Origin of the sequence: Flagellimonas beolgyonensis (assembly GCF_003992615.1) — a bacterium.
In the GTDB taxonomy this organism is placed as follows: Bacteria; Bacteroidota; Bacteroidia; order Flavobacteriales; family Flavobacteriaceae; genus Flagellimonas; species Flagellimonas beolgyonensis.
Genome location: NZ_RZMY01000006.1, coordinates 1 through 57,671, shown reverse-complemented (window position 1 = coordinate 57,671; position 57,671 = coordinate 1). Strand labels below are relative to the sequence as shown.

Below are 57,671 nucleotides of genomic sequence, written 5' to 3'. Positions count from 1 at the left end.
TTGGGTAATTTTGAAACCTTGGAAGAAGCCCAAAAATTTAGAAAACAATTGGTGCAAATGGGCTTCAAGGATGCTTTCGTAGCTTCGTACCAAGACGGAAAACGACTTAAAATAGAAGATCCTTACTAGGTTGGGAAATGCTAAGGCCTGGGTACAGGCTGCCAGATTACGTACACTTCCCCTTTCTCTCTCGGGAATCATTGTGGGTTCGGCCTTGGCCATAAAACAAGGTTTTTTTGATACTGGGATTTTTGTGTTGGCCTTGTTGACCACCGTTGGTTTTCAAGTCACCTCCAATTTTGCCAACGACTACGGAGATGGGGTCAAAGGCACGGACAACGAAGATCGTATTGGTCCGGCAAGGGCACTGCAGAGCGGACTTCTTACGCGTACCACCTTAAAAAAAGGCATTATAGCTTCCATAGCCATTTCCATGGCACTTGCGGTAATTCTGATCTATTTCGCATTTGGCACGGAAGACTTACCACTTATTCTTCTTTTTCTTTTTTTGGGCATAATGAGCATTTGGGCCGCCATTAAATATACGGTGGGCAGCAATGCCTATGGATACCGGGGAATGGGCGACCTGTTTGTTTTTTTATTTTTTGGTCTGCTCGGGGTGCTCGGTAGCATGTTTCTATATACGAAAACTTGGTTTTGGCCATCGGTTTGGCCAGCAATTGCCGTTGGTCTGTTGTGCGTGGCGGTACTTAACCTAAATAACCTGCGGGATGTGGTTTCCGACAAAAAGCATGGCAAACATACCCTAGTTGTTAAAATGGGATATAAAAATGGAAAAAAATACCATTTTTTGTTGATTATCATCGCATTGATATGTTTTTTGATCTATATTGGTGTAGAACGATTGCCTTGGCAGGTGTCGCTTTTTATGATAGCGTTTGTACCACTTTTGATTCATCTGCGCAAAGTGATGTTGACAAAAGATCCGGGCAAGTTGGATGGGGAGTTGAAAAAAGTGGCCTTGAGCACATTTTTACTGGCGATTCTCCTCTTCATGGCAGTAAATATTTTTTTGTAAATTTGATTATCAACCAGATAAACTATAAAAAACTTGGAACAACCAATTAAAATTCTAATCGTTGAGGATAATGTCATCATTGCCGATGACATGCAGTCCATGCTTGAGGAGATTGGCTACGAGATTGTGGACAACGTAATTGTCTACGAACAGGCTGTTGAAGTATTGAAGAACAACCAAGTGGATTTGGTGTTGATCGATATTATTTTGGCATCCGACAAGACTGGTATTGATCTTGGAAAACACATAAGGGACCAGTATAACATACCTTTCATTTTTGTCACTTCCAACTCCGATAGGGCTACCGTTGAAAATGCCAAGACCGTTAAACCCGATGGTTATCTGGTCAAGCCTTTTGAGCAACAAGATTTGTACACTTCCATTGAAATTGCATTGTCGAATTTCAATTATTCCAAAAAGGAAAATACCAAGGAAATTGATGAAGCGGGCGAAAGCTTCACTTCCAATTCCGTGCTGCGTGATTCCATCTTTGTGAAGAAACAGCACTTGTATTACCGAATTCAGTTTAAGGACATCCAATTTATAAAGGCGGACAATGTCTATTTGGAAGTGAATACGGCGGATAAGAAATTTTTGGTACGTTCACCATTAAAGGATTATCTGGAAAAATTACCACAGAACAAATTTTACAGGGCACACAAGTCTTATATTGTGAATGTAGATCATATCGATGCCATCAATTCCAAAGACATTGTGATCAACAATAACCTGATTCCAATCTCGAAGGATTTCAAGGAGTTCATTCTCTCATCGATGAACAGTTGATGATTCACTCATATTAACGATTTGAAAGTGCCCGTTTTGGGCACTTTTTTTTGTTCCTATATATGATTTATGTGGTCCACCACAACTTTTGGAAGGTTCACAACAATATTTTCTTGGGTTGAAGCCTCGCTTGTACTTTAGCAGTGTTAATAATTAAGAAAGTAATTTTTTCATTTTCATATAGTGTTCTCGTAAAAGGGTCTTGTTGGTAAAGCAAGGCCTTTTTTGTTTTCCACGGTTCGATGTCTACCCTTCAATTCCATGAAATGCACAAAACATCGATAAAATGCCACTTTACATACAGTGGGGTTCGTTTCACAACAGAATAAGGAACTTTCACAACAATACTGGGTAACTCTTTTGGCTAGGATTTAATTTTGGAAGCAAACTAACGTTCTTTATATACCCCATACTTTGTTTTCAGCGATGGTTTTCTTCACTGAAACTTCAAGGATTTTTTGGGGCAATAAAGGAAAAGTGGGCACAAACAATATGGGGGCTTGTGATAGACCAAGTCACCGTATCAAAAAAATTGATGGAACGTTACGTAAGACTTTTATTCACCTTTTTTTGTTTTGTTATTTTCTTGGAAGGTTCGGCTCAATCCCTATTGGATGATGAGCAGAGTGTTTTAAAGGAATTTCAAGATACGGATGCACCATCTGGGCGGTACGATGTTTTCTTTCATTCCGTTAACCGCTACAATGTAAATTCTGCCTACGATTGGTTGGATACGGTTAAAGTGTATCTCGCCAATGCCGAAAAAACCAACGATACCCTAGCCACGAGGCTTTATTTGTTGATGGAGGCCCAATTGTACAACGATCTTGGCGAGTATGACAAGAGTACAGCCTTGGCCAAAGATCTATTTGATGTAAAGGAGTCCTTGGATGTGGAAGCACGGAACAAAGTCTTGGACGTACTCGATGATAACTATGCCAATCTTCAGTTGTACGACAAGCAAATTCAGATACGGAAAGTGAAGCGGGAATTGGGCATTACCAATAACGTGGCCTTTTACGATATTTACGCCAACCTGGGCCTGTATCGCAAAGCTTGGCAACAATATGCCCAAGAAGTGAAGCCTACCATTGCCGATAACGACTCCTATGGTTTGGCCAAATACCACAGTAAAATGGGTAGTTACCTATTTTTGGATGATTCGGCCCCCACAGCAATCAGGGAATTGAACAAGGCAAAGGGATATTTGAATGTATACCTCAATGATATCTCTGTGCAACGTACCGAGGACGATATTTTTGAAACAGAGCTTTTAAGCGCCAAAATTGATGGGGATATTGCCAAATGTCACGTTAAGATGGGGGAGTATGAAACCGCCATCCCCTTATTGGAAAGTAGCATTGAAGTCTTGAAGGCATCCCCGAACAATGCCGACCGGTCCGATGTGGTGGAAAACACCTTGTTTTTGGCAGAGGCAAATTTACAATTGGAAAAATTCGCCACGGCCAAGAAATTTCTGGATATGGAGTTTGAAAATATCAACATAGACCAGACCATTAAGAGAAATAGTTTGTTGGCCGCGTATTATGACAAGACCGAAAATTTTAAGAATGCCTCCCTCTATTACAAGCGCAACGAACGTATAAAGGACTCCCTTGCCCAAAAACAGGCCAATCTTATCCGCCAGCAATTGGTTACCGTTGTGGGCAATGAGGACAACCAAAATACCCAACGCATCATTGATGAGCAGAAAAGGATCAACGAGTTGGCAAGAAATGAATTGAAGGCACAGGATGAACGTATCAATCTGGTTTTCATTTCGTTGATATTTACCTTGATGGGTTTTGCCGGTTTGGTTTATGCCTATTTGAAAAGTATTAAAAACCAACGTTTAATCGCCGAGCAGAAACACATTATTGAAAATGCGTTGGTGGAAAAGGATTCGCTTTTGAAAGAAATTCACCATAGGGTAAAGAACAACCTTCAGATGGTATCCAGTTTGTTGAGCCTACAGACCAAAAATACGCGAAGCAAAGCTGCCATTGAAGCCTTGGAAGAAGGAAAGAGCAGGGTGAAGGCCATGGCATTGATCCACCAAAAACTGTATCAGAACGATGATCTATCCGTAATCGAGATGCAGGGCTATATCGAAAGTTTGATCAACAGCGTGCAGTCGGTGTACAAAAAGGGTGGACACAACATTAGCATCACCATCGATGCTGAAGGGACAGAATTGGATATCGATAGGGCCATTCCTTTTGGACTGATTTTGAATGAGCTCGTTTCCAATTCCTTCAAATATGCGTTTCCGGAAAGTGATGAAAACGGCAAGATCTATATCCACCTTCGCAAGAATGGCGATCAAGGTTATTTCGAATACACCGATAATGGTGTAGGCCTTTCCGAAGAAACGGATGAACACACCAATTCCTCCATGGGATTGCGTTTGATCAATCGTTTGGTGAACCAATTGCAATCCAAATTGAACATTGACCGCGATGCCGACGGGGTTCGGTTTTGGTTCAATTTCAGTTAGTTAGCGTACCTGACTTTTCAGCACTACTTTATGGAGCAGTTTGGGAAAGAACCGTTTCAGGTATATCCCTTTGATCTCCTTGCCCCCGATATAGACTTCAAATTTATCTTTCTCAATGGCTGCGATCATTTTTTGGGCGGCATATTCAGGTGTTACACCGTTTTGGGTGGCCACATCATCCTGTTCTTGTGGAGAACCATCCGAGGTCAATGCATTTTTTGCCACATTGGTCTGCACAAAACCGGGGCAAACCAATGTTACCTTTACCCCATCCTTTTCATGTTCCATGCGCATAACATCAAAAAAGCCGTGAAGTGCATGTTTGGCACCGCAATAACCCGATCGGTAAGGAGAACCAAACTTGCCCATTAAACTGGTGACCGTAACATAATGTCCATTTTGGTTTTGGATGAAATGAGGCAAAATCGCCTTGGAAAGTGCCACCGTGCCCAAATAATCAATATCGATCAATTTTTTGTACACCGAAAAGTCCGTGTCCTTGATCAATGACCGTTGACTTATCCCAGCATTGTTCACCAAAATGTCCACCTTACCAAAAAGCGATAGGGCATTATTGACAACTTCATTCATGCCTTCATGGTCATTGAGGTCCAAGGGAAGTACAGCGATGTTGTCGCCATTTCCACAAAGTGATTTTACTTCTTGCAGGGCTCCTGCATTGCGTGCAGAAAGGATTAAATTACAGTTTCGGGAACTGAGTGCCAGGGCCAAACTTTTTCCGATTCCTGAAGAGGCTCCTGTGATCCAAATGGTTTTTCCTGCAATCTTCGACATGCTTTAAATTTTAGATTCAAAATATAGTTAAATTTGGGGGCACTCGATGAAAGCAAGCTATAAAAAGTACATCCTCGATTTTAAAGTCCCCAGTGGCACTTCACGTGGCGTATTGACCCAAAAAGAGACATGGTTCCTTGTTTTACGGGACAATGATCGGTTCGGTATTGGGGAATGTGGTATTTTGAGGGGACTCAGCGTGGACGACGTACCCAATTACGAGGAAAAATTACGTTGGGTTTGCCAGAACATACAGTTGGGAAAAGAACAACTATTGGGGAAACTGGCCACATTTCCTTCCATTCAATTTGGATTGGAACAAGCGTTTTTGTCCCTACATTCCCAAGATCCTTTCGAACTTTTTCCATCAAATTTCACACAAAAAGAAGCACCAATAGCCATTAACGGGCTCATTTGGATGGGCAGCGAAGCGTTCATGTTGTCCCAGCTGGAACAAAAATTGCAGGAAGGTTTCCGTTGTATCAAAATGAAAATTGGGGCCATTGACTTTGAAACGGAAATCGGAATTCTAAAATCGATTCGAAACAACTTTTCCCCTAAGGAAATTGAGCTCAGGGTCGATGCCAATGGCGCGTTTACACCGGGGGACGCCATGGATAAATTGAATCAACTGGCCGAATTTCAATTGCACTCCATTGAGCAACCCATCAAACCCAAACAATGGGATGCCATGGCCAAGTTGTGTGAGGATACTTCGCTGCCCATTGCCCTGGATGAAGAGTTGATCGGCGTGTTGGATGTAACGGAAAAAGAGAAAATGCTACAAATTATACGACCGCAATACATCATTCTTAAACCGAGTTTGGTAGGAGGTTTTCATGGAAGCGAAACATGGATTGCCTTAGCAGAAAAACAAGGTGTCGGTTGGTGGGTCACCAGTGCTTTGGAAAGCAATATCGGGTTGAATGCCATTGCGCAATGGACCTATACATTGAAACCCACAATGCCGCAAGGCTTGGGCACCGGTAGTTTGTACACCAATAATATTGAAAGTCCACTCGTAGTTAAGCGTGGTGAAATTTATTACGATCTAAAAAAATCGTGGAATACGAATTTAATTGAAGAAATATGTACATAGAACAAGGTTATAAAGGGGAAATCGGACTTTGGAAATATCTGTTCCTGCCTTTGGGTTTTATTGGGTTCATGATTTACAATTATGTGTTGACCCTCAATTCCGATATAAATATGGAGGAGGCCATGCAGCAGATTATAGATCAATTTGGCACCAACTTGGTCTTGATTATTCTTTTGGCCCCATTGGTAGTCGGATTGTTCGTCGTTTTAGGGTGGACATGGTTTGTTCATCAACAATCCATAACATCATTGACCACTTCAAGAAAGAAAATCGATTGGAGGCGTATTATGTTTGCCTTTGGGCTGTGGGGAGTGGTGACCATTTTAATGACAGGCTTGGATGTCTATCTATCACCCGAAAAATATGAACTCAACTTTAATTTGGTAAAATTTATCCCGCTCGCCATTATTGCCATTCTATTAATTCCGTTACAGACCAGTTTTGAGGAATATTTGTTTCGGGCGCATATGATGCAGGGGTTGGGAATCTGGACCAAAACAAAATGGATACCCTTGGTAGTAACCTCCACTTTGTTCGGCTTGATGCACATTGCCAATCCCGAAGTGGAAAAATTGGGCCATGGAATTTTGACCTTCTACATTGGAACTGGGTTTTTCTTGGGAATTTTGACGTTGATGGACGAAGGATTGGAACTCGCCCTTGGTTTTCATGCTGCCAATAATTTAATTACGGCACTATTGGTTACCGCGGATTGGACGGCCTTCCAAACCGATTCCATTTACAAGGATATTTCCGAACCGGCCTTGGGTTGGGACGTTTTGATTCCCGTATTCGTGGTTTATCCCATTTTACTGTTCATTTTTTCAAAGAAATACGGGTGGACCAATTGGAAAGAACGACTGTTCGGCCGTGTGATGACGAAAGAGGAATTTGTAGCAATCACTGATGGCGAATCCGATTTGGCATAATATTCACCCCGACTTTAAACTCAACGGAGCAGCCTATACCAAGGAGGATATCGTCGAAATAGGTTATAGTCTGGTAAAGGAAGGGGAGGACCATGAAATTTCCATGGGCGATTTTTTGTTGGATTGGGTTTCGGAACGATCTATTTTGGAAGTCCTCACTTCAGGCTCCACGGGGAAGCCAAAAAAAATCCAGTTGCAAAAGGAGCACATGATCAACTCAGCCTTGGCGACGGGCTCTTTTTTTAAATTGGCACCCAAGAATACGGCCTTATTGTGTTTGCCCTATTCGGGCATTGCCGGCAAAATGATGTTGGTCCGTGCCATGGTGCTTGGCCTGCATTTGGACTATGTGAATCCATCGTCCGCTCCTTTGGATAACAACAGTAAAGCGTACGATTTTGCCGCCATGGTGCCGTTACAGGTACGGCAATCCATTTCAAATTTATCCAGAATTAAAAAATTGATCATAGGCGGTGCCCCTGTTGATAGTATTTTAAAAGAGGAGCTATCCAAATCCGGAATCCCGGCCTATGAAACCTATGGGATGACGGAGACGATTACCCATGTTGCCGTGAAGGAATTGGCCCCAGACCCAAAATCCTACTTTGAAACGCTTCCCGATGTTTCGGTTACCATCGACAAAAGAGGATGTCTCGTGATCGACGCCCCAAACGTTTCCGATAGTAAGATCGTTACCAATGATTTGGTCGAATTGATATCCCATAACCAATTTACGTGGTTGGGCCGATTCGATTCAATCATCAATTCCGGTGGTATTAAATTGGTTCCTGAACAGATTGAAGCGAAACTTTCGGATTTGATCACGAACCGTTTTTTTGTCGCGGGAGTCGCCGATGTCACCTTGGGACAAAAGCTTGTTCTGATTCTGGAGGGTCAACCCAAGGAGCCGAATGTATTGTTGGAAGAAATTAAATCTGCCAATGCGCTTTCCAAATATGAAGTTCCCAAGGCTGTTTACTTTGTAAAATCGTTTGTAGAGACGCCTACAAAAAAGATTGACCGTGAAAAAACCTTGCAGCAAATCATGTAAGATTGTATTTTCCGTAAAAAATAACCTCCATGCGTAAAACCATTTATTTCCTATTGTTGCTGTTCCCTATTTGTGCCATCTCCCAACAAATTCTTCCCGAAGCGGAACGAGCTAGGGTAGTGGACGAGATTTTGGAAGAACGTTTCAATACCCTACTACCAAAATTAATGGACGATACCGGCATAGATATGTGGATCGTGATTTCCAGGGAATACAACGAAGATCCCGTGATCAAAACCATGTTGCCCGCCACTTGGCTCAATGCGCGCAGACGAACTATCCTCCTTTTTTATAGGGACAAAGCAAAAAATACCATTGATAAATTGGCGGTCGCCCGTTACAATGTGGGCAAGAGCATTATTTCAGCTTGGGACAAGGAAAAAGAGCCCGATCAATGGAAACGGTTGATGCAGCTGATCGAGGAGCGCGATCCCAAGACCATAGGTCTTAATTTTTCCAAGGACCACAACATTGCTGATGGATTGGACAAAACCGACTATGATGAGTTCATGGTCCATCTTCCAAAAAAATACCATGCCAAGGTGGCCTCGGCCGAACAATTGGCCGTTCGATGGATTGAAACCCGAACACCACGGGAAATGACCATTTTTAATCAATTGGTGGACATAACCCATGATATTATCGCAGAGGCGTTTTCAGAAAAAGTAATTACCCCGGGCATTACCACAACCACCGAAGTGGAGTGGTGGATGCGCCAAAAGGTGACTGATTTGGGATTGGAGACCTGGTTTCACCCCACAGTGGACATACAACGCACCAGTGAGGAGCTGGTAAGCCATTTGTACTCCTTCTCCGGAAGGCCCGACAATGCCGTAATTCAAAGGGGGGATCTGTTGCACTGTGATTTCGGAATTACCTATTTGCGCCTCAACACCGATTGTCAGGAATTGGCCTATGTATTACTTCCTGAGGAAACCGAAGCTCCGACCTTTTTGGTGAACGCATTGAAGGACGGCAACCGTGTACAGGACTTTTTGACCCAGAACATGGTGAAGGGTAGGGTGGGCAACGACATTTTGGCCAAGGCCCTGCAAGCAGCAAAGGAAGCCGGACTCAAACCGGCCATTTATACCCATCCATTGGGAACTTATGGCCATTCCGCAGGAACTACCATTGGCATGTGGGATGCCCAAGGCGGTGTTATGAAGGATGATGGGGAAAACTATCCATTGAACCCTAATACGGCATACGCCATTGAACTGAATGCCACCGTGCATATTCCCGAATGGAAAAGAGATATCCGGATCATGTTGGAAGAGCCAGGATTTTTTGGAGAGGATGGTTTTCGGTACATCAATGGTAGGCAAACTAAATTAATGTTAATTCCTAGGCCAAAGCCACAATTGGGCAACTGATTTTTTGTAAATTTAGTAACCATCTACTAATCATTGCTTTATGAGGTTACTATCTATTGTTTTGTTATGTTTTATAGGTTGGGGTGTTCATGCCCAACAATCCATTCAAGGCCGTATTTCCAATGATGGAAAGCCATTGTCACCCGTACATGTGGTCAATTTGATGTCTGGAGATAAGACTACATCCAACTCGGAAGGTTGGTATCAAATTTTGGCACGACCCAAAGAAGAGCTCCAATTTACTTTTATGGGCATGGATACCATAAAAATTATCACAGAAGATGTTACCCGAATATTGAACATCCATATGGAGCCGAGGGTGGAGGAGTTGGATGGGGTAACTGTTTCTGATAAAAGAACAAAAACATATCAAGAAAAACTTTTGGAGTTTCATTCCAATAAAGGAATCATAAGAACATCCTTTGGGTTTTTGGACACGGAAAAAACGGGCTATCGTGTCGGATTGCTGGATAAGGAAAGCATCAGTCAAGGCGCAATCGGTCTTGCTGATGCAATAAGGGGGAGAATTGCCGGAGTGCGTGTAGAGCCCATTTCCCAACCACCATATTATCGTATCTACCTAAGACAACTCGGCACCTTGGGCAATGGTGCAAAAACTAGCGTAAGTTATGATGTAGATGGTTTGGTCTATAATGAATATCCCGATTGGCTGGCAGCTGCCGATATAGAGCGTATTGCAGTATTATCAGGGTTATCCGCCACCATACGATACGGTAGTGTAGGGCAAGCCGGAATCATTGTGGTGAATACGAGGATGAACAATCCTTACCCAGCTGATGCCAACGGAAAACCCTACGACCAAGCCAGGCTTCGAAATAATATATATGATAGGAAAGCGCTAAAAAATGAGGCTATAGCAGATAATTACCCCCAATACCTTAGGGATTTGAAAGCTGCCAAAAATAAAGAGGAGGCCAATTCGGTGTACCGGGATTACGCTTCGAAATATAATAGGTCATATCCTTTTGTATTGGAAAGCTACCGATATTTTGTGAATACATGGAACGATCAGGAATTTGCCGACCAACTCCTGCAACAGTTCAATTCCATGTTTGCCGATGACCCTGTTGCGCTGAAAGCCTTTGCCTATGTGTTGGAAGAGGAGGGAAAATCCAAGCAAGCCCACGAAACATACAAGCAAATTTATAAATTACGTCCGGATTATGCCCAAAGCTTCATTGACTTGGCCAATAGTTACCGCAATGTAGGTATGCCAGAATCGGCTGCAACGCTTTATGCAAGACATGCCTATCTTCAGGATGAAGGCATGTTGCCAAAGGATACTGTTGATTTATCAAAAATTATGAAGCGGGAATTAAACAATATTTTCGCATTGGATAATGGTACCCTGAAGATAAAATCCAGGGTGAAAACAGAAGATGATGACTTTTCCACCCGATTGGTGTTTGAATGGAACGATTCAGAAGCGGAGTTTGAATTACAGTTCGTGAACCCTGGCAATCAATATTATAAATGGAAACACACTTTGGAAGATATGTCGGACCGAATTCGTTCAGAAAAGGAACTGGGTTATTCCATGGCCGATTTTTTAATGGATGATGAACTACCGGGAGTTTGGCAGATCAATGCTGCATATCATGGAAATAAACAATTAACACCAACCTATATTAAAGTAACCATTTACCGCAATTTCGGTTGCAAATTGCAACGAAAAGAAGTAAAAGTATTTCAATTGGGCCTAAAGGGATCCAACTTACACTTATTTAATTTGAATTTACCTTCGCAAGTGGTACAATCCAAATAGGCTATACCTGCAACACACCCATATTGAACTTTTTCTCAATGGGGGCATGGTTTGCGGCTTCAATGCCCATGGATATCCATTTTCGGGTATCCAATGGGTCAATTATGGCATCGGTCCATAACCGGGCAGCGGCATAATACGGCGAAATTTGATTATCGTAGCGCTGTTTGATTTTATTGAATAGCGCTTTCTCTTTTTCGGCATCCAAAAGTTCGCCACTTTTTTCCAAGGAAGCCTTTTCAATTTGCAACAATACTTTGGCCGCAGAGTTACCACTCATCACTGCCAATTCGGCACTTGGCCAGGCCAAGATCAAGCGCGGATCATACGCTTTGCCGCACATGGCATAATTTCCAGCTCCGTAGCTGTTGCCAACCACAATGGTGAATTTGGGCACCACGGTGTTGCTCACCGCATTTACCATTTTCGCTCCATCTTTTATGATTCCACCATGCTCGCTCTTGCTTCCGACCATAAAGCCCGTCACATCCTGTAAAAACACCAATGGAATCTTCTTTTGGTTGCAGTTCGCTATAAAACGCGTGGCCTTGTCCGCTGAATCCGAATAGATCACACCACCAAATTGCATTTCACCCTTTTTGGTCTTTACCACCTTCCTTTGATTGGCCACAATGCCTACGGCCCAACCATCGATACGGGCATAGCCGGTTAACAGCGTTTTGCCATAACCTTCTTTATATTGTTCAAATTCGGAATCGTCCACCAATCGTTTGATGATTTCCAACATATCATATTGGTCACTCCGGGAGGTTGGGAGGATGCCATAAATATCTTCCGGGTTTTCCAAAGGTGCTTTTGCCGCGATTCGATTAAAGCCAGCCTTTTCAAAATCGCCGATTTTGCTTACAATGCTTTTGATCTTGTTCAGTGCATCTTTGTCGTCCTTCGCTTTGTAATCGGTAACCCCGCTTATTTCAGAATGGGTGGTTGCGCCACCTAGGGTTTCATTGTCAATGCTCTCGCCAATGGCGGCCTTTACCAAATAACTGCCTGCTAAAAATATGCTGCCTGTTTTATCCACGATCAGCGCTTCATCGCTCATAATGGGCAAATAAGCCCCTCCAGCAACACAACTGCCCATCACCGCTGCAATTTGGGTGATTCCCATACTGCTCATGATCGCATTGTTTCGGAAAATGCGTCCAAAATGCTCCTTGTCCGGAAAAATCTCATCCTGCATGGGCAGGTACACCCCGGCACTGTCCACCAAATAAATAATGGGCAATTTGTTTTCTATGGCAATTTCTTGGGCACGAAGGTTTTTCTTTCCAGTAATGGGAAACCAGGCCCCGGCTTTTACCGTGGCGTCGTTGGCCACCACCACACATTGTTTGCCTTGAACGTATCCGATTTTTACCACGACTCCTCCGGATGGACAGCCACCATGTTCCTCGTACATACCGTCACCAGCAAAGGCACCAATTTCTATGGAAGGGGCATCTTTGTCCAACAGGAACTCGATTCGTTCCCTGGCGGTCATCTTACCGTTGGCATGTTGTTTTTCAATCCGTTTTTTACCGCCACCGAGTTTTACTTGAGCCAGTTTTCGTCGGAGTTCGGACAATTTTAATTTATTATGGTCTTCGTTTTTATTGAAGGTAAGATCCATTTTGTTTCAATTCGTTTTGTCGGCTAAAGATAAGGAGTAATAATCATTACTTTTGGAATATATGGAAACCAAAATCAGATGGGGCATTGTGGGCCCTGGAAAAATTGCCACAAAATTTGTTTCAGATTTAAGTCTTGTTGACGATGCAGAATTGACCGGGGTCGCATCAAGAAATTTGGGACGGGCAAAAGCATTTGCCAAAGAATACAACATTCCCCATGCCTTTGGCAGTTATGACGAACTGTTTCAATCCGATGTGGTGGACGCTCTGTATATCGCCACTCCGCACAATTTTCATAAAGATTTGGCCATTGCAGCCATGAAGAATGGAAAACACGTGCTTTGCGAAAAACCCATGGGCATCAGTAGGGCGGAAGTGGAGGAAATGGTTGCTGTTGCCAAAGCGAACAATGTGTTTCTGATGGAAGCGCTTTGGTCACGATTCAACCCTACGATTCAACAGGTGAAAGATAAAGTGGAGCAAGGGCAAATCGGTGACCTAACCTATTTACATGCCGATTTCGCTTTTTATGGACTCGATCGCGACGAGGATTCCCGAATATTGAATCTTAATTTGGCATCCGGTTCCATTTTGGATATCGGCATTTATCCCATTTTTCTTTCGTATTTGTTGTTGGGAATGCCCGAAACTATTTTGGCTGCCTCCAATTTTCACGAAAATGGCACGGAACTGCAGACCAGTATGATTTTTCAATATCCCAACGCACAAGCGGTCCTGTACAGTGGTCTTACCAGTAATTCCCATATGGAGGCTGAAATTTCAGGTTCACAAGGTGAAATCTTTTTGAGACCCAGATGGCATGAGGCCAGAGGGTATCGAATGGTGAAGGGTGAGTTGGAAGAGGTAGTGGAACTCCCATTGAAAGGAAACGGGTATTATTATGAAATTTTGGAGGTGAACCGTTGTTTACGGGCAAACAAGATTGAAAGTGACCTTTGGTCACATCAAAATAGTTTGGATTTAGCCTGGCTTTTGGACAAGGTCCGTAAAATTTGCGGCATCCGTTTCCCTTTTGAGACATAATAGCACGCAACCCATTTAGATTATTGCATTTTTTCCGATATTTGACGGCTACAGAACGATTAACAATGGGAATGAATAAGAATACAGTGCTCGCTTGGGCCACATGGATCATGATTTTTGTTGGATTGGGAATGATTGCACTTGGTGCATTCAAATATGATGAAGTCGCCGGCTACGGATTTGGGGCGGTCGGTATCGGCTTTTTTGCCATTGCTTGGGTTTTTAATGCCCTAAAAGGTAGGGTGTAACCTGGTTTCTAAACTTTTAATTACTACACATGTCAGACGATAAGAAGGTCATTTTTTCAATGTCCGGGGTTACCAAGACCTATAAAACGGCCAACACCCCAGTGCTTAAAAATATTTATCTGAGTTTTTTCTACGGTGCCAAAATCGGTATTCTGGGTCTTAACGGTTCGGGTAAATCAACTTTGTTGAAGATCATTGCCGGGGTGGATAAAAACTATCAGGGCGATGTGGTTTTTTCCCCGGGTTATACGGTGGGTTATTTGGAGCAGGAACCGCAACTCGATGAAAACAAAACTGTGTTGGAAGTTGTGAAGGAAGGTGTGGCCGAAACAGTTGCGATCCTTGATGAATACAACAAGATCAACGATATGTTTGGGCTTCCTGAAGTATATGAGGATCCTGATAAAATGCAGAAGTTGATGGACAAGCAAGCTGCGCTTCAAGACCAAATTGATGCCTCCAATGCCTGGGAGCTGGATACCAAGTTGGAAATCGCCATGGATGCGCTACGTACACCGGAATCCGATAAAAAAATTGCGGTGTTGTCAGGAGGGGAACGCAGAAGGGTGGCCCTTTGCCGTTTGTTGTTGCAAGAACCGGATGTACTTTTACTCGATGAGCCCACCAACCACTTGGATGCCGAATCGGTACACTGGTTGGAACACCATTTGGCACAATACAAAGGAACGGTGATCGCCGTGACGCACGATAGGTATTTCTTGGACAATGTAGCTGGTTGGATTTTGGAATTGGACAGAGGTGAAGGTATCCCATGGAAAGGCAACTATTCCAGTTGGTTGGACCAAAAGGCCAAACGTTTGGCACAAGAAAGCAAACAAGCTTCCAAACGTCAGAAAACATTGGAACGGGAGTTGGAGTGGGTGCGACAAGGGGCTAAAGGAAGACATGCCAAACAAAAAGCGCGTTTAAACAATTACGATAAACTCCTAAGTCAAGATCAAAAACAGGTAGAGGAAAAGCTGGAAATCTACATCCCCAATGGACCTCGTTTGGGAACCAATGTAATCGAAGCCAAAGGCGTTAGCAAAGCGTACGGTGATAAATTGCTGTATGAAGATCTTAACTTTAATTTGCCACAAGCAGGCATCGTAGGCATCATTGGTCCGAACGGAGCCGGTAAAACCACCATTTTCCGTATGATCATGGGGGAGGAAACGCCGGACAAAGGCGAGTTTGTGGTGGGTGATACCGCAAAGATTGCCTATGTGGATCAATCGCATTCCAATATTGATCCAGAAAAGACCATTTGGGAAAACTTCAGTGATGGTCAGGAGTTGGTAATGATGGGTGGCAGACAGGTTAATTCCAGGGCTTATTTGAGTCGATTCAATTTCTCGGGCAGCGAGCAGAATAAAAAGGTAAATATGCTGTCTGGTGGGGAACGAAACCGATTGCATTTGGCCATGACCCTAAAAGAGGAAGGCAACGTGTTACTGCTGGATGAGCCCACCAACGATTTGGATGTGAATACCTTACGAGCTTTGGAAGAAGGTCTGGAGAACTTTGCGGGCTGTGCGGTGATCATATCACACGACCGATGGTTCTTGGATCGGATTTGTACCCATATTTTGGCTTTTGAGGGAGATTCCCAAGTTTATTTCTTTGAAGGTTCCTTCTCCGATTATGAGGAGAACAAAAAGAAACGCCTGGGCGGTGATATTATGCCCAAGCGTATCAAGTATAAGAAATTGATTCGTTAAGCAGGGATTATTATTCCTCGCTTCCTATATTTTTAAGTCCGGATTCCAATAGCTTTTTGGCGCGTTCCAAGTACGCTTTTTGATGGGCAGCCAAACTATTGGGGTCTTGGTCTGAGCTAGACGAAGCTGTTCCAATGGTTTTGGATAGTTCCACCAATTGCTCTATCGCCTTTTCAGCGGATTGGAGTTTGTCGTTGGCATGTTTTTCAAACACCTTGATCATCTCCATTTCCATGGAATTGTCCGGTGCAGCGGCCACTTCGGCTTCAACCTGATCGGTAGCTGCAACATCCTCCGAATCATAATCATCGGCGCTGGCTGTAACGGAAGTGCCTAAGGTGCATTGGTCGATTAGGGTAATCAATTCATTGATCTGGCCCAACGCCTTTTTGGTAAAGAAGCGACCAGCTTCCCAATCGGCAGGCTCAATGGCCTTGTCAAGGGTTTCCATCGCATCGATGGTCTTGCTTTCTGCTTTTTCGCAATTACAATCCCCTTGGGATGCCTTTGCTTTTTCCAAAGCGGTCCAAGCCCTATCGGCATAGTACATCTGATGCTCAAAATTGGTGGCCGACATGGCCTTTTTACAATGGTTGAGCGCGTAGGTTACTTTGGAATAAAAATTATCACATTGTTGGGAAAACGTAGCATTTGTGGCAATAAATAGCGCCACAACTACTAAAACACGGGATTTGGGAGCCATGGTTAAGTATTTGATTTGGTTCTAGTTTGTTATCCTAACGGTAAAAAGCGGGTATTATTTTGTGTGATCAAAAATCATCTTTGGGATACCAATCCAATTGTACTACCGAAATATTGGGGTCGCCCTCATTCACCAAGGTCTTGAATTTTGCAACATCGCTCACATCTGGACGTCCTCTGTAATGATAGGGATAGACTTCTTTGGGTTTAAATTCAATAACCGCATCGGCTGCACTTTCAACCGTCATGGTGTAGGGAAGGTTCATGCACACAAACGCTTTGTTAATGTTCTGCAATGCCCGCATTTCGGGAATATCTTCCGTATCTCCCGAAAAATAGATGCGTTCATCACCAAATGTCAATACATAGCCATTGCCCCTGCCTTTGGTATGGAAGTTCAACGCTTCTTCCCGTAAATTGTACATGGGAATGGCTTCCACAGAAATTCCGGAGAATGTCTTGGTCTCCCCATTTTTCAAAACGGTTACTTTGGAAGAAAGTTCTTCCGGCATCTGGATGGCAACTGCTTGTGGTGCAATGATGGTCGTGTTTTGGGTATCCAGTTCCTTTAGGGTATCCAGATTGTAATGGTCGCCATGTTCATCTGTAATTAGGATGATATCTGGGGAATTTTGCCCTTCAAAGGCCGCTTTTCCACCAACAGGGTCCATATATAAGGTAATTCCGTTCCATTCCATTACCGCTGTGGCGTGTTCAATGGGTGTGATGTTAACTTCGGCCGGAGCTTCCATCGCAACTTCTTCGGAGGGTGATTCGGTAGCTTCTTGCTTGTTTTCTTTCTGCTTACAGGCCATCATCAGAATAATGGATAAGCTGGTGATGATAAAATTTCTTTTCATGTGGCTTTTTTGAGATTCCTTTAAAAATAGGGGATTTCAGGTATTTATTAAATTTTTTTAAAGATAATTTCCAATGATATGATCCAAATAAACATCTGAGGCGTATATAAACCAAACACGATTGATTAAAAACCTTAAACGAGAATCAATTAAATTAAAAAGTTATGACTGAAGCAAAAAACAATAATGGGTTGAAGGTAATTGCCGGACTATTGGGTGTTGTTCTTTTGGGAACCATCATCTACACCATTAGCCTTTACCAGGATAAGAAAAAAACTACTGAAGCGCTTACCCAAGAAAAAGAAGTGGTTGTCAATGATTTGAACAACTTGAAAGCCGAATATGACAAGGCCATCTTGGAAAGCAATGCCACCAATGAAGAATTGGTTGCCGCAAGGGACAACATCGCCAAGTACATCGACTCCGTACAGAGCATGAAGGCTGACATTTCCACCCTTTCCCGTTACAGAAGACAAGTAAGCGTTCTTAAAGCTGAAAGAGAAAAACTATTGAAGCAAGTGGATTCCTTGACCCAGTCCAACAGCTTGTTGGCCATGCAAAGGGACAGCACTTTTGTTGAATTGGAAAAACAAACCGTATTCAACGATTCTTTGATCGTACAGAACACCCAATTGGCTGATGCTGTGGAAAGAGGTTCTGCACTTAGCCTTTCCAAATTCTCTGTGGATGCCGTTAAAGAAAGAACCAGTGGAAAATTGGTTTCTACTTCCAGAGCCCGTGCCACCGACAAATTCAAAGTATGTTTCACTATCGCTGAAAACGTAATTGCTGAAGCAGGTGACAGGGAATTCTACATCGAAGTATTGGACCCACAAGGAAACGTATTGGGAGACAGCTTCTCCAAATCAACTGAAGAAGGTGCTTCCGTAACCTACAGCAAGTCTACCAATTTCTACTACGAAAACGATTCTTTGGATGTTTGTGATTACATCAACAAGCCAGCTAGTGAATTCCAAAAAGGAAACTACATGGTAAATGTGTATGACAGCCAATTGAAATTGTTGGGTACTTCCAAATTCGAGTTGAAGTAAGACACACTATCCATAATACACAAAAAGGCCCGTCCAACATTGGACGGGCCTTTTTATTTTTGTTTTTTTGGAAAAGGTTTACTTCAAACTTCCCACCATATCCTCGGGTTTTACCCAAGCATCATATTCTTCAGGGGTTACGTAGCCTAAGTTAATGGCTTCCTCTCGTAACGTGGTACCATTTTTATGGGCCGTATTGGCAATCTCAGCGGCCTTGTAATACCCGATTTTGGTGTTCAGGGCAGTCACCAGCATCAACGAATTGTTCAAAAGGGTCTTGATTACTTCGTGGTTGGGCTCAATTCCAGAGGCACAGTGCTCATCAAAACTCACACAGGCATCACCCAATAGTTGGGCCGATTGTAGAATATTGGCAGCCATTACGGGTTTAAATACATTCAGTTCATAATGACCTTGCGTACCGCCGACACTAATGGCGACGTCGTTACCCATTACTTGTGCACAAACCATGGTCATGGCCTCGCATTGGGTTGGGTTTACCTTACCAGGCATAATGGAACTTCCGGGTTCATTGGCCGGGATGATGATCTCACCGATGCCCGAACGGGGACCGGAAGCCATCATTCGGATATCATTGGCAATTTTGTTCAGGGAAACGGCCAACTGTTTCAAAGCACCATGGCTTTCCACAATGGCATCGTGGGCAGCGAGTGCCTCAAATTTGTTTTCTGCGGTCACGAAGGGCATCCCGGTGAATTGGGCAATATATTTCGCTACAAGAACATCATATCCTTTTGGGGTATTCAACCCTGTACCCACAGCAGTTCCTCCAAGTGCCAACTCTCCTAAATGGGCCAGCGTATTTTTAAGGGCCTTCAACCCATGTTCCAACTGAGACACATAACCCGAGAATTCCTGACCAAGGGTGAGGGGAGTGGCATCCATTAAATGGGTCCGTCCAATTTTCACCACATTTTTAAATTCCTTTGATTTTTTGTCCAAGGTGTTTTTTAACTGTTCCACCCCGGGAATGGTCACTTCCATGATCTTCTTATAGGCTGCAATGTGCATACCTGTGGGGAACGTATCGTTGGAGGATTGGCTCTTGTTCACATCATCGTTGGGTTGGATTGTTTTTTCACCTTCCCCGATTTTTTTACCGGCTAGTTCATGGGCACGGTTGGCAATCACCTCGTTCACGTTCATATTGCTCTGCGTACCGGAACCGGTTTGCCAAATTACCAAGGGAAATTGATTGTCCAATTTGCCCTCCATGATTTCATCACAAACCTGGGCAATCAGATCACGCTTTTCAATACTCAATACCCCCAATTCATGGTTGGCGTAGGCCGCCGCTTTTTTCAAATAGGCAAAACCATAAATAATGTCCAATGGCATGGAAGCCGGACTACCAATTTTAAAATTGTTGCGGGAACGCTCTGTTTGGGCACCCCAATACTTGTCCGCGGGCACTTTTACTTCGCCCATGGTGTCTTTTTCTATTCTGAAATCCATGATGTAAATTTTAGCTTTACAAAGGTAACCCTTAGGGGATTTATTTGGTAATCCACATGGAGAAATACACTTTTTTCAAACAAGATTTGTTTTTTTACAGAAGAAGAAAGTATCTTTGTTACAACTAAAGGAAGAAAAATGTTTGAATTTGACCAATACTTAGGATTTTTAGCGTTTTTAACCATTTTAACCATTGGTTTTTGGTTGATGATTTTCTTGTTGACCTTTGTTGTACCGTATTGGTTGATCGGCAACCTTCGGGAAATGTTTAAAGAAAGAAAAGAGGCCAAAAGAGCCCAACTTGAAGAATAAAAAAAGAAGCCGGTCGGCTTCTTTTTTGTTTACAATGGTTTTGTTCCAAACCTAGGTTTAAGTTGTTTTCAACAATAAAAAAAGAAGCCAATTTGGCTTCTTTTTTAGTTTAGGTTGGTTAATTGGGTTTGGTTTATCCTTGAAATTGTCCTTCTTCATCCCGATCATCAGGTCGGTTATTGCCTCTTCGGTTATTTCGTTCTTTCGGCTGGTTGAACCTATAGATAAAAGAAAGGTTCACCTGTCGCACCCGCCATTGAAATTCACTGTCTGAAGTAAACGTTGGGGTTTGGGTAAACGACATCCGTTTTCTTGAGTTGAAGACATCGCTCACGTTCAAAGTCACAGTTGCTTTGTCCTTGAAGACATCCTTGGCCAAGGCGAGATTTAAGGAGAACATGCCCTTGGTATCGGTCTGAGCGTTTTGTCTTGGTCCAATGTAGAAGGAATTGGCCTGAAGATCGATCTTGCCAGGCAAAGTAAACTTGGAGCTTAATCGGGCAAACCAACTCGTGTTTTCCGTTCCATAATCCACGCCGTTGAAGGAACCATCCGATTTAAAGGTGAAAAAGTTAAAGCTACTGTTTATACGCACCCATCGTGCTGGATTGTATATGATACCCGCTTCGGCACCCACCCGTTCGTTAGTGGAAAGGTTGATGGGTACAGAACGTATGATCTGGATACCATCCGAGGTTACCTCGCCGGTTTCTTCTTGTATGCGCTCAAAGGAATTGGTTTCCCTTTGGTAATAAACGGAAGAAGTCAAAGTGAGTTTTTTCCATCGTTTCAAATAACCGATATCAAAGGCATTGGCAAAAGCGGGATCCAAATCGGGATTACCTTGAAAAACGTTGGTCCTACTAGATCGCGATGGGAAAGGATTGATGAACCAGCCACGAGGTCTGTTGATCCTTCTATTGTAACCAATGGAAATATTTTGGGTTTTGGAAATCTCGTAAATAAGGTTGACGGTTGGGAAAAGACCCAAATAATTTTTTTCGAAGTTCAGGTCTACATCCTGACCTACAATATCCTGCAAGGCCTGACTATCGATACTGGCATCCACGCTTCCTTTCAGCTCCGTATTTTCCAATCGTAGCCCCAATAAAAAGGATATTTTACCAAATTTGTTCCCATATTGGGTATATAAGGCATTTACATTCTCATTATAGGTAAAGGTATTGGTAAGGTCAAAATTGGTCTCAAACTGTCCACTTCCCTGGTTGAGGGTATCCAACTGGTAATCGTTCACTTCTTTTTTGAACGTACCCCGGTAACCGGCTTCAAATTGGGCATCGCCAATGGGGAGCACATAGTCGACTTGGGCCAAAACGTCGTCCTCGGTCTGGTTTTCGTAAATGTTCTCACGAGCCAACAAATCGGTATTGGGAACGGTGTTGCTTTCTTGGATTTGGGTAAGCACATCTTCATTATCGTGGGAGAATTGGAAATCGGCCGTTAACTGGTGACCCTCATCATTGATGTTGTTGGTATAGTTCAACGAGAATTGTCGACTGTTGTCCTTCTCCCCCTGATCTTCGCTCCTGAAGGTCCTACTGTTCAAACTGCCATCCACAAACCGCTGGTTGTCGTTTTCGGTAAGGTCGTTCTCATCGGAAAGTCGATAAAAGAAACTACCGGTAATGGAGGAGGTCTTCGTTAGGAAATACTCCATGCCCAAATTTAAACTAAGACCATCATCGTTTCTCGTGATATCACGATCTTCCAAAATTCTGTCGAACTGGCTGGCGTCGGTCAAGTAATTATTGTCGAACCTACCATTCCCTGGCGATTCACGATGAAAGTAACTCAACGTGTTGAATATGTTGAATTTATCGGTTCGAATATTGAAGTTGGTTGTTGCTTGGGCATTAAAGGGGATACCGATGGATGTGTTGACAGATCCGTTGATACCCAAGGTTTTTTCTTTCTTCAGCACTATGTTCAAGATTCCAGCGGTGCCTTCAGCATCATAACGGGCTGAAGGACTGGTGATCACTTCCACTTTTTCAATGGCATCAGCAGGTAATTGTTGTAATATATCGGTGGAACCAAATCCTGCCAGAGCGGAAGGTTTGCCATTGATCAAAATACGCACGTTGTCATTTCCCCTTAGGCTTATGCCACCTTCCACATCCACGGATACGGAAGGAATATTGTTCAGGGCATCGCTCACATTACCTCCACTGGTGGTGATATCTTTCCCGATATTGTATATTTTTTTGTCCAAACGGACTTCCACGGTCGTACGTTCCCCAACCACTTCCACAGCCTCCAATTGGGCTACATCAGGTTGTAGACGGATGGCACCAAGGTTGGTAGAGGCAGTATAGGTTTGCCCATTAAGGGAATATGTTTTAAAGGAAAGAAACTCAACCCTTATATTGTATTTTCCTGGCGCTGTCTCAATTGAAAATTCTCCCGATGTATCTGTGATCCCACCAGTTACCTTATCGGGTTCATCAGCATTTTGAAGTACAAAGGTAGCATATTCCAAGGGTTGTCCGGTATCGGATTCAATCACTTTTCCGGAAATAGTAATGGTATTTTGGTTTTGCCGAACTTGACCGGTCACAACAGTTACCGCCAACATCAACAACGGGATAATAATCCTGTGCATAGTTTGATTTTAGTTGCGGCAAAGTTGCAGGGAATTCAGGACGAGAAGAAATATTTGTCTCCCAACAACACAATTGATCCTGTGAATGACCTTAAAGAATTGTTAATCTTTTTTCTTCTTTTTTTTCTTCTTTTTGGCCTTGAATCGGTTTTTCTGGAGCTCAACAAAAGCATTGTACTTTTCTTCAGGTAGACCAGCCTTTAATTCCTCATCCAACCGGGCATCGATTTTTTCGAACTCTTCCTTCATTTTGAGGGGCTCCAATTGCAAGATCTGCAGTTCGATTTTCTGTTGGACTGATGAAAGAAGGGAAGTTCTGACAACGGCCTGTTCAAAAGGGTCGAGATCCAGCTCCTCACTGATTGCGGGCATTTGTTCATCCACAATTTCTTCCGCGGTGGGAGGGGTTTCCTCTTTTTGGGAAGGAGTTGGTCCAGCATTGGGAACAATACTTTGCTGTCTGCCATAACGCGAGCCATAGGGTGAACCATAACCATATTGTGCCATCAAATCATTGGTGGACAAGAACACCAAACAAAGAATGCCAAAGAAAAGTAACTGTGTCTTTTTCATGTGATAAAGATAAGTTTTTGACCGAATAAAGAAGTAAGGCCAGTGTTAAAATCTTCTGACGGTCAAGGTAATAGGATGTCGTTGATTTTTTCCGGTGGTCGGCCAATCACTGCTTTTTTACCATTGACCACAATGGGACGCTCAATTAATTTGGGATGCGTCGCCATTGCTTTGATAATCGCATCGTCGGAAAGATCTTTGCCCTTAAATTGTTCTTTCCAAATAGTTTCGTTCTTGCGTACCAGGTCCAACGGTGCAATACCCAAATATCCGATCAAGGTTTTTAATGCTTCCTCGGATGGAGTATCTTCCAAATACTTGACAATTTCAAAGGTTTTTCCTGATTTTTCCAAGATTTCCAAACCTTCCCTGGATTTTCTACATCTTGGATTATGGTATATTTTGATCATTTTTCTAAGTTCTAAGTTCTAAGTTCTGAGTTCTGAGTTCTGAGTTCTAAGTCTTGACTCCTGGCTCCTGGCTCTTGGCTCTTGGCTCCAAATGGTACTTTACCCTTCACCTCTCACCCTATACTTTAACCCACATAAAATTACTCCTCTTTTTGCCCCATCATCATCAAATAGGCTTTTAGGAACGGATCCAGATCACCATCCATAACAGCATCCACATTTCCGGTTTCTTCTGCGGTTCGCACATCCTTCACCAATTTGTAAGGATGCATCACATAATTTCGGATTTGCGAACCCCATTCAATTTTCATTTTGGAGGATTCGATTTCAGCACGGGCTTCCAGTTTTTTTCGAAGTTCGATTTCGTACAACTGCGATTTCAACATTTTCATGGCCGTGGCACGATTATCATGCTGGGAACGGGAATCGGAACAGGAGATTTGAATACCGGTAGGTTTGTGCACCAACTGTACCTTGGTCTCTACCTTGTTCACGTTCTGCCCACCTGCACCGCTGGATCGTGCCGTGGTAATTTCCACATCCGAAGGATTGATCTCAATTTCTATGGTATCATCCACAAGGGGATACACATACACCGAAGCAAATGAGGTGTGCCTTTTGGCATTGCTGTCAAATGGGGAAATACGCACCAATCGATGTACGCCGTTTTCTCCTTTGAGCCAACCAAAGGCATATTCCCCTTCAATTTCGAGGGTTACGGTTTTTATACCCGCCACATCACCTTCCTGATAGTTGAGTTCTTTGACCTTGTAGCCATGTTTTTCAGCCCACATAATGTACATGCGCATGAGCATGGAGGCCCAATCACAACTTTCGGTTCCCCCGGCACCCGCTGTGATTTGGAGTACGGCCGTCAATTCGTCCCCTTCATCGGAAAGCATATTTTTGAACTCGAGGTTCTCTATGAGTTCAAGGGCTTTGTTGTATTGGCTTTCCACTTCTTCTTCGGTAACTTCACCGGCCTGCTGGAACTCGAACAATACTTCCAGATCATCAACCAAGGTGGAAGCCTCGTTGAAGTCTTCGACCCATTTCTTTTTGGATTTTAGGACTTGCATTTGTTGTTGGGCTTCTTGTGGATTGTCCCAAAAACCGGGAGCAAGGGTTTTTTCTTCCTCGTTCTCTATTTCGATGAGCTTGGCATCAATGTCAAAGATACCTCCTTAACGCACCAAGGCGCTCAATAAGATCTTTTTGCTGATCTGTAGTTATCATGTAACGTTTAATTTTCGGGCAAAAGTAAGGTTCTTTCGGCACATGGACGCTATCAATCTATTGTTGTTGGGCTGCTTTTACGAATACCGAATATTTGGTCTCGTTGGCTCCGTGGGTATAAACAACGCCTTTTAACGGGGCGCAATCGGTATAATCCTTTCCGTGGCAGACCTTTATGTGGTTATGGCTGGCCAACAGGTCGTTGGTGGGGTCAAATCCGATCCATCCCACGTTGGGCACAAAGGCTTCGGCCCAAGCATGCATTTGCGAATCGCCAAAAAAGCCATGTCCTTGGTGCAGGTACCCTGATACATATCTGCACGGCACTCCATTGTATTTGGCAATGGCACAGAAAAGATGTGTAAAATCTTGACATACGCCATGCCTTTTTTCGATGATTTCCGATAGTGGTGTGTTCACATCGGTCACCCCGGTCTTAAAGTACAAATGCTCGAAAGTCCAGTGGTTCAAATGCGTTAGGTTCTCAAAAATGGAAATGGACCTATCGAATTCGAAATAGGATCGATGTTGTTCCGGTAAGGTAGTAAAACGGGTCTTTCGAAGGTAGGGTTCGTGATCCACTTTAAATTCGAGACTGTTTAAATGGGCCCGTTCTGCCTCAAGGTCTGATGGCAGTTCAAAATCGAAGGGATTGATTTCCTTTTTGACCACTTTAAAATGGGCGTTGAAATTAATATGGTCCACTTGTTTTTTGGACCGCACCTGTACCGTTTTAAAGCCCAGTCCATTGATGGATACACTGTTACGCTCACCCAGGTCGTTTTCAAAATGCCAGTAGGAGACCTCTTGCGTCTCGTTATCCTCGGGGATTACCAAAAATTGCCAGAATGCTTCATTAAGCCCTTTTTCATAGGAATTTTGGGTGTCGTAGTCTATTTCATATTCGTAGGACATGTAGCGGCATTTCAATCCAGCCAAAATAGTTAAAATGGGCTAGTAGTGGAAGAATTCTTTTTCCATGTTCTCACTAATTTTAAACATCTTATTAAGGATCATGTTCAGGTTGCCTTGAATGTCTTCCTGTATTTCCTCAATTTGTTTAAACTCAAATTCAGACCTTATTTTACCTACCATAAAGGCGGTTGAATGTTTGGAATACTCCACTTTTTTGTCAATCTCCAAAATGTGTTTGTACACTTGGTTGATACAATTCATGAAGGAACGGGGGCATCTCCCGTTCAACAACAAAAATTCCAAAGTGCTGGTGCTCGTCGGCGACTTTTTGTACAATCGACGCATCATATCGTAGGATTCAGCACATTTTAGCAAGGTGGTCCATTCAAAACTATGGGCAAAGGTATCACCATAGCTTCCTTTGGCCAAAAGGGCATCGTTGTATTTGGTATTAATGATTCGTGTGATCTGTATGGCACGTTCGATGTTCACGCCCATCATAATGATGGCATACACCTCGTCGTGCAAGAGGGTTCCCCTTATTTTTCCTCGTAGAACAGCAATCATCTCGGTAACATTTACCGTAAAATCATAGAGATTGGTCTTTACAAAGGTATCGGTGGGATAGTTGACCACAAAATGATAGAATTTGTTCAGACTTTCGTACAGTTCGGTGGAAATCAGGTCCCTGGAACTATTGGCATTTTCACGTGCTGCTTTGATACTGCTCAAAATGGAATAGAACTTTTCTGGATTCAAACCAATGTCGTAAAGCACAGATTCCTCCTCCAGTTTAATAGAATCATCAGGAACGGGGTCACCCACCATAAAAAGCATGGAGCGCAATACAAATTGTCTGGATTGTGACAATTGGTTGGGCGCATCCAGCGATGAAAAATAATTGACGTTCATATATCGGGCGATGTGTTCCGCCCTTTCAATGTACCTACCCATCCAGAATAGGTTGTTGGCTACTCTTGCAAGCATATGGTTCTTATTGTTTTAATACCCAAGTGTCCTTGGATCCACCACCTTGTGATGAATTAACGATCAGGTTTCCTTCTTTCAATGCCACACGGGTGAGTCCACCTTTGAGTACAAATTGTTGGTCATGGCCCAAAACAGTAAAGGTTCTGAGGTCTACATGGCGTTGCTCAAAGGATTCCTTTTGGTCGATGTAGGTGGGGTGCACGGAAAGGGACATAATGGGCTGGGCCACATATTTTCTCGGATTGGCCTTCACCACGGCCTTTACCTTTTCAATTTCTTCCTTGGTCAGTTTGTTACCGATGGAAATGCCATAACCACCGGCTTCATCAACAGGTTTGATTACCAAATCCTTGATGTTTTCCAATACATACTTAAGTTCATCGGGACGGCTACAGTGATAGGTGTGTACATTTTTGAGGATCGGTTCTTCACCCAAATAATACTTAATGATATCGGGAACATAGGTATAAATGGCCTTGTCGTCAGCAACGCCGGTTCCTGGGGCATTCGCCAGGGTCACGTTTCCTTTTTTATAGGCTGCGAACAAGCCTGGGACACCGAGAGTGGAATCGGGATGAAACTCCATCGGGTCAATAAACAGATCGTCGATTCTACGGTACACCACATCCACCCGAACTGGGCCTTGGGTGGTTTTCATGTACACAAAATCATTTTCCACAAAAAGATCCCGACCTTCCACCAATTCCACGCCCATGGCTTTGGCCAAATAGGAATGCTCGTAATAGGCCGAATTGAACATACCGGGGGTGATCACCACACAAACAGGGGCATCCACACCGGGTGGTTTCACACTTTCCAGTAAATTGAGCAAATTTTCCGCGTAATCGGTAACGGTATACGTCTGGTAGTGGTTAAATACCCCAAACAAAGCCCTTTTGAGGGCGGTTCGGTTACAGATAACATAGCTTACACCCGATGGACAACGGATATTGTCTTCCAAAACATAATAATCGCCATCGGAATGTTTGATGATATCCGTACCGGAAATATGGTTGTACACTTTACTGGGTGGGTCCACATCCATCATTTGGTGCAAATAATTGGGTGAAGAGCTCAAGAGTTCAATGGGAACAATGTTGTCTTTGATTATTTTTTTGTCGTGGTACACATCCCATAAAAAATGGTTGAGCGCCAAACTTCGCTGGATGGCCCCTTTTTCTATGGTTTCCCATTCTGCAGAATCGATGATCCTTGGAAATAGGTCAAAAGGGAAAATTTTCTCCTGACTTTGTTTGTCTCCATATACCTGAAAAGTGATTCCTTGATTGAAAAAAGAGGATTTTGCCTTGTTGTTCAAGCTAACATAGTCCTCGATGGTGCGTGAGCCATAAAGGTCCAATAGCTTCTGGTATACGGATTTAACCTCTCCATCGCTTTGAAATACTTCATCAAAAAGCCCTTCCTTGCGCACATAGCTGGAAAAGATGGTTTTATCGATTGCGGTTCCCATATTGTTTTTTTAGTAAAATATGGATTTTCAGTGGCTTATGAAATAGGTAGCCCATAAAAATTGGAGGATGAAAAAATGAAACAGTTAAAAATCTCTGCTAATTTTTATGAATTTATATTTTCAGGGGATGGTAACTTTGAACAGGTATTTTAAAATGATTTCCATATTTTTAAGGCTTATAATCAACCTGATCATGAAGAACACATTTTCGTTTATTGCCCTGATGTTTTTAGTATGCTCCTCGATGAGCGGACAAACCTTTGAAAAGACCAAGAACTTTCAAAAGTTCAATGGCTATTTCAATTTTTACTATGACGATAAAACCGATAAGATCTTTCTTCAAGTGGACGATTTGGAAAAGGATTTCCTCTATGTCTATGCTCTGAGCAGCGGCATTGGCAGCAACGATATAGGTTTGGATCGTGGTCAGTTGGGCAATGAGCAGGTAGTTTTCTTCAGAAAAGCGGGCAATAAGCTGTTGTTGGTGCAGCCCAATCTTACGTTTCGGGCCTTGACCGACAACGAATTGGAGCGAAAATCCGTCGAGCAGGCCTTTGCCAAATCCGTGTTGCATGGTTTTAAGATCGAAGAGGAATCCAAAGGCAGTTACCTTATTGATTTTACGGATTTCTTGATGCGTGACGCCCATGGGGTGGCCAACCGTTTGAAACGAACCAAGCAAGGAACTTACGGTTTGGACAAGGATAGAAGTGCTCTCGCATTTGAACGCACCAAAGCGTTTCCCAAAAATGTGGAATTTGATGTGACTTTGACTTTCAAGGGCAATCCGGAAGGGGCTTGGATTCGTTCGGTAACGCCCGACCCAAGTTTGGTGACCGTGGCACAGCACCACTCCTTGATCGAGTTGCCCGATGATAAATACCAAAAAAGGGAATTTGACCCCCGCAGTGGTTCATATCCCTTTTCATATTACGATTATTCCACTCCGGTACAGGAGCCCATTCTTAAGCAATTTGTGCGTCGCCATCGATTGAAAAAGAAAAACCCCAGTGCGGCGGTGAGCGAAGCCGTGGAACCGATCATCTATTATTTGGACAACGGTACACCGGAACCCATTCGTTCTGCTCTCTTGGAAGGCGGAAAATGGTGGAACCAGGCTTTTGAGGCCGCTGGTTACAAAGATGCCTTCCAAATGCGTATGTTGCCCGACGATGCCGATCCATTGGATGTTCGCTACAATGTGGTACAATGGGTACACCGTTCCACTAGGGGCTGGAGCTATGGAAGCAGTGTGATCGACCCAAGAACCGGAGAGATCATCAAAGGACATGTAAGTTTGGGAAGTCTGAGAATTCGTCAGGATTTTATGATTGCCCAGGCCTTGATGAACAAACCATTTGCGGAGCGTGACGATAACTACGAACCTATGTTGAATTTGGCCTTGGCACGGATCAGGCAGCTTTCCGCTCATGAAATTGGCCATACCCTTGGTTTTGCACACAACTTTGCTGCCAGCACCAATAATCGGGCTTCGGTTATGGATTATCCGCATCCACAATTTGAATTGGATGGGAATGAAATCAGTTTCGCCAATGCATACGATACAGGAATAGGACCGTGGGACAAGGTAACCGTTGCGTATTCCTATTCAGATTTTCCAACCGGCACCAATGAGCGCAGTGCCTTGAACGCGATTTTGGAAAAAGCCCAAAAAGAGGGGCTGCGCTACATCTCTGATCAAGATGCAAGACCCACTGGCGGGGCCCATTTATTGGCTCACCTTTGGGACAATGGCAAAAGTGCAAGTAAAGAACTGGAAGATATGTTGGCCATTCGCAAACAGGCGATAGCCAATTTTTCCATCGATAACATCAGGACCAATGAAGCTTATTCCACTTTGGAGGATGTATTTGTGCCCCTGTATTTCTTCCATAGGTACCAAACCGAGGCAGTTTCCAAAATTATCGGTGGACTGGATTATAATTATGCCGTGAAAGGGGACGGGCAGGTAGCTGTGTCGGCCATAAATGAATCGGTACAGGAAGAAGCCCTGGAATCCATTTTGAAGACCTTGGACGCCAAGGTAATTGCCGTACCGAAAGATAAATTGGACCTCTTCCCACCACGGGCCATCGGATTTTCAAGATCTCGCGAGTCTTTTGCGGGCAAAACCGGGGTTAGTTTTGATGCCTTATCTGCTGCGGAGACGGCTGCCGACATGACCTTGGGCTTGTTGTTGCACCCAGAGCGTGCTTCCCGATTGATCCAACAGAAAAGTTTGGACAAGGGCCAATTGGGGCTCAAGGAAGTTCTCGACGAGACCATAAAGGCGACCATTGAACTTACCCAGCGGGATTCCTATGAAGCTGAAGTGCAGAACACCATTAATTTTAGAGTGCTGTTCCACCTAATGAACCTTGCGGCCCACGAAGATGTGCACCCTCAGGTGAATGCATTGGCGACCGAATCCCTCAAAAATCTGAAAACACAATTGTTGGGGAATGGAAAGAATGCCATTGCAGCCGAAATGGTGCAACGTATCGATAATTTTATGAAGGAGCCTGGGGAATTCAAGGTGATTCCGGTTCCAAAAATTCCAGATGGATCCCCTATCGGTATGGATTGCATGGATTAGAGCTTAAAAAATTATATGGAGATAAATTTGATCAGTGACACGGTCACCAGGCCTTCAAAAGGGATGTTGGAGGCCATGATGTCCGCCGAAGTGGGCGACGATGTTTTTAAAAACGACCCAACGGTTAACGCCCTGGAGGCCAAAGTGGCCGATTATTTTGGAATGGAAGCAGCCCTATTTTTTCCCAGTGGTACCATGACCAACCAAACTGCCATTAAAATACACACCCAACCCGGCGACCAATTGATTTGTGACAAGTATGCCCACATCTACAATTATGAAGGTGGTGGGGTAAGTTTCAACAGCGGGGTCTCCTGTAAATTGGTCGATGGTGATCGTGGCATGATGACTGCAGAGCAGGTGGAAGCTTCTATTAACCCACCTGATTTTTACCACAGTCCATTGACTACCTTGGTCTGTATCGAAAACACCACGAATAAAGGGGGTGGGGCATGCTGGGATTTTGCGGAACTGGAAAAAATTCGAAAGGTTTGTGATGAGCACCATCTGAAATACCATTTGGATGGCGCACGTTTGTGGAATGCCTTGGTGAAAAAAGGTGAAGACCCCAAAGCCTACGGCAAATTGTTCAATACCATAAGCGTTTGCCTGAGCAAGGGCATGGGTTGCCCTGTAGGTTCCGTCTTAATTGGAAGCCAGGAACATATCGATAAGGCGCTGCGCATCCGAAAGGTGTTTGGTGGTGGTATGCGGCAATCAGGTTATTTGGCCGCCGCCGGTATCTATGCCATGGACCATAATATTGATCGATTGGCCGATGACCACAAAAAAGCCGCGGAAATAGGGGAGGTGCTCAACGCCTTGGACTACATTAAAAAAGTGGAACCCATTGAGACGAACATCATCATTTTTGAAATTGATGAGACGAAAATGTCATCCGAGCAATTTTTGGATCAATTGACTAAGAACCAAGTATTCATTATTGGTATGGGACAAGGTAAATTACGTATTGTCACCCATCTGGATTATACGGATGAAATGCATCACCATTTCCTAAAAGTTTTGAAAAGTATAGGGTGATTTTGTCACTTCGAGCGCAGTCGAGAAGTGGTAAAAAAGGTCTCGACTGCGCTTGACCTGACCATTTTAAAAGTGTCCCTTGAGACGACTTTTAAATGTGTTTTTACTTCATAAAGGAATCCAAACCGGGAATGTTCGGCATGCCTTCCTTGGCTACTGCGGCCAGTTCGGTTTCATTCACTTGCGTTGCCTTGGCAATGGCCTTGTTGAGGGTAAGTATGAGGTTGTCTTCCAGATGCTCCTTATCTTCCAAAAGAGAATCATCAAGGGAAATGGATTTTATTTCACGGTTGGCGGTCAAGGTCACCTTCAACAACCCGTCTGTTGACTGTTCGTCCACCAAAACCGTGTTCAAACGTTCTTTGGTGGCCTCTACTTTTTTCTGGGTTTCCTTCAACTTACCCATCATGCCCATTAAATCTCCAAACATAAACTCAAATTTTAAAAGCTAACTAGGCTCAAAAGTAGTAAATTGGCTAAAAACCAATACGGATGAACCATACAATTTCCAAAATTTCTATTCTGGTTTTATGCCTTATTTTTGCACACGCTTGCAAAAACAGTAAAGACGAATCAATGAACATTACCCCTCCAGTGGCGCCCAAACATCCTACCAAGTTGGAAAAACACGGCGATGTCCGTATCGATGACTATTATTGGATGAATAACAGGGAAGACCAACAAGTGTTGGATTACCTGAATGCCGAGAATGAATACTATCAGAAAATGACGGCACACACGGCGGCATTTCAAGAATCGTTATTTCAGGAAATGAAGGCCCGGATCAAAGAGGATGATTCGTCGGTACCGTATAAGTTGGACGGATATTGGTACATCACCAGATATGAAGAAGGCAAGGAATATCCCATTTATACGCGAAAAAAAGAAACATTGGAAGCTGAAGAAGCTTTGTTGTTCGATTGCAACCAAATGGCCGAGGGTCATGAGTATTTCAACCTTAGGGGAATTTCAGTGAGTCCTGACAACACAATGGCCGCTTTTGGAACGGATACTATTTCAAGGAGACAATACAACATACAGATTAAAAATCTGCAAACGGGGGAAATTTACCCAGACATCATCAACAATACTACCGGCAGTTCGGTTTGGGCCAATGACAATAAAACCTTGTTTTACACCAAAAAAGACCCGGTGACCCTGCGTTCCGACAAAATTTACAAACATGTGTTGGGCACACCATCGGAAGAGGATGTGCTTATTTTTGAAGAAACCGACGATACCTACAACACCTTTGTGTATAAAACCAAATCCAGAAAATTCATTGTTATCGGTTCGGGTAGTACCCTAACCACGGAATATCAAATTTTGAATGCCGATGACCCAAATGGCAAATTCAAGATGTTTTCGGCCCGCGATAAGGGCGTGGAATACTCGATTTCACATTATGATGGCCATTTTTATGTATTGACCAATAAAGATGGTGCCACCAATTTTAAATTGATGGTAACGGACGAGGAAAATACAACCTCGGACAACTGGAAGGAATTTATTCCCCACCGCGAAGCGGTTTTGTTGGAAGATATCGAGATTTTCAAGGACTATTATGTGCTCACCGAAAGGGAAAATGGGCTTAATCAGATGAAGATTGCCAAATGGGATGGTTCCGACAGCTATTATTTGCCCTTCGACAGTGAAACCTATGTGGCCGGACCCTCCACCAATTTGGATTTCGACACCAAGGAATTACGGTATTATTACAATGAGATGGGCGCTCCCTATGCCATTATTGATTTTAACATGGAGACCAAGACCAAAACCGTGTTGAAGGAACAAGAGGTGTTGGGTGGAAAGTTCAATAAGGACAATTACAAAACGGAAAGGTTGTGGGCCACGGCTCGGGATGGAAAAAAGGTACCAATTTCCCTGGTATACCGGAAAGATACGCCTTTGGATGGCACAAGTCCATTGTTACAGTACGGTTATGGTTCGTATGGGGCCACTATCGACCCCTATTTTTCCTCGGTACGCCTTAGTTTGTTGGATCGCGGCTTTATCTACGCCATTGCGCATGTGCGTGGTGGCGAATATTTGGGCAGGCCTTGGTACGACGATGGCAAATTGTTGCACAAAAAAAACACCTTCACAGATTTTATTGATTGCTCCCAATTTTTGATCGATCAAAAATACACGAGTCCGGAACATCTGTATGCCATGGGCGGTTCCGCTGGTGGTTTATTGATGGGTGCCGTGATCAATATGGCTCCGGAATTATATAACGGTGTGATTGCGGGGGTGCCCTTTGTGGATGTCATTACCACTATGCTGGACGACACCATTCCGCTGACCACGGGAGAGTATGACGAGTGGGGAAATCCTAACAATAAGGAATACTACGATTATATCAAATCGTATTCGCCCTACGACAATGTGGAGGCCAAGACCTATCCGAACCTGTATGTCTCCACCGGTTTGCACGATTCCCAGGTTCAGTACTGGGAGCCGGCCAAGTGGGTGGCTAAATTACGGGAGTACAAAACCGATGATCACCTATTGTTTTTGGATACCAATATGGATGCCGGACATGGTGGTGCCTCTGGGCGTTTTGAGGCTTTGAAGGAGACGGCAAAGGAATATGCGTTTATTTTAGACCTCGAAGGCAGAGCCCATTAAAAATAAAATGTTATTTTTGCAAGGAATAATTTCCTAATTACTAGGATTTTGTTCCTTACCTAATACCAGTTATGAAGAAACAGATAAATGCGCACAGCAGTATCCTAGACCTAATTGGAAGTACCCCCTTAGTTAAGCTTAACACCATTACAGCCCCACTTACCGGAAACTTCTACGCGAAATTGGAAGCCTTCAACCCTGGACATTCCTCAAAGGACCGAATTGCAGTTCATATTATTGAGGAAGCCGAGCGTAAAGGCATCTTGAAACCAGGTAGTACCATTATTGAGACTACTTCAGGAAACACAGGATTTAGTTTGGCCATGGTAAGCATTGTAAAAGGTTACAAATGCATCTTGGCTGTAAGTTCAAAATCATCACCGGACAAAATTGACATGTTGCGTTCCATGGGTGCCAAGGTTTATGTATGCCCGGCACACGTAAGCGCCGATGATCCACGTTCCTATTACGAAGTGGCCAAGCGTTTGCACAGTGAAACCGCCAACTCTATCTACATCAACCAATATTTCAACGAATTAAACATTGATGCCCATTACAGCTCCACCGGACCTGAAATATGGGAACAGACCAATGGACTTATCACACATTTGGTGGCTTGTAGCGGTACAGGTGGTACCATTTCCGGTATTGCTCGTTATTTAAAGGAGCAAAATCCAGACATCAAGGTTTTGGGTGTGGATGCCTATGGTTCCGTATTGAAAAAATACCACGAAACCGGAGAATTCGACCATAACGAAGTATATCCCTACCGAATTGAAGGTCTTGGTAAAAATTTGATTCCAACGGCCACCGATTTCAACAGTATAGATCGCTACGTTAAGGTAACCGATGGTGAAAGCGCCCATATGGCCCGTAAATTGGCCCAGACCGAAGGTATTTTTGCCGGTTATACCAGTGGTGCGGCCCTTCAGGCCCTCTTCCAATTGGATACCGAAGGTGAATTTACTTCGGATAGCAATGTCGTAGTGGTATTCCCCGATCATGGATCAAGGTACATGAGCAAAGTATACAGCAACGAGTGGATGGAAAACCAGGGGTTTTTCGACATCCAAAACGCGGAAGTACCAGAAAAAATCGAATACATCAAGTAGTGAATTCCTCACGATGACCAGACAGAACGGCAATGAAAAACATTGCCGTTTTTTTATGTCGAAAAATCGTTATGCGAGGAACATAAAAATATATACTTTTGCAGATGAATCAAATTACAAGGTAGATGAGAGATTTATTTGATAGAATCATTGAGAACAAGGGACCATTGGGAAAATGGGCCTCACAGGCCGAAGGATATTTTGTTTTTCCCAAGTTGGAAGGACCCATTTCCAACAGAATGAAATTCCAGGGGAAGGAAGTGATAACGTGGAGTATCAATGACTATCTGGGTCTTGCGAACCTACCTGAAATCAAGAAAGTGGATGGGGAAGCTGCCATGGAGCACGGTGCTGCATATCCGATGGGTGCCCGTATGATGAGCGGCCATACCGATTTTCACGAACAATTAGAAAAAGAGTTGGCCGAATTTGTACACAAGGAAGCCTCCTATCTATTGAACTTCGGTTACCAAGGCTTTATGTCGGTTATCGACGCATTGGTTTCCAAGGATGATATTATTGTTTACGATGTGGACTGTCACGCCTGTATTATTGATGGGGTACGGTTGCACATGGGTAAACGTTTTACCTTTAAGCACAACGATCCTGAAAGTTTGGAAAAAAACTTGGAGCGAGCCACTAAAATGGCCAATGAAACCGGTGGTGGTATCTTGGTAATTTCCGAAGGGGTTTTTGGTATGCGTGGTGAGCAAGGTATTTTAAAAGAGATTGCCGCCCTTAAAAAGAAATTTAAGTTCCGTTTGTTGGTGGACGATGCCCACGGATTCGGTACCTTGGGTAAAACCGGTGCAGGAGCTGGCGAGGAGCAAGGCATTCAGGATGATATTGACGTGTATTTGGCCACTTTTGCCAAATCCATGGCTGGTATTGGCGCCTTTGTCGCTGCGGATAAAGAAATCATTGAATACCTAAAATACAACCTAAGGTCGCAGATGTTCGCAAAATCTTTGCCGATGGTGTATGTGAAAGGTGCCCTAAAACGTTTGGACATGTTGCGTTCCAAACCAGAGTTGAAAGCCAAACTTTGGGAGAACGTGAACGCACTGCAGAACGGATTGAAAGATCGTGGTTTTGATATTGGAACCACCACCAGTTGTGTAACTCCTGTTTACTTGAACGGAAGTATTCCAGAGGCCATGGCCTTGGTGAAAGACCTTCGCGAAAACCATGGTATTTTCTGTTCCATTGTGGTATATCCGGTAATCCCAAAAGGTTTGATCTTGTTGCGCTTGATTCCGACTGCAACGCACACCATGAAAGACATTGAGGAAACATTGGATGCATTCTCATCCATCAGGGAGCGTTTGCAAAATGGTACTTACAAGCGTCTTTCTGCAGCAGTGGCAGCGGCAATGGGGGAGTAACAGCCGGTTAATCCTGTTTAGTAAATAGTAGGGAGTTTTCCTCGGTAAAAGCTGTGGGTCTTTGGTTTTCAAAGTTGATGGCGAATTTCATGGTATTCTCATCCAGAAATTCTGCTATGCAGAACAATGTATTTACTTCACCAGTGTCCAACAACGTTAAAATCAAGTCAACTTGCAGCGGCATGGTATTTTCATGCACTTCATAGGTCATAGTACCCTTTTTGCCATCGTATTCAAATTCTTTGCCGCCAAAAATTTGGCCACCAATCTCAAAATGGGCATATCCATCCGTATCAAAATTGATATAGCCAATATCACCCCGATCTTCTCCTTTCCATTTGCCATAGAGCTGACTTTTGTCAAGCGTATTATGGAAAGAAAATATGAAAAGACCGATTATTGTCAAGAGTATTTTGTTCATGGCAATTTTTTTCTAGGCTTTAACTAGTTACAATATACCAAAAGGATTCAAATACTTAGCCAATTGCTATGCGGTCCCGAAAAATTCCAGAAGACACGAACCATGGTCATCCAAAAACTCCTGGACCTCGACCAAAAAGCTAGCATCCTTCTGTTGCCGATTGATGGTTAAATGAATAACGATACTGTCCGGCGCTGGATCAAAACCGGTCGTGACGGTCCAAGCCAAAGCGTTGGGACACTCCATCAAGGCAAAACGAACTCCTCCACGAATTTCACTTCTGGTCAATGTAAACTCTCCCCAAAGCCCACCGATATTGGCCTTTGAGCTGGATTGGTCACCAATTATAAAAATTTCATTGCTCATCGATTCCAGATTGTCCAGGGTCAGTTTTTCTTGAATGGTATGTTCGTCCGTGTGTATCTTGACTATCCGAAAAAATTCCATATGCTAAACGAGTTAGTATTAATTTGAATCGATAATTTCGATTCAATGCTGTTGCTATTTGGTTGGCAGAAAACATGTGGAGCACAAATTAGTATTCCGAAACATACGCAATTGTGTCCAATCAATCCACTGCAGGAGTTATAGGGTCATTTGCCCTACGCTACCATGCTGAAAGGTACATCCTTAACCGGAATTTTAAAGTTACTTCCGATTTAATTTAAACCTATAGTTCTTTTTTATAAGTACGCCTTCTTTTGTGTGTGACCGGGTCGAAGTGTTTCCACATTTGACGAATGGCCATATTTTCTTCCAATTCGGGAGTTCGGATGCAGTTGACCACCCCCCGTTTCTTGAAGGTATAGTGGTACTCATTGAAAATGATGGCGGTGACCCCTTTGTTCTGGTATTTTGGATGGATACCAATCAAATAAAAGATCACATCCTTGCTGTTCTTTTTTGCATTCAATAAATGAAAAACGCCAAAGGGGAACAATTTTCCGTTGGCCTTTTGCAAGGCTTCCGAAAACGAAGGCATCACGATCGCGAAGGCCACCAGGTTATCCTCTTCATCCACCACAAACTTGATGAACTCGGGGTTGATAAACGAGATGTACTTTTTCTTGAAATATTCCTTTTGAATATCAGTAATGCGTACAAACGAAGAAAGACGTGCATAGGATTCGTTGAACAGGTCGAACATTTTATCCACCCAAGGCATAATGTCGGCACTCTTTTCAAAGTTCATTTCACGAAGTCCATAACGCTTTTTGATGAGCTCGTTTGCTTTTTCAAACAATTTGGGGTCGGCATTCGCTGCAGGGAACTTATTTTCCAGGTATTCCTTTTCCTTTACCAGACCGTGGTGCTCGTAATGCTTTTGGTAGTACGGATGGTTGTACCATGTGATCATGGTCCCGATATGGTCAAAGCCTTCAATAAGCACCCCAACTTTGTCCAAATTGGAAAATCCAACAGGCCCTTCCATATAATTCAATTGGTTGGCAACACCTATTTCCCATACTTTGTCCAACAGGGCTTTGGAGACTTCCAAATCGTCCACAAAATCGAACCATCCAAAACGCATTTTTTTTAAGCCCTGGTCATTGACCTCTAGCCAATTGATGATGGCAGCTATTCTACCTACAATTTTATTGTCCTTGTAGGCCAAGAAAAATTCAGCTTCGGCATTTTCAAAAACTGGGTTTTTGCTTTTATCAAAGGATTCCATTTCATCCTTGATGATGGGGGGTACCCAATAAGGAGATCCTTTATATAACGAGAAAGGGAATTTTACAAAATCCTTTAAGTCCGATTTGGATTGCACCTGCTTTACGGTAACCATAAATTCGAATTGATTCCCCAATAATAGGAATATTACCCATGGCAGAAAAGTGTAGCGGCAAAAACTTAAAAATCTATGTTGTTTCTATTTTTTTTGCGCTTCTTTTTTGATTTTTTCTTATTGGAATTTCTTCCAATTTTACCATTAAGGCCAGAGCGTTGTTCATCAATAGGTTTTAGCTCGTCTTTATGAAAATCCAAACGATAGGAAAAGCCCAGCACCACGAACACACGTGAGGGCGAACTTTTAAAGCCCGATCCCATATGGATATCGGCCTGAAAATTTGGGTTGATCAAGCGCGCCACCCCAGTTCTCAGGATGATATCGGAATACCGATTACCGGAAATGCCTTGGCCTTCAAAAAATACGCTCCATCTGGGATCCCGAAAAGTATGCGACAGGGAAAGAGCATAACGCCACTCAGGAAAATCTGTACCAATTCGGTCATAGGCCACGTTCGAGATCAACACAAATCGGGGTGAGAGTCTACTTTGGGTTGCAATGGCCCCGCGGTACGACAGATTGGGGTCACCAGGATAAAAAGGATTGTCCCCAAAAAGAAAATTGGCCCCAGCATACAAAGAAACCGCCGGAATCAAGTTTTTCCATTGGAATACATTATTGGCCCTCCAACTGTACAAGTTGGGTTTGTTGCGTTCAGGATCTTTATACGGGTCGAAAATCAAATATTTTAACCCAACACGGTTGCGTGAAAAATTGGTCAGTTTGCCTTCAATACCAAAATCGGGATAGGTAATGGTCTGTTTGATGAAGGAACCCTCCACATTGATTTCCAATTGCTCAAAAAGCAAACCATATCTAAATGCATAATCCGTCCCAAAAATATTTGAGTCGGAATTTAGATCGGCATTGTCTTGCTGTTCATACAAAAGCCCCACTTCGGCCTGAACCACATTTTTGCCTACCGCATAGGCGCTCACGGCCCTTCCAGGCCTGTTCGAATTGATGACATCCGTATATTGTGCACTGAGCAAGGTAGGAAGCAGAATAAATAGAAAGAACGTTTTTTTGATGATGGAGCAATCCATATAACCAGGTTTTAATACTATTTTAAGATACGTTTGACGGGTTTCCGTGACTAACAGTGTAATTTTGATACAATAACTAGTGCTATATGGTTTTACTACAAACGATTTTAATACTCATATTAGTATACTACGCCCTCAAATTGCTCTTGAAGTGGTTGGCGCCAAAATTGTTGAACTACGCGGTAAAAAAGACCAACGAACGATTTGGACAACAATTTGGAAACTATACTGATTATGCGGAGCCCAGAAACAGTAGGGAGGGGGAGACCACGGTTTCCAAAAAACCGCCCAGAAAATCCAATCCCTCAAAAAAAGTTGGAGAATATATAGATTTTGAGGAAATTGACTAATATTTGTCTTTCAAAACCCATCCATGAACTTTTCTCCAAAAGCCCTCATTACCCATATTTGTATCATTGGTTTATTTGTACTTGCTTCATTGCTCTACTTTTATCCGGTATTGCAGGGAAAAGCAATCTTTCAATCCGATATTGCCCAATACAAGGGCATGGCCAAGGAACGCAACGATTATAAGGACTTAACCGGGGAAGAATCGTATTGGACCAACAGTGCTTTTGGTGGTATGCCCACCTACCAATTAGGTGCGAATTACCCACATGACTATATCAAAAAACTGGACCATTTGATTCGGTTTTTACCTAGACCTGCCGATTATCTATTTCTGTACTTTATTGGATTTTACATCCTTTTACTGTGTCTAAAAGTCGATTTTAGACTGGCAGCCTTGGGTGCGATCGCCTTTGGTTTTTCTACCTACCTCATTATCATTTTGGGTGTTGGGCACAATGCCAAGGCACATGCTCTTGGATATATCCCCATGGTTTTGGGTGGAATCATATTGGTTTTTAGGAAAAAATATTTGCTCGGGTTTATACTGACCGCTTTGGCCATGGCTTTGGAAATCAGTGCCAACCACTACCAAATGACCTATTATTTTATGTTGCTGGTTCTGGTGCTAGGATTGGTCCATTTGATCTATGCCATCAAGGAAAAAGAATTGAAACATTTTTTTGTTTCGGTGGGTATACTCGTTTTGGCCGTTGTACTTTCCATAGCCACCAATGCCACGAGTTTAATGGCCACCAAGGAATATGCAGATTGGAGTACGCGTGGTACATCGGAGCTTACAGTAAATCCTGATGGAAGCCCGAAAGCACCGAGCAACGGTTTGGATAGGGAATACATTACCCAATACAGCTATGGATTGGCCGAATCGTTGAACTTGTTCGCACCACGTTTGTTCGGTGGTACGACCGGTGAGGATTTAGGTAAGGACTCCAAAGCCTACGAATATTTGACCAATCAGGGTCTGCCACCCAGTAAAGCATTGGAATTTTCGAGCAGTTTGCCCTTGTATTGGGGCGACCAGCCTATTGTGGCAGCTCCTGCCTATGTGGGCGCCATTGTGATCTTTTTGTTTTTGCTCGGGGCTTTTTTGGTGGAAGGCAAACGTAAATGGTGGTTGGTTATCGGTGCCCTACTATCCTTGTTTTTGTCTTGGGGAAGACATTTTCCCTTGCTTACCGATTTTATGATCGATTATTTTCCATTGTACAACAAGTTTAGGGCCGTTTCTTCCATTCAAGTGGTACTGGAATTGTGTTTGCCCGTTTTGGGGGTATTGGGGTTGGCTAAACTTTTTAAAACCTCGGTGGATAAATCAGAGAAATTAAGGGCTTTAAAACTCAGTTTTTTTAGTACCATGGGATTGGGTGTTTTTATTTTCCTGCTCATGGGATTTTTGGATTTCGAAGGATTGCGTGATGAAACATACCGCGGTTACTTTGGGGATGAATTGATGGCGATGATTCAACGTGACCGTGAAGCGGTCTACATCAATGACACCATTCGCTCGTTGGTGTACGTTATTCTTGCCGCCGCAACCCTATGGTTTTTCATCAAGGAAAAAATCGGCAGAAACCTCTTTGTGATCCTTTTGGGAGCTCTTATAATATTTGATTTGGTGAGTGTGGACCGTCGGTATGTGAATGAGGATGGTTTTGTGCGCCAACGCCAGATGAACGAACCGTTTCAGGCAAGCCAATTGGACCAAATGATCCAACAGGACGATTCCATTTTTAGGGTGTTTGATCCCCAAGAAGGCATCAATGGTGCCCGCACGTCCTATTTCCATAAATCCATTGGTGGTTACCATGCCGCCAAACCTAGGGCACTTCAAGATCTATTTGAGTATCATCTGTACCAGAACAATCTGCAAGTGCTGAATATGTTGAACGTGAAATATGTGATTCAACAGGATGAGGACGGCAATAGTTTCCCCGCGGTGAACCCAGATGCCAATGGCAATGCTTGGTTTGTGGAGCAGCTCTTACCCGTTTCATCGGCCAATGAGGAGATTTTGAAATTGAAGGATTTTAATTCCAAGACCCAAGCTGTCGTTAACACACGGACTTATCCAAGTTTGACCAAAACGCGTTATCAGTTGGATTCATTGGCACATATTGAATTGGTGGATTATCGTCCCAATTATCTAAAATATAAGTCCAGCAACTCGAACGATGGATTTGCTGTATTCTCCGAGATGTATTATCCCTCTGGTTGGGACGCCTTTATTGATGGTAAAATGGAACCTCATTATAAAGTGGATTATGCATTACGGGGTATCAAGATACCGGCAGGCGAGCACGAAATTGAATTTAAGTTCGAGCCAAAAGTTGTGGAAACCGGGAGCCAGATCACTTTGGCAGCCAGTATTTTATTGGGGCTTATCATTGTGGGAGGATTTGGTTTTACCTTGTTTTCAAAGAATACCAAACCGGAATAATGCAAAAAGTACTGGTCATAGCGTACTATTGGCCCCCGGCCGGAGGACCAGGGGTACAGCGGTGGCTCAAGTTTGTGAAGTATTTGCCCGATTTTGGAGTACAACCCTTGGTCTATGTGCCTGAAAACCCCAACTATCCCATTGTTGACACGGCACTGCTAAATGAAATTCCAACACAGGTAGAGGTGCTCAAACATCCCATTAAAGAACCATATGGTTGGGCCGCCTTGGTTTCCAAAAAGAAAACCAAAAGTATTAGTTCAGGGTTGATCAAAGAAATGAATCCATCCTTTTTGGAGCGAGCACTACTGTGGATACGGGGCAATTTCTTTATTCCTGATGCGCGGAAATTGTGGATCAAACCATCCATCCATTTTTTGGCAAGAACCATTGCAGAGGAAGGCATCCAGACTATCATTACCACGGGTCCGCCCCATAGTCTTCATTTGATTGGATTGGGATTAAAACAGCGGTACAATGTGCAGTGGATTGCGGATTTTCGTGATCCATGGACCACCATAGGTTATCATAAACAGCTACGCTTGACCCGGTGGGCCGAAAAGAAGCATAAAAAATTGGAAAAACAAGTTTTGGTTACAGCAGACAAAATTGTAGTGACCAGTCAAACCACCAAAACGGAATTTGAGGCCATCACCCCCAAACCTATAAAGGTGATTACCAATGGTTATGATGAACAATTGCAGGCTGTTCCATTGGATGATACGTTTACCATTTCCCATATTGGGTCGTTATTGACCGGCAGGAACCCGTTAGGATTATGGAAAGCGCTAAAAGAACTTGTGGAGCAAGACAGTGCATTTGCAAAGGCTTTACAAATCCAATTGGCCGGGGTAGTGGGAGACGAGGTTTGGCAATCCATTACAATGTTTGGGCTGGACAGCTTTGTTGAACGTTTGGGGTATCTGTCTCATGATAGGGTAGTGGAAGTCCAGCAAAAATCGCAAGTGCTGTTGTTGCTCGAGATTGATTCCGAAGAAACAAAGGGAATAATCCCGGGCAAACTTTTTGAATATTTGAATGCCAAAAGACCCATTCTAGCTATTGGACCAAAGGGTTGGGAGGCTGGCGAAATGGTCGATTCCTCCCAGGCGGGTTCCTTTGTTGATCCAAAAGAAGTCGAGGCAATAAAAGATGTACTTTTGGAGTGGTTCAATCAATATCAAAAGGGCAATTTGTTTTGTCAATCGGTTGGTATAGAAAAATATCACAGAAGGGCATTGACCGAATCCTTGGTAAAATTTATCTGATGGGTATTGTTCAAAAGCAATCCGTACAAAATGTGATCATCACGTATATCGGCTTTTTTATTGCGGCCATCAACACCCTTTTTCTCTATACCAAGATTTTGCCCGATGCCTATTATGGTCTGGTCACCTTTATTTTGGCATCAGGGGCCATATTAATGCCCATTTTGGCCTTTGGGGTGCACAATACCATGGTCAAATATTTCAGTAACTTTTCAGAAGAGGACAAGGACGGTTTTTTGACCTTGATGATGTTGACACCGTTGCTCGGCATCCTTCCGGTTGCCCTGATCTTCAGTATCTGGCAAGAACCATTGGGCAATTGGATTTCCAAAGAGAATCCCATGGTCAAGGATTACTTATGGTACATCTTTCTTGTCGGACTTGCCATGGCCTATTTTGAAGTTTTTTATGCCTGGTGCAGGGTGCACATGAAATCGGTCTTTGGTAATTTCATGAAGGAGGTTTTTGCAAGGGTGGGAGTCTCCTTGCTGCTGGCTCTTTTTTATTTTGGAGCCATCAACTTGGATGTTTTTTTAAAGTTGTTGGTCGGTCTTCATTTGTTGCGAACCATCATTATTCAGCTATACGCTTATACGTTGCGGTTCCCTCGATTCAATTTGAATTTCCCGGCCCACACCAAGGAGATTTTGTCGTATTCCGTGCTGATCATTTTGGGTGGATCGGCGGCACTGGTCTTGTTGGAAATCGATAAGGTGATGTTAAACCAGTTCATCAGCATTGAAAATGTGGCCTACTACAGCGTTGCAGTCTACATTGCCACGGTGATTATTGTTCCATCGAGGGCCATGCACCAAATTACCTATCCACTCACTGCGGAACTATTAAATTCTGGGGATGGGGCAGGGTTGAAGAAATTGTACCAAAGAACTTCATTGACCTTATTGATCGCTTCGGGCCTACTATTTTTATTGATCATTCTCAATATGAAAGACCTTTTTCAATTGCTTCCCGAAAATTATCGGGGAGGATTTACCATTGTCTTGTTGATAGGTTTGGCCAAAGTGATGGATTCCATCCTGGGAAACAACAATGCCATCTTGTACAACTCGAAATATTACAGAACCGTATTGGTCTTTGGCGTTGGACTTGCCATTCTGACCATAGTTTTGAATTATCTGTTGATTCCTAAATTTGGGTTGGAAGGGGCGGCCATGGCGAGTTTTATTTCCATTTTTATTTTCAACGGGGTCAAATTGGCCTTTGTTCGGATAAAGTTTGGGTATTGGCCTTTTACAGCGGCCACCTTTAAGATTTTGGCCACCTTGGTGTTATTGGCCGTTTTGTTCCGTTTCTTGGAATTTTCGTTTCACCCTTTGATTAATATCGGATTAAAATCTGGACTTATCGTGTTGATGTACGTAGGTATTCTTTACCGGTTCAATATTTCTGAGGACGTAACGGGATACGTATCCAAATGGTTTAAAAAAAATACCCCGTAGCGGATAAATCCAACTACAGGGTAAACAACTAACCAACCTAAAAACTCTCTTTAATTGCCCCTTGAACCTCTGGATGAAGCTGTTCTGGCGGAGCTACTTTTTCTTACGTTTCCCGTACTTCTGCTTGCTGTAGACCTTGAGGTCCTGTTCACAGATTTCCTTGTATCGTTGCCTCTTTTCACCACACTACGATCTCTAGTTGATCGGTTTGTTGTTTGAGGCTTTTTATACGCACTTTTTGTGGTACGGGTCACTGTTCTGCTATCCGGTGTAGAAGTAACCTTTCTTTGAGTGATGCTCCTGCTGTTGGGCGTTCTGGTCACTTTATTTTGGGTTACGGTTCTATTGGGTCTGGATACATTTTCTGATTTATTATAATCACTTCTTCGAACAGCTTTAGTGCTGTTGGATTGTCTCTTTACCGAATTGTTGGAACGAGTTACAGCGTTTCCTTTTCTATAGGTATTCTGTTCCACATATCTATTGCTTCGGCCAGCATCACCTCTTCGGTAGCTGTTGTTATCACGTACGCTAACCCTTTTGTCGTTTCTATAGATATTGTCCCTTCTGTAACGGTTTTCGTTTCGATACACTTTACCTACCCTTGCATAAGCTCTTCTTTCATTGTAACGGTAAGGTGCATAATACGTATAGCGCACAGGGCTGTAGTACCTTCTGTAAGGGCTGGTATACACATTACAGAAACCAATGGCAGGTCTTGCAAAGTAACTATGGAACGGACGATACACATAATATCTGTTGTATACGTTGATGAACCCTGTATAGTGGCTGAAAGCACCTCTATTGTAGTAGATATGCAAGCCTCCGATTCTACGAACCCTTCCGTTGTTGTACCAAATGTCCACATTACCAATTTGGGAAACACGACCATAGTAGTCGTAAAAGATGGGAATGTTTTCCACTTGGATCACTGCACCGTAATCATCATATTGGACAAACGGATTGTAGTTGAATCCAGAGTTAAAGGTAATGCCAACATTGCCAATTTGGGCTCCGACACCAACATTTACTCGATTATCCATATAAAAATCGAACTCACCATCGGGAAAAACTGAAAAAGTTACTCCATCTTCCACAAAGATGAACGAGTTTCCATATCCACGGACAAAATTGGTTGCCAATGAATTTTCGTTTGTTGCTGCTTGTATATTAGGTATTCCAAGAACAACCGCTGCTATAATAAGTACTAACTTTTTCATACTACAAGGTTTTAAGTTCTAGATACAACTATTTGTATCCATCCTTGTAACAACAATCAGCGTGCCAAAAATTTTAAATGCTATTTAAAATGCTGTATATCAATTATATAAAATTAATTATTTAATAATAAACATCGAACGTCTGTTCAATTGGTGATCGCTTTCCGAACAATTTATGCCATTGGAGCAGGAATTAATGAGTTGTGATTCCCCGTAGCCTTTTGCTGATAATCGATTACGGTTGATTCCTTTGGAAACAAGCCATTCCAGTGTAGATTTGGCTCTTCTTTCGGATAGTTGCAGGTTGTAGTTGTCATCGCCTCTGGAATCGGTATGGGATTCTATATGGATTTTTAATTCTGGGTATTCTTTCATGGCTTGTAAAATTTTTGCCAATTCCACTTCGGCATCCGATCGAATGTTACTCTTGTCAAAATCAAAATATATGGGCTGGAGGGCCAATCTACACCCCAGATCATCTACAGGGCAATCTGGCGGGGTTAGAGCTAAATCCACTTGCAAAGTGGCGACGCCATCTGGGGTACTTAAGGCCTTTTCTGATGGCAAATATTCTTTCTCTTCGAGGGAGGCCCTAATTGCATATTGGCTGTTACAGTCTACCAATGAATCAAAGAGATACTTTCCATTATTCTCCGTTAGTTGTTGCCCAACAACCTCATTTTCTCCATTAATAAGGGTAACCAAGGAACCTTCAAGTGGTTTGCTGGTCTTGACATCGGTTATCACTCCTTGAATGGTAATGGTGCAATTTTCAAATATGGCGTAGATATCATCCGAAATACTCTCATTTATACCATTTCTGTTCGATGAGAAGTAACCCATCTTTTTTTCCTCATTTATAATGAATCCAAAATCGTCTTGATTGCTATTGATGGGTTTTTTGAGGTTGGTGGCTTTTTTGTACTTGCCATTTTGGTCCAATGACATTACAAAAACATCAAGACCTCCAAGGCCCAAATGTCCATCACTTGAGAAATAAAGATTGTTAGTAGAACTGATAAAAGGAAAAGTTTCCCGCTCCTCTGTATTGATTTTTGGGCCCAAATTCACGGGTTCGCCATAGGTTCCATCATCCAATATATCAACATACCAAAGATCTGACCTTCCCATGGTTCCTTCCCGATTTGAAGAGAAGTACAAACGTGACTCATCTGAATTCAATGCAGGATGTGCAGTGGAATACGAATCGTCATTAAATGGTAGTTCAACAATATTTCCCCAAGTACCATCCTCATTTTTGGTGGACTTGTAAATTTTAAGACTTACCAATCGTTGATTTCCTCTTTTTCTTTTTCCATTGATGTAATTATTCCTGGTGAAGTAGAGGGTTTTTCCGTCTTTGGTGAAGGTCGCCGAAGATTCATGGTAGGGCGAATTTATTTCCCCTTTAAGGGCCAAAACATTTGTGAGTTTGCCATCAGCCCCAATTTCGGCCTCAAAAAGGTCCAAATAGGGGAGTCCTGTCCAATCATGGACTTTGCCACCTTCTGTATTAATGGATGATGATGCAAAAACGATTTTCTCTCCATAAAAAGATGGACCAAAATCGGAACCAATATAATCTTCGGTTACGTTTTTAACGGTATAGGCATCTTTGAATTCCTCTTCCAGTGAAGCTAAGACCGTTTTTCCTTTATCATAATATTCAGCCACCATTGAATTGCCTGAGGCGGCCATGTAGTTGTCCATCATTTTTTTTGAACCTTCATAATCCCCGATACTTTTTAAAGATTGCGCTGCCCTATAGTAATATTCAGGCTCTACCTCTTCTGGGAATTTATTTACAAGTTTTTGGTACCAAACGGCAGCCTCGGCATATTCACTGTTGAAATAGTAGGTATCACCCAATTTTTGGAACACCTGTGCAGATTCATAGCCGTCTTCAACCACTTTTAAATAGATTTTTCGGGCATCTATATAGTCATAGTTGAAGAAATCTTCGTTAGCTTTCTTTATTTTGTTTTCTTGTGCAAAACCAAGTTGCACTGTTATCAATGCAATAATGGAATAAAATATAATTCTGGTTTTCATGGTGTTGTTGTTAGAAGAATCTTGGGGTAACTACCCGATCATTTTTCTTGAAAATGTCGAAACGGAGGAATACTTCATAGGAGCCATTGCTAAACTGTTCCACATCTGTGGATTGATAGTCATATGCCAGTCCGGCAAAAAAGTTTTTGGTAATTTGGAAACCAGCCAAGGCACTTATGGATGCGCTCCATCTATACGAAGCGCCAACAGTAAATTTTTCATTGATCAAAAAATTGGCTGAAAGATCCCATTGCAACGGGGAGCCACTAACATATTTGACCAAAGTTGCAGGTTTGAACTTCAGGTTTTCATTCAGGTCAAAAACATAACCCATAATGTAGAAATAGTGGAGCCGTTCAATGGCAACACTTTCAACATTTTGATTGTTCAGTGAGCTATCATCAAAATGTTTGGTGTTCAAAAAATTGGGAACTGAGATGCCAGCATAGAATTTTTGGGTATTTAAATACAAACCGGCCCCTACTTGGGGCTGCAGTTTATTGTCAATTTCATTTTGGAAAAAAAGATCGTTCGGATAAAAAATGTTCAATTTGGAATAATCCACATTTAACATATCCAAGCCTGCTTTTAAACCCATTGATAGTTTAGTATCCAATCCAAGGTGTACGGAATATGAATAATCGACCACAACGTTGGACTCCACCGCAGGACCAATTTGATCATAGACAATGGAAAGTCCAAGACCCATATTGTCGTATAGGCCAATGGGGGAATTTACAGTGAAGGTGCCTGTTTGGGGCGATCCATCAAAATTTACCCATTGGGTTCTTCCAAGCAATCCGAAGCTCAAAACTTCGCGTGAACCTGCATAGGCCGGATTCACCACTTGGGTATTGTACATATACTGTGTGTATTGTGGGTCTTGTTGTGCTTGGGCCATGACTCCAAGGAGCAAGACGGTAATTAAATTGATGTAGTGTAAATTGATTTTGGGTATTAATATCCCTGGTTTTTGATGCTTCATTATTGTGATTGCTAAATTTTTAATCCCGGTTAATGTATAGGTAACCTGTGTATTCCGGCTTGCCGGGATTTTCTCCGCTGATGGTCAAAATGTAGAAATAGGTTCCGCTAGGAAGTTCTTTGTTCTTCTTTATCGTTGCTCGACCATCGGAAATCCCGAAGAAAAGATTGTTGCCTTGCCCATAATTTTCCGTTTGATAAACCAGAACTCCCCATCTATTGTAAATTTTAAGGGTATTGTTGGGGTAGTTTTCAATGCCTTCTATTTGAAAAAAGTCATTTAATCCGTCTTCATTTGGTGTTATCCCATTAAAAATTTCAAATCCCGTAGGAATCCCTCCATCTGCACAGGCATCTGTTGGCACCGAAGTAGTGGTTGCATCATCTTCAAAAAGGTCATTATCATCCGATAAATCGGTTACTTGGTTATCCAGCCCTACAGGTTCTGCTGAAACACTGGCTTGGTTCTGAATGAGTCCATTGTCAATATCTTGTTGGGTTAGGGGATAGCTGGCTTCAAAGGTCCAACTCTCACCAATGGATAAAATACCATCGTTGTTCTGGTCGGTGCCGTTCATGGGCCCTGAAATTTGTCCACCCAATAGTGGGTCGTCCAAAATAACGGTCTCCAAGTCACTGGTTCCCGTATTCGTTACAGTAAATGAGAATAAAATGCCATCCAAACAACCATCACCATTAGCATCGATGAGATTACCAATTTTGATCAATCCTATTTTATCGCCACCATCGGTACAGGCATCATTTGGGATTTCGGTGCGTGTTGGTTCGTCTTCAAAAAGAGTATCATTATCCGATAAATCCTGTATGGGAACATCGATCAATGTGAGTGCATTGACCGTGGCTTGATTAATAATGAATCCGGCGTCAATATCTTGCTGTGTTATGGCATGGTTGGCAACATAGGTCCATGTTTCGTCAACAGAGAGGATGCCGTCGTTGTTTTCATCCCATCCAGCCAATGGGCCTGGAATTTCCCCTCCAAAAAGGTCATCTTCCAAAACAACTTCTTTAAGATCTACATTTCCTGTATTGGTAATTGTGAATGTGTATTCAACGGTCTCCAGACAGCCATCCATGTTGGCATCGATGACCAAGCTTTCCTTTATGAGTCCAATTGCTGGGTTTTGGCAGGCAACCAAGCTGGTTACCGTTGGGTCGTCTTCCAAATGACTATTGTCGTCGGAAAGGTCAGCTACGGTTTCTCCAGGCAGCCCTTGAACATCGGCACTTACCGTGGCTTGGTTGATCACTTGCCCAGAATTGATATCCTCCTGGGTAATATTGTACTGGGCCGTATATATCCATGTTTCATCGGGATCAAGAAAACCATCATTACTGGTGTCGCCGGAATCTGGCCCTGTAATCACCCCTCCCAACAAGGGATCGGTTAGGACCACATTTTCCAAAATATGCAGTACACTTGGATTGACCACTTCAAAAGTGTAGTAAATAATTTCACAACCTGGACTACCCGTTGCATCTTGGGGTTCTCCTGTTTTTACCACGGATATTCCTGGTAAACAATGTATCAATCCTATTTCGGTGGGGTCGTCTTCGATGTGGCTGTTATCGTCCGAAAGATCGGATACTGTTTCACCTGGCTGTCCTTGAACATCCGCACTAATGGTGGCTTGATTTACCACTTGGCCATTATTAATATCTGGTTGGGTAATGAAATAATCAGCGGTATAAATCCAGGTTTCATCTGGACCTAAAACATTGTCATCTCCCACATCTCCAGAACTCGGGCCTGCAACATCCCCACCCAATAGCGGGTCGTTGAGTACAACATTTATCAGATTATGGAGTGCACTTTGGTTTTTCACTTCAAAAGTATATTGAATATGGTCACAACCCAGCCCTCCAGTTGCATCAAGGGCCATTCCGGTTTTGATTACCGAAATGTTAGGCTGACAATGGGATAAACTGATGACTGTGGGGTCATCCTCCAGCGTACTGTCATTGTCAGAAAGATCAGAAACACTTACACCGGGCTGTCCTTGCACATCGGCTATAACATTTGCCTGGTTGATGACCTGACCATTATTGATGTCCGTTAGGGTAATATTATAGGTTGCAGTATATATCCATGTCTCGTTGGGCCCTAAAATATCGTCATTACCCACATCACCAGAACTTGGACCCAAAATTATACCACCAAGCATTGGGTCCGTTAAAACTACATTTTCCAATATTTCGTTATTGTCACTTTGGTTTATGACTTCAAACGTATACTGAATCATATCACAACCTGGATCGCCAGATAGATTGATTGCTTCGCCTGTCTTAACCAATGAAATTAATGGTGCATATAAATGAGTGGGATTTTCAATTGATTCATGGTTTGAATTTTCTATATCGCTAGCACGATCATCATGAATCGACTTGGTTGCCCAACTGCTAAGACCCAAAAACAATAACAAAAGAGGTACATAGCTGGAATTAGTTTTCAATGACATTTTGGTTATATAAGACATTGTTCAATTTTTATGGGTAAAGGATTGTTAGAGTATTTTATGCTACTTGCCATGTGTATCGGTTGTGAATTGAATAATGGGTAAACATCACTTTATAAAACACGATTAACAGGTACAACTTATCGGATTTTAGATTTGGTTTGACCATGGCCTTATTTGAATTGATACAGGTCATCATGAGTTACATCGGATTTAGTTTTTTATGATGAACATGGACCTACGGTTTAATTCATGTTCTTCCTCACTACAAGGAACTCCATTGGAACAATTGTTCAATAAGCGGGTTTCACCATACCCTTTGGCCGATAATCTGTTACGTTCAATACCTTTTCTTACCAACCATTGCATTGTGGCTTGGGCCCTTCGTTCAGATAATCTGAGGTTAAAGCTTGAGCTTGATCGTGAATCGGTATGTGATTCTATATGAATTTTTAGCTCCGGATATTCCTTCATGGCCTGAAGGATCTTGGCCAACTCTACTTCGGCATCTGGTCTAATGTTGTATTTTCCATAATCAAAATAGATAGGTTGAAGATTGAGTCTGCATCCCAGATCATCCTCGGCACAATCGGGCGGGGTCAATTCCAGGTCTGCCTGGACCACATCGGAACCACGGGGTGTTACAATGGTGGTTTGGTTGGGTTGGTAATCACGAAATGAAGCAACGACCGTATATTTCTCCGTACAGTTCAAAAAGTCTTCAAAACGGTAATTGCCCTGTCTATCGGTTCGGGTCTTTGCGATTATCCGATTGTCTTTATTGATCAATTGAACGGTTGCCCTGTAAATGGCTTCTCCGGATTTTGAATTGGATATTACGCCTTGAAGGACAATTTCCCCGCACATTTCCCAAACGCGATAGATGTCGTCCGCAGCACTGCCCTCATCGCCTCCACGATTGGAGGATACGTAGCCGATTTTCTCATCCTCATTAAAAATGAAACCAAAATCATCCTTATTGGAATTTATGGGCTGCTTCAAGTTGGTCACTTGTTCAAATTCCCCGTCCGGTTTTAAGGATAAGACAAAAGCATCAAGTCCTCCCAAACCCAAATGTCCATCACTCGAAAAGTAAAGGTTGTTGTTTGCGCTCACATAAGGAAAGGCTTCCCTGGCCTCTGTGTTTACTTCGTCACCCAAATTTATGGGTGTTCCAAAAGAACCATCCTCATGAATATCAACATACCAAATATCGGATTCACCAATACTCCCTTTCATGTCGGAGGAAAAGTAGAGCCGCTTCTCATCGGGACTCAGTGCAGGATGTGCTGCGGAATAGGAATCGTTGTTGAACGGTAGTTCTTCAACTTCGCCCCACGACCCATTTTCCTGTTTGGTGGCCTTATAGATTTTTAGGCTGACCAACTTATCTTTATTTTTTCGTTTTCGACCGTTTTTATAGTTGTTTCGGGTAAAATACATCGTGTTTCCATCCTTTGTAAAGGTGGCATTGGCCTCATGATAAGGCGTGTTGATGTCGCCTTCCAAGGGTTTGGGGTCTTTGATCTTCCATTCTTCATCAATTTCTGCCATATAGAGGTCCAAGTACGGTAGACCGGTCCATTGGTGCACTTTATCCCCTTTTGTATTTCCAGAGGCCGAGGCATAGACCAATTTATCTGTCCCATAAAATGCTGGTCCAAAATCCGAACTGGACAGTAGTTCGGTAATGTTTTTCACTTCAAATTGTTTGGACTTAAAATCCACAAGACTGTCGAGTGACGCATAATCCTTTAAAAAGTTTTTGGCAATCTCCGTATCGGAGGATAGATTGGCGAATTTGCCCATCATTTCTTTGGATTCATCATATGCGCCTGTGCTCTTTAAACTTTGTGCTGTACGGTAATAATAGATGGGATCCACATCTTTTGGGTATGCTTTCATCAATTTATTGTACCATGAAAGTGCTTCTTTATATTCACTGTTGAAATAATAGGTATCTCCCAATTTTTTAAACACTTGTGCAGATTCATAACCATTGTTCACCACATTCAAATAAATCTGTCTCGCATCTATGTACGAATAGGCATCAAATTCTTCGTTTGCTTTTTTGAGGTTGCTTTTTTGTGCAAAAGACAAAAAGCCGATCATCAGGGCAACGGAAAGTATTGTGTGTTTTATTGGGACCATTCGGAATGAACTTTAAAAAAATCGAGGGGTTAGGATTTTATCCAACTTGTTGAAAATGTCAAAGCGGACAATGGCTTCATAGGATCCATTGCTGTAATCTTGAATCGCTGTTAATTGATAATCATAGGCAAGACCAATAAAAATGCCATCGGTTATTTGAAATCCAGCCATAGCGCTGGCTGAAGAATCCCATCGGTAGGCACCGCCCAAGGCTATTTTTTCATTGATCAAAAAATTTCCCGATACATCCCATTGCAATGGTGCACCACTTACAAATTTGACCAAAGCGGCCGGTTTAAATTTTAAGCTGGGGTTCAGATCAAAGACATAACCCGTTATAAAAAAGTAATGCAAACGTTCCACAGCAATACTGGCCAATTCTTGATCGTTGAGTGACGCTTCATCAAAATGCTTGGAATTCAGAAAATTGGGAACCGAAAATCCAGCATAGAATTTTTGGGTATGGTAATAGATCCCGGCACCGATCTGGGGTTGAATCTTATTGTCCACCGAATTTTGAAAATTAGGATCATTTTTATCATATATGGTCAATTTGGTGTAATCCACGTCCAACATGTCCACCCCCGCTTTCAACCCAAAAGATAGTCTGCTGATGTCCCTTCTGGCCAATTGGATGGAGTAGGAGTAATCCACAACTGCATTGGATTCGGTGGCAGGTCCGATTTGATCGTAAACTATGGATAATCCCAAGCCCATATTGTCCATAAGTCCAATAGGGGAGTTCACTGAAAAAGTACCCGTACGTGGCGCACCTTCCAAGTCCACCCATTGCATGCGACCCAAAATGCCCAAGCTCAAAACCTCCCTTGATCCTGCATAAGCTGGATTCACAATTTGAGTGTTGTACATATATTGGGTGTATTGGGGATCTTGTTGACCCGTTATTTTTTGGATACCAAAAAAGGAAGCTATGGCCAGTAATAGATACAGGTTTGGTAAAGAGTAAGCTTTGCGATACTTCATCAAACTATGGTTGTTTCGTTTTAATTACGGTTTATGTACAGATAGCCGGAATAGCTTGCTTGTCCCGGATTATCGGTCGGGAAGGTGAGTATATAGAAATAGGTACCACTTGGTAATGTTTTCTCCTTTAGTATGGTTGCTTTGCCTTCGGACACTCCATAGAAAAGATTATTTCCTATGCCATACCCTTCGGATTGGTATACAAGCGCTCCCCATCTATTGAAAATCTTGAGCACATTATCCGGATAGTTTTCGATTCCGTTGATTCTGAAATAATCGTTGAATCCGTCACCGTTTGGTGTGACACCGGAAAAGATTTCAAATGCCTCATCGGCTCCTGGATCCATACTGCACATAAAATCGGGAACACTGGTCATGGTCATGTCATTTTCATCCAAGCTGTTATCATCCGATACATCGAAAATACTGGCCACAATTCCAATGGCGTTGGCTGTTACCGTGGCTTGGTTGGTCACAAACCCGTTTAATACATCCTGTTCACTGATTGGGTAGGTGGCGTTGTACGTCCAAGTTTCACCTTGGGAAAGCACGCCATCATTACCATTATCGGTGCCGTCCACTGGACCAGCTATCGTGCCTCCCAACAGTTGCTGGTCTGTAAGTTGAACATCGGTTAGTTCAAATTCCCCGGTATTGGTGACCGAAAAGGTATATAGGATGCTTTCAGGACATTCATCATTATTGGTATCTGCCAATGCTCCGGTTTTGATCAATCCGATGGTTGCACCGCCCAGGGTACATACATCATTGGGTACAATTGTATTTGTTGGATCGTCTTCCGAAGGACTGTTATCATCGGAAAAATCGGATACTTCTTGATTGTCACCAACAACATTTGCAGTTACGGTTGCCTGATTGGTCACGGACCCCATGTCAATGTCCTGTTGTGTAATGGCATAAAGCAATTCATAGTTCCAACTTTCGCCTTGTGATAAAATACCATCGTTGTTTTCATCGGTATCGGATAATGGCCCACTGATAACACCTCCCAACATCGGATCAACAACAACAATGGATTCCAATGCCAGTTCCCCGATATTAAGGACCCTAAAAGAATAAAGTATACTTTCATTACAACCGTCCATATTAAGATCGGTCAATGTTCCCGTTTTTATCAGGGCAATTCCTGGCAGGGGATTACAGAGGTCTGCGGGTAAAATGGTCTGTGCATTCTGAATGTCACTAACTGGCGTGTTATCACCAATTGATGTGGCTGAAACTGTGGCCTGATTTTCCACGGAGCCATTATTCTTATCCGTATCTGTAAGCGTATAATCTGCTTGGTATTCCCAAACCTCATCCACGGATAGAATACCATCATTTAAGTCATCAGCAATAGGTCCTAGGATATCTCCACCCAACATCGGATCATTCAGTACAATGTTTTGAAGTTCCACATTTCCGATATTGGTTACGGTGAAGGTATAACGGATACCGTCGATACAGCCATCTTGATCCGCATCGATGTTTGGGTTTCCTGTTTTGTTGAGTAGTATGCCAATTGTCGGTGAGCAAAGTTCAACCGGCAGGTCGGTCTGCACTTGTTGGTTGTCGGCCACCGGGGTATTGTCTCCTACCGACAGGGCGGAAACGTCCGCATTG

Annotated in this window: 46 protein-coding genes (1 of these 46 running past the window's edge); 22 read left to right on the top strand and 24 right to left on the bottom strand. The window is 42.9% G+C overall.

Features of this window, described 5'->3' with window-relative positions; translation table 11 throughout:
- The 4 genes from EO131_RS03960 to EO131_RS03945 form a co-directional block, all read left to right on the top strand.
- Positions 1-129: the 3' end of an SPOR domain-containing protein gene (locus EO131_RS03960; protein WP_127019134.1), read on the top strand. 471 nt of this gene lie to the left of the window's left edge; 129 of the gene's 600 nt are visible here — the last part of the coding sequence; the start codon falls outside the window, past its left edge; the stop codon is at positions 127-129.
- Position 130: 1 nt separating this feature from the next.
- Positions 131-1,039, top strand: coding sequence for a 1,4-dihydroxy-2-naphthoate octaprenyltransferase (menA, locus tag EO131_RS03955; protein WP_127019132.1), 909 nt, complete (start codon positions 131-133; stop codon positions 1,037-1,039).
- Between the two features lie 33 nt (positions 1,040-1,072).
- Positions 1,073-1,825, top strand: coding sequence for a LytR/AlgR family response regulator transcription factor (locus EO131_RS03950; RefSeq protein WP_127019130.1), 753 nt, complete (start codon positions 1,073-1,075; stop codon positions 1,823-1,825).
- Between the two features lie 535 nt (positions 1,826-2,360).
- Positions 2,361-4,322 carry a sensor histidine kinase gene (locus EO131_RS03945; protein WP_127019128.1) on the top strand — a complete coding sequence of 654 codons (1,962 nt, stop codon included), beginning with the start codon at positions 2,361-2,363 and terminating at the stop codon, positions 4,320-4,322.
- Here the strand turns inward: EO131_RS03945 and EO131_RS03940 are convergent, their stop codons facing one another.
- Positions 4,323-5,117, bottom strand: a complete 795-nt coding sequence (locus EO131_RS03940) for an SDR family oxidoreductase (RefSeq protein WP_127019126.1) — start codon at positions 5,115-5,117, stop codon at positions 4,323-4,325.
- 46 nt (positions 5,118-5,163) lie between these two features.
- Between EO131_RS03940 and EO131_RS03935 the strand changes: the two genes are divergently transcribed.
- From EO131_RS03935 to EO131_RS03915, 5 genes are read left to right on the top strand one after another with little or no spacing between them, the layout of a single operon-like run.
- A complete protein-coding gene (locus EO131_RS03935) occupies positions 5,164-6,216 on the top strand; it encodes an o-succinylbenzoate synthase (RefSeq protein WP_127019124.1) in 1,053 nt (350 codons plus the stop codon).
- Positions 6,207-7,145, top strand: a complete 939-nt coding sequence (locus EO131_RS03930; protein ID WP_127019122.1) for a CPBP family intramembrane glutamic endopeptidase — start codon at positions 6,207-6,209, stop codon at positions 7,143-7,145. The genes EO131_RS03935 and EO131_RS03930 overlap by 10 nt, the downstream gene beginning before the upstream one ends.
- Positions 7,123-8,196 carry an AMP-binding protein gene (locus EO131_RS03925; protein WP_127019120.1) on the top strand — a complete coding sequence of 358 codons (1,074 nt, stop codon included), beginning with the start codon at positions 7,123-7,125 and terminating at the stop codon, positions 8,194-8,196. The genes EO131_RS03930 and EO131_RS03925 overlap by 23 nt, the downstream gene beginning before the upstream one ends.
- A gap of 29 nt (positions 8,197-8,225) precedes the next feature.
- Positions 8,226-9,572: a M24 family metallopeptidase gene (locus EO131_RS03920; protein WP_127019118.1), complete on the top strand. Its 1,347-nt coding sequence runs from the start codon at positions 8,226-8,228 to the stop codon at positions 9,570-9,572.
- Positions 9,573-9,612: 40 nt separating this feature from the next.
- Positions 9,613-11,358: a TonB-dependent receptor plug domain-containing protein gene (locus tag EO131_RS03915; protein WP_127019116.1), complete on the top strand. Its 1,746-nt coding sequence runs from the start codon at positions 9,613-9,615 to the stop codon at positions 11,356-11,358.
- Between the two features lies 1 nt (position 11,359).
- On the opposite strand, the gene EO131_RS03910 is transcribed toward EO131_RS03915, so the two are convergent.
- Complete coding sequence (locus EO131_RS03910) at positions 11,360-12,988, bottom strand: acyl-CoA carboxylase subunit beta (protein ID WP_127019113.1); 1,629 nt, start codon at positions 12,986-12,988, stop codon at positions 11,360-11,362.
- A gap of 61 nt (positions 12,989-13,049) precedes the next feature.
- Between EO131_RS03910 and EO131_RS03905 the strand changes: the two genes are divergently transcribed.
- From EO131_RS03905 to ettA, 3 genes are all read left to right on the top strand, one after another.
- Positions 13,050-14,033, top strand: coding sequence for a Gfo/Idh/MocA family protein (locus EO131_RS03905; protein WP_127019111.1), 984 nt, complete (start codon positions 13,050-13,052; stop codon positions 14,031-14,033).
- Positions 14,034-14,104: 71 nt separating this feature from the next.
- Complete coding sequence (locus EO131_RS17075; protein WP_164731607.1) at positions 14,105-14,281, top strand: CAL67264 family membrane protein; 177 nt, start codon at positions 14,105-14,107, stop codon at positions 14,279-14,281.
- Between the two features lie 29 nt (positions 14,282-14,310).
- Entirely contained in the window at positions 14,311-16,002 is a 1,692-nt protein-coding gene (gene ettA, locus EO131_RS03900; RefSeq protein WP_127019109.1) for an energy-dependent translational throttle protein EttA, read from the top strand.
- A 10-nt stretch (positions 16,003-16,012) separates the two neighbouring features.
- Here the strand turns inward: ettA and EO131_RS03895 are convergent, their stop codons facing one another.
- Both EO131_RS03895 and EO131_RS03890 read right to left on the bottom strand, forming a co-directional pair.
- Positions 16,013-16,705: a hypothetical protein gene (locus EO131_RS03895; protein ID WP_127019107.1), complete on the bottom strand. Its 693-nt coding sequence runs from the start codon at positions 16,703-16,705 to the stop codon at positions 16,013-16,015.
- 67 nt (positions 16,706-16,772) lie between these two features.
- Positions 16,773-17,564, bottom strand: coding sequence for an MBL fold metallo-hydrolase (locus EO131_RS03890; RefSeq protein WP_127019105.1), 792 nt, complete (start codon positions 17,562-17,564; stop codon positions 16,773-16,775).
- 164 nt (positions 17,565-17,728) lie between these two features.
- Between EO131_RS03890 and EO131_RS03885 the strand changes: the two genes are divergently transcribed.
- The gene (locus tag EO131_RS03885) at positions 17,729-18,616 is read left to right on the top strand and encodes a hypothetical protein (RefSeq protein ID WP_127019103.1); all 888 of its coding nucleotides are present in this window, start codon (positions 17,729-17,731) and stop codon (positions 18,614-18,616) included.
- A gap of 78 nt (positions 18,617-18,694) precedes the next feature.
- Here EO131_RS03885 and fumC read toward each other — a convergent pair whose 3' ends face one another.
- From fumC to EO131_RS03845, 8 genes are all read right to left on the bottom strand, one after another.
- Entirely contained in the window at positions 18,695-20,092 is a 1,398-nt protein-coding gene (gene fumC / locus EO131_RS03880; protein ID WP_127019101.1) for a class II fumarate hydratase, read from the bottom strand.
- A 445-nt stretch (positions 20,093-20,537) separates the two neighbouring features.
- Complete coding sequence (locus EO131_RS03875) at positions 20,538-23,027, bottom strand: TonB-dependent receptor (RefSeq protein WP_127019099.1); 2,490 nt, start codon at positions 23,025-23,027, stop codon at positions 20,538-20,540.
- Between the two features lie 102 nt (positions 23,028-23,129).
- Positions 23,130-23,600 carry a hypothetical protein gene (locus EO131_RS03870; RefSeq protein ID WP_127019097.1) on the bottom strand — a complete coding sequence of 157 codons (471 nt, stop codon included), beginning with the start codon at positions 23,598-23,600 and terminating at the stop codon, positions 23,130-23,132.
- Positions 23,601-23,662: 62 nt separating this feature from the next.
- The gene (gene arsC / locus EO131_RS03865; protein ID WP_127019095.1) at positions 23,663-24,010 is read right to left on the bottom strand and encodes an arsenate reductase (glutaredoxin); all 348 of its coding nucleotides are present in this window, start codon (positions 24,008-24,010) and stop codon (positions 23,663-23,665) included.
- A gap of 140 nt (positions 24,011-24,150) precedes the next feature.
- Positions 24,151-25,246 (bottom strand): peptide chain release factor 2 gene (gene prfB / locus EO131_RS03860; RefSeq protein ID WP_127019093.1). Its coding sequence is split into 2 segments (ribosomal slippage): positions 24,151-25,182 and positions 25,184-25,246, totalling 1,095 coding nucleotides; the frame shifts between segments, so codons are not numbered across the junction.
- A gap of 57 nt (positions 25,247-25,303) precedes the next feature.
- A complete protein-coding gene (locus EO131_RS03855) occupies positions 25,304-26,161 on the bottom strand; it encodes a transglutaminase-like domain-containing protein (RefSeq protein WP_127019091.1) in 858 nt (285 codons plus the stop codon).
- 39 nt (positions 26,162-26,200) lie between these two features.
- Complete coding sequence (locus EO131_RS03850; protein ID WP_127019089.1) at positions 26,201-27,148, bottom strand: alpha-E domain-containing protein; 948 nt, start codon at positions 27,146-27,148, stop codon at positions 26,201-26,203.
- Positions 27,149-27,155: 7 nt separating this feature from the next.
- Positions 27,156-28,622: a circularly permuted type 2 ATP-grasp protein gene (locus tag EO131_RS03845; protein ID WP_127019086.1), complete on the bottom strand. Its 1,467-nt coding sequence runs from the start codon at positions 28,620-28,622 to the stop codon at positions 27,156-27,158.
- 193 nt (positions 28,623-28,815) lie between these two features.
- Between EO131_RS03845 and EO131_RS03840 the strand changes: the two genes are divergently transcribed.
- Together EO131_RS03840 and EO131_RS03835 are read left to right on the top strand one after the other, a co-directional pair.
- On the top strand, positions 28,816-31,218 hold the full coding sequence (locus EO131_RS03840) for a zinc-dependent metalloprotease (protein WP_127019084.1): 2,403 nt from the start codon (positions 28,816-28,818) through the stop codon (positions 31,216-31,218).
- A 15-nt stretch (positions 31,219-31,233) separates the two neighbouring features.
- The gene (locus EO131_RS03835) at positions 31,234-32,259 is read left to right on the top strand and encodes a threonine aldolase family protein (RefSeq protein ID WP_127019082.1); all 1,026 of its coding nucleotides are present in this window, start codon (positions 31,234-31,236) and stop codon (positions 32,257-32,259) included.
- Between the two features lie 103 nt (positions 32,260-32,362).
- Here the strand turns inward: EO131_RS03835 and EO131_RS03830 are convergent, their stop codons facing one another.
- A complete protein-coding gene (locus EO131_RS03830; protein WP_127019080.1) occupies positions 32,363-32,689 on the bottom strand; it encodes a YbaB/EbfC family nucleoid-associated protein in 327 nt (108 codons plus the stop codon).
- 62 nt (positions 32,690-32,751) lie between these two features.
- Between EO131_RS03830 and EO131_RS03825 the strand changes: the two genes are divergently transcribed.
- The 3 genes from EO131_RS03825 (at position 32,752) to EO131_RS03815 (ending at position 37,387) form a co-directional block, all read left to right on the top strand.
- On the top strand, positions 32,752-34,890 hold the full coding sequence (locus tag EO131_RS03825) for a S9 family peptidase (protein ID WP_127019078.1): 2,139 nt from the start codon (positions 32,752-32,754) through the stop codon (positions 34,888-34,890).
- A gap of 71 nt (positions 34,891-34,961) precedes the next feature.
- On the top strand, positions 34,962-36,002 hold the full coding sequence (locus tag EO131_RS03820; protein WP_127019076.1) for a cysteate synthase: 1,041 nt from the start codon (positions 34,962-34,964) through the stop codon (positions 36,000-36,002).
- Between the two features lie 125 nt (positions 36,003-36,127).
- Positions 36,128-37,387 carry a cysteate-C-fatty acyltransferase gene (locus EO131_RS03815; RefSeq protein WP_127019074.1) on the top strand — a complete coding sequence of 420 codons (1,260 nt, stop codon included), beginning with the start codon at positions 36,128-36,130 and terminating at the stop codon, positions 37,385-37,387.
- 7 nt (positions 37,388-37,394) lie between these two features.
- On the opposite strand, the gene EO131_RS03810 is transcribed toward EO131_RS03815, so the two are convergent.
- The 4 genes from EO131_RS03810 to EO131_RS03795 all read right to left on the bottom strand — a co-directional run bounded on the left by EO131_RS03810 (position 37,395) and on the right by EO131_RS03795 (position 40,646).
- Positions 37,395-37,808, bottom strand: coding sequence for a hypothetical protein (locus EO131_RS03810; RefSeq protein WP_127019072.1), 414 nt, complete (start codon positions 37,806-37,808; stop codon positions 37,395-37,397).
- A gap of 66 nt (positions 37,809-37,874) precedes the next feature.
- Positions 37,875-38,255 carry a hypothetical protein gene (locus EO131_RS03805; protein ID WP_127019070.1) on the bottom strand — a complete coding sequence of 127 codons (381 nt, stop codon included), beginning with the start codon at positions 38,253-38,255 and terminating at the stop codon, positions 37,875-37,877.
- Positions 38,256-38,478: 223 nt separating this feature from the next.
- Positions 38,479-39,597, bottom strand: a complete 1,119-nt coding sequence (locus EO131_RS03800) for a GTP cyclohydrolase (RefSeq protein WP_127019068.1) — start codon at positions 39,595-39,597, stop codon at positions 38,479-38,481.
- A gap of 65 nt (positions 39,598-39,662) precedes the next feature.
- Positions 39,663-40,646 carry a transporter gene (locus tag EO131_RS03795; RefSeq protein ID WP_127019066.1) on the bottom strand — a complete coding sequence of 328 codons (984 nt, stop codon included), beginning with the start codon at positions 40,644-40,646 and terminating at the stop codon, positions 39,663-39,665.
- An 86-nt stretch (positions 40,647-40,732) separates the two neighbouring features.
- On the opposite strand from EO131_RS03795, the gene EO131_RS03790 reads away from it, so the two are divergent.
- The 4 genes from EO131_RS03790 to EO131_RS03775 are packed head-to-tail and all read left to right on the top strand — an operon-like array spanning position 40,733 to position 46,180.
- Entirely contained in the window at positions 40,733-40,996 is a 264-nt protein-coding gene (locus tag EO131_RS03790) for a DUF4834 family protein (RefSeq protein ID WP_127019064.1), read from the top strand.
- A 23-nt stretch (positions 40,997-41,019) separates the two neighbouring features.
- Entirely contained in the window at positions 41,020-43,452 is a 2,433-nt protein-coding gene (locus EO131_RS03785; RefSeq protein WP_127019062.1) for a YfhO family protein, read from the top strand.
- Complete coding sequence (locus EO131_RS03780; RefSeq protein ID WP_127019060.1) at positions 43,452-44,720, top strand: glycosyltransferase family 4 protein; 1,269 nt, start codon at positions 43,452-43,454, stop codon at positions 44,718-44,720. Before EO131_RS03785 ends, EO131_RS03780 begins: the two co-directional genes overlap by 1 nt.
- The gene (locus tag EO131_RS03775) at positions 44,720-46,180 is read left to right on the top strand and encodes a lipopolysaccharide biosynthesis protein (protein WP_127019058.1); all 1,461 of its coding nucleotides are present in this window, start codon (positions 44,720-44,722) and stop codon (positions 46,178-46,180) included. The genes EO131_RS03780 and EO131_RS03775 overlap by 1 nt, the downstream gene beginning before the upstream one ends.
- A gap of 50 nt (positions 46,181-46,230) precedes the next feature.
- On the opposite strand, the gene EO131_RS03770 is transcribed toward EO131_RS03775, so the two are convergent.
- The 7 genes from EO131_RS03770 to EO131_RS03740 form a co-directional block, all read right to left on the bottom strand.
- Positions 46,231-47,400: a hypothetical protein gene (locus EO131_RS03770; protein ID WP_127019056.1), complete on the bottom strand. Its 1,170-nt coding sequence runs from the start codon at positions 47,398-47,400 to the stop codon at positions 46,231-46,233.
- Between the two features lie 117 nt (positions 47,401-47,517).
- The gene (locus EO131_RS03765) at positions 47,518-49,452 is read right to left on the bottom strand and encodes an OmpA family protein (protein WP_127019054.1); all 1,935 of its coding nucleotides are present in this window, start codon (positions 49,450-49,452) and stop codon (positions 47,518-47,520) included.
- A gap of 10 nt (positions 49,453-49,462) precedes the next feature.
- Positions 49,463-50,437, bottom strand: coding sequence for a PorP/SprF family type IX secretion system membrane protein (locus EO131_RS03760; protein WP_127019052.1), 975 nt, complete (start codon positions 50,435-50,437; stop codon positions 49,463-49,465).
- A gap of 19 nt (positions 50,438-50,456) precedes the next feature.
- Positions 50,457-52,916, bottom strand: a complete 2,460-nt coding sequence (locus EO131_RS03755) for a gliding motility-associated C-terminal domain-containing protein (protein WP_470295064.1) — start codon at positions 52,914-52,916, stop codon at positions 50,457-50,459.
- 210 nt (positions 52,917-53,126) lie between these two features.
- A complete protein-coding gene (locus tag EO131_RS03750; protein WP_127019048.1) occupies positions 53,127-55,064 on the bottom strand; it encodes an OmpA family protein in 1,938 nt (645 codons plus the stop codon).
- A gap of 12 nt (positions 55,065-55,076) precedes the next feature.
- Positions 55,077-56,048, bottom strand: coding sequence for a PorP/SprF family type IX secretion system membrane protein (locus EO131_RS03745; protein ID WP_127019046.1), 972 nt, complete (start codon positions 56,046-56,048; stop codon positions 55,077-55,079).
- 20 nt (positions 56,049-56,068) lie between these two features.
- A partial coding sequence (locus EO131_RS03740) for a gliding motility-associated C-terminal domain-containing protein (protein ID WP_164731605.1) occupies positions 56,069-57,671 on the bottom strand: 1,603 nt, incomplete at its 5' end.

Excerpts from the sequence above, each read along its gene's own strand:
- EO131_RS03810 (WP_127019072.1), bottom strand. The coding sequence starts at position 37,808 with ATGAACAAAATACTCTTGACAATAATCGGTCTTTTCATATTTTCTTTC.
- EO131_RS03890 (WP_127019105.1), bottom strand. The coding sequence starts at position 17,564 with ATGAAAAGAAATTTTATCATCACCAGCTTATCCATTATTCTGATGATG.
- EO131_RS03855 (WP_127019091.1), bottom strand. The coding sequence starts at position 26,161 with ATGTCCTACGAATATGAAATAGACTACGACACCCAAAATTCCTATGAA.
- fumC (WP_127019101.1), bottom strand. The coding sequence starts at position 20,092 with ATGGATTTCAGAATAGAAAAAGACACCATGGGCGAAGTAAAAGTGCCC.
- EO131_RS03845 (WP_127019086.1), bottom strand. The coding sequence starts at position 28,622 with ATGGGAACCGCAATCGATAAAACCATCTTTTCCAGCTATGTGCGCAAG.
- EO131_RS03795 (WP_127019066.1), bottom strand. The coding sequence starts at position 40,646 with ATGGATTGCTCCATCATCAAAAAAACGTTCTTTCTATTTATTCTGCTT.
- EO131_RS03905 (WP_127019111.1), top strand. The coding sequence starts at position 13,050 with ATGGAAACCAAAATCAGATGGGGCATTGTGGGCCCTGGAAAAATTGCC.
- EO131_RS03750 (WP_127019048.1), bottom strand. The coding sequence starts at position 55,064 with ATGGTCCCAATAAAACACACAATACTTTCCGTTGCCCTGATGATCGGC.
- EO131_RS03930 (WP_127019122.1), top strand. The coding sequence starts at position 6,207 with ATGTACATAGAACAAGGTTATAAAGGGGAAATCGGACTTTGGAAATAT.
- ettA (WP_127019109.1), top strand. The coding sequence starts at position 14,311 with ATGTCAGACGATAAGAAGGTCATTTTTTCAATGTCCGGGGTTACCAAG.
- EO131_RS03815 (WP_127019074.1), top strand. The coding sequence starts at position 36,128 with ATGAGAGATTTATTTGATAGAATCATTGAGAACAAGGGACCATTGGGA.
- EO131_RS03870 (WP_127019097.1), bottom strand. The coding sequence starts at position 23,600 with ATGAAAAAGACACAGTTACTTTTCTTTGGCATTCTTTGTTTGGTGTTC.
- EO131_RS03805 (WP_127019070.1), bottom strand. The coding sequence starts at position 38,255 with ATGGAATTTTTTCGGATAGTCAAGATACACACGGACGAACATACCATT.
- EO131_RS03940 (WP_127019126.1), bottom strand. The coding sequence starts at position 5,117 with ATGTCGAAGATTGCAGGAAAAACCATTTGGATCACAGGAGCCTCTTCA.
- EO131_RS03925 (WP_127019120.1), top strand. The coding sequence starts at position 7,123 with ATGGCGAATCCGATTTGGCATAATATTCACCCCGACTTTAAACTCAAC.
- EO131_RS17075 (WP_164731607.1), top strand. The coding sequence starts at position 14,105 with ATGAATAAGAATACAGTGCTCGCTTGGGCCACATGGATCATGATTTTT.
- EO131_RS03835 (WP_127019082.1), top strand. The coding sequence starts at position 31,234 with ATGGAGATAAATTTGATCAGTGACACGGTCACCAGGCCTTCAAAAGGG.
- EO131_RS03915 (WP_127019116.1), top strand. The coding sequence starts at position 9,613 with ATGAGGTTACTATCTATTGTTTTGTTATGTTTTATAGGTTGGGGTGTT.
- EO131_RS03785 (WP_127019062.1), top strand. The coding sequence starts at position 41,020 with ATGAACTTTTCTCCAAAAGCCCTCATTACCCATATTTGTATCATTGGT.
- EO131_RS03775 (WP_127019058.1), top strand. The coding sequence starts at position 44,720 with ATGGGTATTGTTCAAAAGCAATCCGTACAAAATGTGATCATCACGTAT.
- EO131_RS03820 (WP_127019076.1), top strand. The coding sequence starts at position 34,962 with ATGAAGAAACAGATAAATGCGCACAGCAGTATCCTAGACCTAATTGGA.
- EO131_RS03885 (WP_127019103.1), top strand. The coding sequence starts at position 17,729 with ATGACTGAAGCAAAAAACAATAATGGGTTGAAGGTAATTGCCGGACTA.
- EO131_RS03755 (WP_470295064.1), bottom strand. The coding sequence starts at position 52,916 with ATGTCATTGAAAACTAATTCCAGCTATGTACCTCTTTTGTTATTGTTT.
- EO131_RS03850 (WP_127019089.1), bottom strand. The coding sequence starts at position 27,148 with ATGCTTGCAAGAGTAGCCAACAACCTATTCTGGATGGGTAGGTACATT.
- EO131_RS03780 (WP_127019060.1), top strand. The coding sequence starts at position 43,452 with ATGCAAAAAGTACTGGTCATAGCGTACTATTGGCCCCCGGCCGGAGGA.
- EO131_RS03875 (WP_127019099.1), bottom strand. The coding sequence starts at position 23,027 with ATGCACAGGATTATTATCCCGTTGTTGATGTTGGCGGTAACTGTTGTG.
- EO131_RS03920 (WP_127019118.1), top strand. The coding sequence starts at position 8,226 with ATGCGTAAAACCATTTATTTCCTATTGTTGCTGTTCCCTATTTGTGCC.
- EO131_RS03765 (WP_127019054.1), bottom strand. The coding sequence starts at position 49,452 with ATGAAAACCAGAATTATATTTTATTCCATTATTGCATTGATAACAGTG.
- EO131_RS03945 (WP_127019128.1), top strand. The coding sequence starts at position 2,361 with ATGGAACGTTACGTAAGACTTTTATTCACCTTTTTTTGTTTTGTTATT.
- arsC (WP_127019095.1), bottom strand. The coding sequence starts at position 24,010 with ATGATCAAAATATACCATAATCCAAGATGTAGAAAATCCAGGGAAGGT.
- EO131_RS03800 (WP_127019068.1), bottom strand. The coding sequence starts at position 39,597 with ATGGTTACCGTAAAGCAGGTGCAATCCAAATCGGACTTAAAGGATTTT.
- EO131_RS03895 (WP_127019107.1), bottom strand. The coding sequence starts at position 16,705 with ATGGCTCCCAAATCCCGTGTTTTAGTAGTTGTGGCGCTATTTATTGCC.
- EO131_RS03770 (WP_127019056.1), bottom strand. The coding sequence starts at position 47,400 with ATGAAAAAGTTAGTACTTATTATAGCAGCGGTTGTTCTTGGAATACCT.
- EO131_RS03840 (WP_127019084.1), top strand. The coding sequence starts at position 28,816 with ATGAAGAACACATTTTCGTTTATTGCCCTGATGTTTTTAGTATGCTCC.
- EO131_RS03760 (WP_127019052.1), bottom strand. The coding sequence starts at position 50,437 with ATGAAGCATCAAAAACCAGGGATATTAATACCCAAAATCAATTTACAC.
- EO131_RS03825 (WP_127019078.1), top strand. The coding sequence starts at position 32,752 with ATGAACCATACAATTTCCAAAATTTCTATTCTGGTTTTATGCCTTATT.
- EO131_RS03935 (WP_127019124.1), top strand. The coding sequence starts at position 5,164 with ATGAAAGCAAGCTATAAAAAGTACATCCTCGATTTTAAAGTCCCCAGT.
- EO131_RS03910 (WP_127019113.1), bottom strand. The coding sequence starts at position 12,988 with ATGGATCTTACCTTCAATAAAAACGAAGACCATAATAAATTAAAATTG.
- EO131_RS03790 (WP_127019064.1), top strand. The coding sequence starts at position 40,733 with ATGGTTTTACTACAAACGATTTTAATACTCATATTAGTATACTACGCC.
- EO131_RS03745 (WP_127019046.1), bottom strand. The coding sequence starts at position 56,048 with ATGAAGTATCGCAAAGCTTACTCTTTACCAAACCTGTATCTATTACTG.
- EO131_RS03830 (WP_127019080.1), bottom strand. The coding sequence starts at position 32,689 with ATGTTTGGAGATTTAATGGGCATGATGGGTAAGTTGAAGGAAACCCAG.